This window comes from Undibacterium umbellatum (assembly GCF_014284125.1).
Lineage (GTDB): Bacteria > Pseudomonadota > Gammaproteobacteria > Burkholderiales > Burkholderiaceae_D > Undibacterium > Undibacterium umbellatum.
The window spans coordinates 113,634-171,304 of record NZ_JACOFX010000003.1; the positions used below are offsets into that span (position 1 = coordinate 113,634).

Consider the following 57,671-nt stretch of genomic DNA (forward strand, 5'->3'; position numbering starts at 1 on the left):
ATCAGTACCCAGGGGCGCATGGACCAGGAGGAATAATTTTTGTTGCCTATCACCAGGCGCAAACCGGCCCGGTGCTGGTCCAGCAAGGCGGCCAGTGCAGGTTGCATTTCAGTATCTTGCATGATGTCTACACTTAAAGATTGGCAGGAACATCGGATTCAGTGGCCGTCATGCCCTTGGGGACGACCATGCCCAGACGTTTCTTCAGTGACTGCGGTTTTTTCTCAAACAGGGCAGCGTAGTAAGTCGCATTCGACAATACGTTTTTGACATAGCCGCGGGTTTCATTGAAAGGAATGGTCTCGGCAAAAATGGCTCCTTCCACCGGACGTGTCAGTTTGGAACGCCAGGCGCGCGGGCGGCCAGGGCCAGCGTTATAAGCAGCGGATGCCAGAGCCTGCGAGCCACCCAGGTCGGTCAATACCATGTTCAGATAATTGGTGCCAAGCGCAATATTGGTTTCCACATCATTGACTTGGGTAGGTACAAAATTACCGAGGCCAATCTTCTTGGCAACATAGCGCGCAGTAGCTGGCATCAATTGCATCAGGCCAGATGCACCCACATGCGATTTGGCATTCATGATGAAGCGTGATTCCTGGCGTATCAAACCATATACCCAGGCCATGTCCATGCCCAGTGCCTGGGTAGTCTTGTACATGCTGTCGTTGAATGGCGTAGGGTAACGCTGGCTGAAATCCAGTTCACCCTTGGTGCGGTCGGAGGTGTTGACCATGCGGTCGAGTAAGTTGTTTTTCCTTGCCAGTTCGGCTGCAGCCAGATGCTGGCGCTCGCTCATCTTGCGCAACTCCCAATTCCATTCACGCGTGCCTTCGAAGCGCAAATTCATGGCATAGAATTTCAGTGCCCTTTGCAAATTGGGATTTCTTTCCATCGGCGCCAGCTCTTCTGGCGTTACTGGTTTGACGGTGCCGGGGACACCTATTTTTTGTCCCTGTTCTTCCAGGGCAAGTTGACCATAGAAATGCAATTGATCGGCGATGCTGGCGAACTGGGCGCGCGCTTCTTCATGCTTGCCTTCGGCTTTTAATGCGCGGCCATACCAGTAAACCCAGGCCGGGTCTGCCTTCAGGCTGGCAGGCATGGCGGTGATGCTGGACTTCACCAGCTTCCAGTCCCCTTCACGCAAGGCTGTACGGGTGCGCCATTGATGGGCTTCTTGTGTCAAGACTGCGCCTTCGGCTTTTTGCCAGTAAGCCAGGGCTTCCGGTTCCAGTTTTTGTGCGGCTTGCATGGCGATCTGCGCCCAGCCCAGGGCTTTTTCATTGTCCGTGAATAAGTTCCTGTGACGACTCAGGGTTTCTGCTGCCTGCTCATGATCAGATTTTGCCAGGCGTCCCAAGGCAATCAGATACAGTTCGTGGGCGGCATGCCCGGCATCCGGGGCTTTCTTTAGCATGCCAGCCGGTTTGTCCACGGCTTCTGTAACTTGCTTTTCTGATACATTCAGCAATTTACCCAGGCGTTGTGCCAGTGGCAAGGCGCCGTTTTCTGCCGCCATGCGCATTTGCGCCCACAAATCATCCTGGTTGAATTGTCCATTCGTCGTCAGGTAAGTGACCAGGGCATAGCAGCCTTCTCCATAGTCACGCGGGCTATTGAGCAAATTGCGCGCTTCTGTTGCCACTTTGTGCTGCTTTACTGCCTTGGAAAGCAAGGAATAGCAGCGCAACTGATTATCATCTGCGACAACAAATTGTGGATATTGCTGATCAAACAAGTCCCATTCGCCACGCCTGCCCAGCAGCAAGAGCCAGTCATTGCGTAGCCGGTCAGCGATGGCGCTACCTTCATACTTGCTGATAAAGTCACGGAATTCAGCGTTGGTCGTTTTTACCAGGCGTGAGCGCAGGCGGTAATAATCGACATAGGAGAGGATGTCATAATTCTTCAATGCCGCTGCATGTTGCTCGGTGCTGGCGGCGTCTTCATGGAAGGCGGCATCACGCAAGGCCATGAAACGGTCATCATCATTGGCAATCAGGCTCCTTTTCGCTGGCGCTGCATAGGCGAAAGGACTTGTTGCGAAACCTGCTAAGATCATCAGGCTAAGACCAGCTAAACTTTTTTTCACAGACATCTTTTGACAGTTTGAGATTACATTTCTGACAGTATGACACAGCCCAAGAATAGCGCACACAAACTCAGCGTTGAAACAGCGCAAAGCCGCACTGAATTGCGTCAGTTTTTGCGACAACAACGCCAGGCCATTACGCCGGAACAGAAAAGCTTGCTGGATGCTGAATTGGGAAAGCAATTGCTGTTATGGTGTCAACAAAATACACCCGCCAGCCTGGCTGTGTATTGGCCGATACAGGCAGAACCGGACTTGCGTCCCTATTATCAGCAATTGCAGGAGCAGGGCGTGCAACTGGCCTTGCCGCTGGTGATAGCCAAAGACATGCCTTTAAGCTTTTTGTCCTGGCAGGCAGGGGATGCCATGACAGTCGATTCCTATGGTATTGCCATTCCGGCGCACGGGCGTCTGGTGGCGCAGCCTGAAGTCTTGCTTATCCCTTGCCTGGGCTGGAATGCGGCAGGCTACCGCCTGGGTTATGGCGGCGGCTTTTATGACCGTACTCTTGCCGTTGCACCACGGCCCAGGGCGATCGGTATGGCCTATGCCTGCACCCAGGCAGAATTTGCAGCGCAGGAACATGATATTCCCATGGATTGCATAATCTCCGCCTGAGTTCTAGTTCTCCTTGGCGCACCAGACTTGCCACATGCTGCGATAGGCATTTTCTATCTTGCGGCAGAAGCCTGCTTCATCCATCAATGGGCTATTTTGCATTTGCATACGCAAGCCAGCACGTATGGTGATGAGCTCCGGCAGATTGCTGGCAAGGCTGACGACCTTGTCCACATATTCTTCTTCTGTCCTTGCAATCCATTCAGGTCGGCCCAGGCCGCTCAATATGCTACTACCCAGCCTGCCCATGCTGGGGCGAGACGCCAGGGTGACAAAGGGAATGCCCAGGTACAGGGATTCGAACAAAGTCGTACCAGAGTTGTGCGGGAAGCAATCCAGTCCGATGTCTATGCTACGGATAACATCCCATGGCGGACTGTGAGCGCCGATTTGCAAGCGGCTGCGGTCTATCCCCAGGGCCACAAATTTATCTTCCATGGACTTGCGCATGGCTTCATCCTTGAAGTTGCCACTGTCTATCACCAGCCGTGAATTCTCCAGTTTCTGTAATATGCTGGCCCAAACCCTGATCACCTTGTGATTGATGCGCACGGCACGGCTAAGCGTGCCTATCGTGACATATCCGTTTGTCAATGCGGGCAAGGTGTTGTACATTCCCATGCCTTCTGCAGGACGATAGACCAGCGATGGCGTTTCGACGCGCCAGACTTGTTCAGCAAATAAATGATTTGCCTCTGGTGGCGCGAAAATCGCATCGGACAGCATATAGTCTATCGCCGTCAAGCCTGTCGTATAGGCATAACCCAGCCAGGTGATCGAAACCGGAGCTGGTTTGCGGGCCATGACGCGCAAGCGGTTATTACCTGTATGACCAGCGACATCGACGAGGATATCAATACCGTCGTCACGTATTTTTTCGGCCATGGCATCATCGCTCAGATGCCTGGTTGGTATCCAGTGATCCACATGCTTGCGATAACGTACACTCACAGCATCTTCTGACGCGAGTTCAGCATAGGCATAGATCTCGAACTGGCTCTTGTCATGCTGAGCCAGCAATGGTTCCAGGAAATGCTGGACCGGGTGACGCCGCATATCCGGTGAAACATAGCCTACCTTCAAGCGACGTGCTGGCTGCTTGCTATTGGTATGCGGGTGCCATTGCGGGTAAAAATGCGCTACAAAGCGGCGTTCATATTCCTGATAAGCGGCAAAAATTTCTTCTGCACTCAGGTCGGGATGATAGTTCAGGGAAAACAGCAGATTGCCATAGGCTTCAGAGAAATCCGGTTGGCATTCCAGTGCCTGGCGATAAGCAGCAACTGCTTCAGGGATCATGCCCTGATCGTCGTACAACACACCCAGGCAATTATGGGCATGGGCTAAATCTGGCTTGATTTTTATCGCTTGATCGAAACAGGTACGAGCTTGTGTCGCCCGGTTGAAGGTCATGTGTAACTGACCAAGTTCAAGCAAGGATACGATGGAGTTGGGGTCCAGTTGCAGGGCTTTTTGGTAACAGGTTTGCGCGTCGTCATAGCGCTGTTGTTCAAAAAAGAGTTGGCCCAGATGGCTGTGATAACTGGCATTGTTTTTATCCAGATCCAGGGCTTTGCGGTAACTTGCTTCTGCTTTGGAAAACTGTGCATTTAACTTATAAATCTGTGCAAGATTGACATAGGCAAGGGCAAATTTGGGGTCCTGCTCCAAGGCGCGTTGATAATAACTTTCCGCCTGTGCAAGATCCCCTTGATCCAGGAAAATTAAGCCAAGATTGCCAAGCGCTTGGGCAAAAACTGGTTGCAGTTGCAGAGCTTGCAGGTAGCAGTTCTTTGCTGCCTCGACTTGCCCCTGTTCTTTTAAAACCACGCCCAGATTGTAATGAATGATGGCCTCTTGTGGAAGAGAAACCAGCATCTGGCGATATATGCTCTCAGCCTCTGCATAACGAGAGGACTGCAAATACAGATTTAACAGGGCATCCCTTGCTGCCGTATTGGCGGGCTGGCGTGTCAGCAGGTTTTTTAATACATTTTCTGCTTCCTGCTGTTTACCCTGTTGCTGATACAGGTTGACCAGGAAAAAATCCGCAGTTGTCATCTCGGTCTGGCAGGCAATCGCGTGCTGGAAACAAGGCTCGGCATCCAGGTAGCGCCCCTGTGCTGCGTGTATCATGCCGAGATTGCAATAGGCATAATAATGCTGGGGTTCCAGTTTTAATAATTCTTCATAATGATGGGTGGCAGCACTGAGGTCATCGCGCTGCTGAAAAAGCATGGCCAGATTGAAATGCGCATGTCCAAATTGCGGATTGAGTTCCAGGGCGTGCAGATAAGCCTGTTCAGCATCGTGGTTTTTCCCTTCCAGCGACAGGCTGACGCCGAGATTGAAGTGGGCGATGATATTGCCAGGTTGCCGGGCCAGGACATGTCGGTAACATGCTATCGCTTCCGCAAAGCGTGATTGCCCATCCAGGCACAGGCCAAGATTGATCCAGGTTTCCAATGATTCTGGTTCGCTTTCCAGGACAATGCGATAGACAGCCTCGGCTTCCGGCAACAAGAATTTTTCATACAGCTTGTCAGCCAGGATATTGGCAGGCAGGTTTTCAGCCGGGTCAAGTTGCAGTTTTTCGTAGGCTACGGCGATGGCATCATGATGCCCGGCAAATACCGGCATTGTTGCGACATTGCTGGCAACTGTTGCTGGTTCATCCGCTGCCAAGACCGGGCCGGGTTTTTTAGGAGGGGCGCTAACTTGTTGGGGTTCGGGCGTTTCTTGTGATTTTGAAAAAGTTTTTTTAAGCCAGTTCAACATAAGCGTCAGTCTTCTTTGCTGGTAGAAAATGACGCTTATTTTAACCAGTAATTGTTTAAACTGGCGAAAGTAAAGGTGATCCGGGTCGTGGCTAGCTGGCTTAACGGATAATGTCAGGATTCAAGACTTCTTCATCCACCCTCGGTGTTTGTCCGCGCAACACCGAATTGCCGCTATACAGGGTGCGCTGGTCTATTTTGGCTGGCTGGCACCAGTGGGCCTCCTGCATTTCCTGGTTCAGGCCGTACACAGACAATGCGTTGGCATACACCACTTGATGAATGACTTCGGCAGAGATACCGCGGCTGGCCATCAGGCGGGCGGACTTGGGTACGGCCAGCGGATCAGACACGCCCCAGTCGCAGGCAGAATTGACGATGATGCGTTCAGGGCCATATTGGTTGACGATGTCGGCCAGCCTTTCATTCCCCATCTTGGTGGATGGGTAAATCGTGAAGGCGCACCAGTAGCCGCGGTCCAGCACTTCCTGCACAGTCTCTTCATTATTGTGGTCGATAACGCAGCGTGCCGGATCAAAGCCGCATTCTTCCAGCACATCCATGGTGCGGGTGGTGCCGCGTTTTTTATCGCGGTGTGGCGTATGGATCATGATGGGCAGTTCAAATTCTATCGCCATGGCGATTTGAGCACGCAGGGCCTTGTCTTCGAGTTCTGTCTGCTCATCGTAGCCAATTTCACCGAGTGCCACTACGCCTTCCTTGCCCAAGTAACGAGGCATGATGTCCAGCACCGCTTCTGCCAGTGCCGGGTTATTCGCTTCTTTGGGATTAAGGCCGATAGCGCAGTAATGACGTATGCCAAACTGCCCGGCGCGAAAGCGCTCGAAGCCGGTGATGGTGGAAAAATAATCGATGAAGCTGCCTACATTGGTACGCAATTGCCCCAGCCAGAATGCCGGTTCGATGACGGCGACAATGCCGGCTTTGGCCATGGCTTCATAGTCATCGGTAGTGCGGGCGATCATATGCGCATGCGGGTCTATCATCATGCCATTGCCACCGCTGGCGAGTTGGCGGAATGCCGTCTGGCCCTGTTGCAATTGTCCGGCCTGGGCCAGCAGGTTTTGCAGCATCTGCGGTGTGATCGTGCCATTGCAACAGGGGCAGGTGACGGCACGGTCAGAAAACATTTCATCCACGATCGTACTGTCGGCGACAAAGTCGCTTGAAAATTTACCGTTGTCATTCATTTGCCAGCTCCTGAGTTTGCATTTTCAAACATGATCTTCAAGGCGATGTCCTTGATATCCGCTGCATGGACTTCATTCCTGCCATCTGCTGACGGGCGATCGAGTATCAGCAAAGGCCCATCGGCTGCATCATCCACCGGCCTGCCGTGTGAGCCTTGTACCAGGCTGGCATCCAGGCCAATGACATTCATCAGGCTGCGAAAACCCAGCATGCGCTTGCCCAGCCGCCATGCCACTGCCAGCTTGGGGAAGCTGATATTGGTATCGACAAACAGCTCAGCCGGGTCATAGCCGGGTTTGCGGTGGATTTCTACCGTGCGGGCAAAGTCAGGTGCCAGCGCATCATCCTGCCAGTAATAGTAAGTGAACCAGGAGCGCTTGTCTGCCATCACTACCAGTTCACCTGACCGGGGGTGATCCAGCCCTATGGCCGCACGCTCACTGCCAGCCCAGATGCCTTCTACACCAGCGACATTGCCGAGCAACCTGCGTACTGGCGCAATCAATTCTGGCCTGGAGATATATACATGGGCAAACTGATGGTCAGCCACGGCATAGGCGCTGGAGGCAATCGGGTCGAGTAACTCTGCGCCATCCTCTTCGCGCACGGTCAGGTACCCCGCTTCACGCAAGATGCGGTTCAGGTGTATTGGTCTGTCAACGGCAGTAATGCCGTATTCGGACAAGACCATGACACGGCGGCCAGCCTTTTGGGCATGGGCGATCAGGTCACCAGCCACGTCATCAATATCGCGCAAGGATTGTTGTACTGCCGGATTGCTCAGGTCTGGCCCATGTCTTTGCAAGTCATAGTCCAGGTGCGGCAGGTAGACCATGGTCAGGGTCGGGTTTTTTTCTGTGATGGCCAGCTTGGCGGCGTCAGCAATCCAGAGGCTGGACTTGATCGTGGTGGCCGGGCCCCAGAACTGGAATAGCGGGAAGGCACCGATTTTTTGTGTCAGTTCATCGCGCCATGCTGGCGGTGTCGTATAACAGTCCGGCAGCTTGCGCCCATCTGCCTTATAGATGGGGCGAGGGGTGATGCCATAGTCATGGGTCGATGCCATGTTGTACCACCAGAACAAATTCGCGCATGTGAATTTGGGATCACGCGCCTTGCCTGCTTCCCAGATTTTTTCTCCAGTGACGAGTTTATTGGATTGCCGCCAAAACCAGATTTCTGCCAGGTCGCGGAATAACCAGCCATTGCCGACGATGCCATGTTGCTGTGGCGATAGCCCGGTCATGATGGTGGCTTGCACGGTGCACGTGACGGCTGGTGCCACGCTTTTTAGTGGCAGCATATTGCCGCTGGCCACCAAGGCAGACAGCCTCGGTGTCAGCGCACCCAGCAGACTGGGGGTGAGGCCTACGATATTTAATATCAACAAGCTTTGCATGAGTAAATTTTTGCTTATTCATACTACGGTGAAGTCCGGGAGCGCAGTACATCTTGCCACCAGTCAGACGAATAGTCGCACCAGCTTAGCGACGTATTGTTTCCTTATTATTAATTTAATCCTGGCTTTGTGCAATAGCTACTTGCTGGAAAGTATTCCTTAAAAAGAAATGTTGCATGGAAAAGATATTTCAAGAAAAGATGCCGCGAAGCTATTGCATGTTTTGCACTATTGTTTCAATATTGGTAATTATGTTTTCTGCAATGTATATGCAAGGATGTACGGAAGGCAATGGACATTTCCGGCTCAGTTGAGTGGAATGTCACTGTTTTTCGGTATTGCAACGGCAACCCCATGTACTTCATCAATCTTTTCAGGGCTTGCGCAAAATCATCTCGGGCTGTCACGGTTTTGCGTTATCCGGTATCGATTGGTGCAACCACCACAGGAGAACCAATGAGCTACCTCAGTCCGCCCCGTTTAGTGTTTGCCGGCCAGTTCCAGGCCGATGTGTCCACCATCAACAACGATCCCGAGCATTTCGATACAGCGCGTTTCCGCTCCAATTACCAGATGCCAGGTCCTGGCGCGACCAATGGCTGGTGGAACCCTAACGGCACCGGCTCCTGGCGTTTCCGCAATTGCGTGGTCACCAGCGTTGTCTACCGCGATGGCAGCACTTGTTCAGATCCCAGTCTCGATCCCGTCATCGGCCTGGCCGTGAATGGTTCAGACACCAGGGTAGAAGGCAAGCTGGTGGATCTTGATAGTGAACAACAAATGGTGTCGGAAATCTGGGGCTTTTCGGTCAACCTCGGTAGTGAGGCCACAGGCATGGGTTTCCAGAGCCGTTTTGCTGTCGCCCCGTTTGCCGATATCTGGGTCAATTATCCACCCGGCCAGCCAGACTCTTTTTTTTGTGCCTATTATCAATCTGTGCTGGAACAAATCAAGATCACCGGTGCCGGGCCTTCGCGCTTCTTGAATGAATTGCTGGCCGAGAATAAAAATCCAGACAACTTCAGTATCAAGTTCAATGTCGATAGTTTCGACGATACCATGTCCTCGCCCAATTTTACCTTTGGCCGCGTGGTGGGCAGCATAGGCTTGCATGAAGCGAAGGAGCCGCGCCATTTTGTCCCTGGCCGCCGCCTGTGGGCAGTGCCTGGGCAAACCGCCAATGATGCGATAGGGCAAATTGTCGGTAATGTATTGACCCTTGATCTCGGCAATAGCCTGCCCATCAAGGAACTGGGTGGTGCGCGGGCCGACTCCGGCAGTTTGACGGTGGCTTTGTTGCCTAACGATGGTGCGCCGCAATTGCTGGCTGAAGTCAATTACATGGGCCAGCGCTGGTATGAAAGCACGGCGGGTATAGTCTCCATCCCTTTGAACAGCACGCAACTGGCGGCGGCTGCCAATACACCTCTGGGACTGGTGGCCAATGCCACCCAACCCTTGCTCGCGGAAGCACCGAATGGGCAATGGGTACGTGCCGACAATTTTGTTTTCAGGTTCAATCCACCAGAAAATCAGACGGTTACATTTTATGCCAGCAGTTTTGGTCAGCCCCTGGGAAACACCAGGATCAGCCTGGGTTACGATTCCAGCGCCATGGAAGGGCAGATCAAGCAAGGCCCGGTGCCCGGCCCGCAAAAAGTCGGCACCCCACCTGAGGCGCTCACTTTCCAGCCGAGCATCATTACCGATAGCGACGGTACCGCGGAATTGAGCTTGAAAGCCTCGGACCCCGGTAATCCGCGTGGCTATATCGATGGCCAGGTATATGGCATCACTTACCAGATAGGCAGTGCCCAACCTGCCACAGGAAGCGTGGGCAATGGTGCGCTGAGCCTGAATGTACTGGTATTCAGTGGCTACACCATTCCTGATAAGCCAGACTGGTTATGTGATGTGCGTCCCATCTTTCAGCAATACGCCGATCTGTATCCCATCATGCACAAGATCGTTGACCTGTCGAATTACGCCAGTTTGACGAACAAGATTTTTGCACTGAAAAATGTCTTCAGGGCGCCGGTTTCTGACCCCAACTACATGCCCGTGACACGTGACCTCTCCACCAAGAAACGCGAGATGCTGCAAAAGTGGCTGGACAATCCTGTGTATATGGAACTCGATTCCGTTCCTGATCTGCACCGTGCCCTGCAACAGGCCATAGAGCTGGAGCATGCAACCATACCGCCTTACCTGACAGCGCTCTACAGTATCAAGCCAAATGCCAATATCGAAGTAGCACAATTGATACGCAGCGTGGTGATGGAAGAAATGCTGCATATGGCTCTGGTCGCGAATTTGATGATATCCATCGGCGGCAAGCCCAGCTTCAATCGGCCCAAATTTGTACCTGTTTATCCCGGCTCACTGCCAGGTGGCTTGCGTGCAGATTTGAGTGTGCGCTTGCGCAAATGCTCGATTGATCAATTGCGTGCCTTCATGTCCATAGAACAGCCCGAGAAAACCATAGAGCCGGTGCATTACCGTGCCAGGGAGGGTGAACCTGTTGATACATCCAAGTACACCATAGGCTGGTTCTATGATGAAATCAAACAGACCTTGACGGAACTGAGCAATGCCGGTCAGATCAGTTTTGGCAATGCCGACAAGCAGGTCACAGAATGGCATGGCACAGGCAAGTTATTTGCGATTACTTCACTGGCCGATGCCTGCCGTGCCATTGATGAAATCAAACGTCAGGGTGAGGGTGCCGGAGCGCGTCATCCAGGCGATGGTGATGGTGAATTGTCCCATTATTACAAGTATGCCGAAATCGTCAATGGTCATCGCCTGGTCAAGAATGAACATGGCTTTGCCTATAGCGGCGAAAAAATTCCTTTCGATCCAGATGGTGTCTGGCCGATGATGGATGATCCCAATCTGGCGATGTATCCCCAGGGTTCACGCGCCCGCATTTTGCAGGAACAATTTGCCCGCACTTATCAAGCCTTGCTGAATGGCTTGCACATCGCCTTCAATGGCGAACCAGAAACACTGGGGCAAGCCGTGGGCCTGATGTTCTCATTGGGACTGGCAGCACAGCAATTGATGGCTACGCCTTCAGGCTTGAACGATGGCACCAATGCCGGGCCCAGCTTCCAGTTGCCATTCCCAGGTTGAAGGAAGGCTTGAAGGAAAAAACGTGGATAAACCAGGAAAGGATGTATCGTGAAACTGGCTGAACTGAACCGGCTGCCCGATCTGCAAGTGGTCGCGCCTGCAACTGCGCGGACAGGCTGGCAACAGCAACATGTGCGCGTCGATTACACCTTTCCCGTGGTTTCCACCCGTGATGCCTTTGATATTGCCAATCCAGATTTTCGTGCAGTGGTGACTTTGCGTGAACCGCAGCGCAGGCACAGGCTGGCGATTTTCCTTGATGAAGGCTTGGCCAGGGCCATGCCCGGCCTGGTCGAGCAGATACTTGCCTATCTGCGCTTTCATCACGAAGCCATGGAATTGGCAGGCGAGATCTACCTGCTGCCTGGCGGTGAAGTCTGCAAGAATGATGCAAGCCTGGTGGAACGCCTATTGCAGGCTCTGTCAGAGCGGGCAATAGACCGGCATTCTTATTCCATCGCCATTGGCGGTGGCGCAGTGCTGGATGCAGTGGGCTATGCCTCTGCCATCTTCCATCGCGGCGTGCGGCATATACGTTTCCCGACTACGGTGCTGGCGCAGGATGACAGCGGTGTTGGTGTCAAAAATGCGGTCAACTGGCAAGGGCAAAAAAACCTCATTGGCACCTTTGCCCCACCCTGGGCAGTCATCAATGATGCACGTTTCATCGATATCTTGCCCTCACGTGAAAAGCGGGCCGGGCTGGCAGAAGCCGTCAAGGTTGCCCTGATACGCGACCATGCATTTTTTCTCATGATGGAAAAGCAGTTGCCCGCACTGGCAGCATTTGACAGCAATGTACTGAACGTAGTGATCACCCGCTCCGCCAGTTTGCACATGCACCAGATTGCCCATGGTGGAGACCCCTTTGAAAGCGGCTCGGCCAGGCCGCTGGATTATGGTCACTGGGTCGCGCATAAACTCGAACGCCTGACTGCACATGCGCTATCGCATGGCGAAGCGGTCGCCATAGGCCTGGTACTGGATGCACGCTATTCCTGCCTTGCAGGTTTACTACCAGAAGGGGAAGACGCCCGCATTCATCGCTTGCTGACGCAACTGGGTTTTGATCTGTGGCATGCACAATTACTGGCGCAGGACGAGCAAGGTGACTTGCTGGTATTGCAGGGCTTAAGAGAATTCCGCGAACACTTGGGAGGCGAGTTGACCATCACGCTGCTGGCCGCCATAGGTAGTGGTGTAGAAGTCCACGAGATGGATGCAGGGCTGGTGCGCGCAGCAATAGACTGGTTGCACAGCAAGCAGGCAAATTCAGTTGTCCTGACCGACTGAGGCTGACATGCAATTATCCCTGCCACCGCAAAACGTGCATTTGACCTACTGCACGAATATACACGCAGGTGAAAGCTGGGATGAAGTGCTTGCCAGCCTGGAAGAAACCATACCTTTGCTCAGGGAAAAACTGGAGCTGGTCGCTGACCAGGCATTTGGCATAGGTTTGCGTCTGTCTGCCCAGGCAGCCGATAGCCTCATCATTCCGGCCAGCTTGCAGGAATTCAAAATGCAGTTGGCACGACTGGGCGCCTATGTCTTCACCATCAATGCTTTTCCTTACGGGCCTTTCCATGGCGTCAGGGTCAAAGAACAAGTGTATTTGCCAGACTGGCGCGATACCGAGCGTTTACGCTATACCAGGCAATGCGCCCACATTCTGGCTGAGCTTTTGCCGGAGGATGTGGAAGGCAGTATTTCCACCGTGCCCGGTGGGTATAAATCAGAAGCGCAAACAGCCGGGGCGCAACAACAGATTGTTGAGCAACTGATAGCCGCAGTCGCCATGCTGGCCGGACTGGAACAAACAAGTGGCAAATGCATAGCGCTGGCATTGGAACCTGAACCCTGCTGTTTTCTGGAAACCATGGACGAGACCGCAGCTTTCTTTTGCGGTCAATTGTGGACAAAGGACAGCATAGCCAGGCTTGCAGAATTATGCGTCTGCACGGAAGCACAAGCCGCCCGCCTGATGCGCCGTCATCTGGGGGTTTGCTATGACGTTTGCCATGCCGCGGTTGAATTTGAGGACCCGGTGAGTGCCATGCAAAGCTTGACAGAGCTGGGCATACGCATACTCAAGATACAGTTGTCCTGCGCCTTGCGCATCCCTGCCATGCATGCAGGGATGGTGAATGAACTACGGCGTTTTGACGATGGCGTGTATCTGCACCAGGTCGTGGTCCATAATCAGGATAGCTTGCAACGCTATACCGACCTGCCTGCCGCACTGTCGGCTTATCAGGCTGGTCAGGCTGATGGCGAATGGCGTGTCCATTGTCACGTCCCGATATTCTGGGACAGTGAAGAGCAATTGGGTTCAACCCGGACTGATTTGCTGGCGACCCTGCAAGCCTTGCGCAAGCAGGGGCTTTCCAGCCATCTGGAAGTGGAGACTTATACCTGGGATGTCTTGCCCGCACATTTGAAAAATGAATCCAAAGCCCATGCAATTGCGCGTGAGTTGAGCTTTATCATGAAAGAACTGCTGACATGAATACTTTAGTCATGAATAACAGCCGCCTGGGCATCTACTTGCGATTGGGTAGGGTGTCCAACCTGCCCACCGTATGGACCAATGTGCTGGCTGGTGCCATCGTCGCAGGCAGCATTACAGGCCGTCCCTTATCTATCATACATACGCTGCTGGTCATGCTTGCGATATCAGCTTTTTACTGCGCGGGCATGTATTTGAATGATGCATTTGACCGGGAAATCGATGCCCGTGAAAGACCGGGGCGACCCATTCCCTCAGGCCAGATCAGCGCAAGTGCGGTGTTTGCCATCGGCTTTGTCTTGCAAGTTGCGGGCATCGCCATACTCAGTTATTACGGCACCTGGGCGATAGTTTGCGGTTGTGCACTGGCCGCTACCATCTTGTTGTACAACGTCTGGCACAAGGGCAATCCTCTAAGTCCGCTGATCATGGGACTGTGTCGCGCCCTGGTGTATTTTGTCGCTGCTGCCAGCGTGATGATGGTAGAGCTCACTACTTCAGCCGAGCATTCGCTAAAAAACACTGGACTGTTCAATACAACCGTGGTCCTGGCAGCACTGGCGATCTGGGCGCATGTAGTGGGTCTGACTTATGCAGCAAAACAAGAGAGTCTGAATCGTTTGGGTAGTTTGTGGCCATTGCTGATCTTGGCATTGCCCGTGCTTTTGTATGGCAGCAGATCTGTCACCAGTTGGACCGATGGTGGCCTGGCTCTTTTGATGTTGCTGGCCCTGATTGCGGCAGACATCATTGCCGTGCGCTTGTTAATCACCCGCCATATCGCAGGTGCGGTACCCAAGGCCGTAGCGCAATTGATTGCTGCAACTTCGCTGCTGGATGCATTGGTCATCGCCATCGCTGGTGGCGGTGTTGCTGCCGTGGCGTTTTGCCTGTGTGCCTTTGTCATGACCAGGGTTTTGCAGCGTGTCATTCCAGGAACCTGATCCATCATTTTAGGGCGGCCATCATGAGACATCCATCGTTAGAAGAAATGCAGGCTCTTACTCCAACTGCTACAGCCCTGTCGCAACTCGATATCTGGATAGCAGCGCGCAGCACTCCAGAAGCCTTGCTGTGGTTCCGCTTGCAATGCCAGCAAATCAGCACGGCAAAACAGGAGCGTGATGTTTATCGCGCCATGGGTATGGCTGCGCGCAAACTGGGCAAGCTTGATTTGAATTTAAGCAGCGATGAACTGGCAACTGCGAATTCGCTGCGTCCCGGTTTTGATCCCTCGGGCTGGAGTGTCGATATTGCCGCTAGGGTCGCCTTCATACTCGCCAGCTATGCCGGTGATGAAGCGCAATTTGCCAGTCAACTGGACAGTATCGCCGACAGTGCTGAAATCAATGAACTGATTGCCCTGTATTCCGGCTTCCCCTTATATCCTGCCGCCAGCGTGATAGAACACCGCGCCCGTGAAGCCATACGTTCCAGCATGCGTCCTATCTTTGAAGCCATGGCGCATCGCAATCCTTATCCCATGCAGGCATTTGATGAAGCCGCCTGGAACCAGATGGTCGTCAAATGCTTTTTTCTCGATAGCTCCTTGTGGCCAGTGCAAGGTCTGGAGCAAAGAAATAATCCTGCCCTGGCACGCATCCTGATCGACCTGGCGCATGAACGCTGGGCCGCAGGGCGCGCCATCTGCCCTGAGTTATGGCGTTGCGTGACACCGCAACTTGATGCTGTAGGTGAGGCTGAATTGTTGCGCGTCCTCGAACAAGGCAGCATGGCAGAACGGCTGGCCATCGCCAAGAGCCTGCCTGCCCATGACAGCAAAATACGCAATTTATGCCAGCAACAGAATCTGAAAACAGCAGCGAAAGATATGAGCTGGCAAGAACTGTTGCAAGAGTCGCAGCAAGTGCCACATTGATACACAAAGGAGAATCAATATGTTTGAAAAAAATACCGAACACCAGCAATGGCTGGAAGACAGCATCGCCAATTTGGATGCTGCCGCAGGCACTATCCATATACAGCGCGGAGAAGATTTATACCTGAGTGCTGCCTTGCGCATACCAGAACCAGTACTCGCCATCGTCGCCCATGTCAGTCATGGCAAGGGCATGGCGGGTGCGGCACAGTTGAGCAAGGCACCAGTGCAGACCTGTAATTTGCAAGACGATAAAAGCGGCAATATACGCCCCGGTGCTAAAGCAGTTGGTGCCCAGGCGGCAATCGCTATTCCTTTGCTCAGCAAGGCGGGTGATGTCATGGCGGTGGTAGGTTTTGCCTGGCAAAAAGAAGGTGATCCGGCTGAGTGGGTAGCGCAAGCACCTTTCCCAGCCAAACTGGCTGAACTGACTGCGCGCCTGCAAGCTGCCTGAATTTCGTTCAGTTTTCGGGCAGAACTAATCTGCGCACATAGCCTTCCAGTGCTACGGTTTCTCCATCTGCATTGGCGATGGGGCGACCTGGCAGGCCCATGCCTTCACTGATGAATACTGTATTTCCTGCCACGCATAAGTTGGATGGAGTATCCAGATATCTGGCCAGGCAAGTCACAGTCCGCTTGCTCAAGTCAAAACTGAGCAGGCGGCCAGAATAGCGTTTGAAGCCACCATGCCAGGTGGTTTTGGGTATGTGATCTACTGGCATGGGCTCTAAAAAATCATCGCATAATTCCAGCACCAGCAATTGCCCTTGTTCAGTAAACGCCATGCCAGTGGCCAGTGTCAGACCTGTTATTACTGCGCTGACCTCACCGGTATCAAGATCCAGCCTGACGATTTTGCTGACGCCTTTTTCAAAGTTGATCCCCATTTTGTCAGCATCACCCTGCAATTCGCCTGAGAACAGGGAAATCAATACAGGCTGGCTGCTATTCGTTCGTTGCCAGCTTTGATCAAGAATCACCGTGACTGGCACCGCATGCTGACCGCCAGACAAATCTGGCAGCACGCCGACTACAGTTTCTGGCTGGTCATCAATAAATTCTATGGCCTGATTGGTATCAGGCTTCACTGTTAGCCAGCTTTGTCTTTGCGGGTGATAGCAAAGCGCATTCAGATTGCCATGACTGTGGAATGCAGCTTGCGGTGGCAGGGTAGTCAAATCCAGGATGCGTGAACCGGCTACATAGTCAGTCTGGCTCAGCAGCCAGCGACCGTCACCATAAGCGATATCCGCAAGGCCAAATATTTCATCCCTGCACATGCGTGCCTGCATATTCATGGAGCGAAAACCGGTAGCGAGTATCTCGCGTTTCGTATATTCGCCGTCCACACCCAGTTTGAACTGCACTAGTCGACCAGAAAAAACTTGCTCTGCATTGCCGCTGCCTGCTTCCACCAGCAACAGACTGCCATCCAGCTTGAGCTTGATGCCGCGCGGATTATTCAGTCCGCGCAAGATGATGCTGGATGCGCATCGTTGCTGGATCATGAGCTGTGGTAGAACGATGGGTACAGGGTTTGCCATGTAATGATTCTGAATGGAACTTATCAATGCAGGACAGTGTTTCACAAAAGATAATTGTGGTCAATGTGATATGTACCTTTCGTGCTAGGACAAGAACCTGCGAAAAGCCAGTCGCGTCCACTTGACCCCACTTTGCTGGTTCAGTTTTTGTATGGATGCCGTCCGCACATTCAAGATGGGTAGCAGGTTTTGCATGGCTGCGAGTTCCATGGTTTCTTCTGCGCTGACATCAAACATGCGTCGCCCAACTGGGATGGGGCCATGACGCAGGGACAGTATCAGGGTCGCAGATGCATTCATCAAGCCTGCCAGCCTGGGCATGGCGTGTTGCCGTTGCGTTGCATCAAGATGCATCCACACGGCGCTAAGCATGATGAGGTCGAAAGTCTGGTTCATGGCACACAGCCTCGACAAGTCTGGCAGGCTGTCATCCAGCCAGCAGATGTTTGGCGCATCATGCAGAGCTATGCCCGGCAAGCGCAACTCCCGCGTTGGCTCTACCGCGACTACGCTATGTCCCATGGCAGCAAACGCCGCTGCATCTTTGCCTATGCCTGAACCTATATCAAGTACACGACAGGGCGCTGTCGGTAGTAAATGCAAAACCGTGGCGTGGTGTTCTTCAAAAGAAATTTCCTGCCACTGATTGACCAGGTAATCGGCTGTCTCGGCATAGCCTTCAGTGCCACTGATTTTATTCACATGCATGTTCTGACTATCGTGTTTTGCCGGAAATGAAGATTGTAAATCACTGCTTCGAATATCTTTACTTAAAAAAGAATAATGACATTGACTTTTCGATAATTGAAAATATACTAAGTAAGCTTGCCATATTGATAGCAGGCAGGTTTCCAGAATTCCATAGATACCCACCCCAGTTTCATAAACCAGACTCACCTCAAGGAGTAACTTATGACTACCAATAAAGAAACTTATGGCGGTTTCATTCCTCTGTATGCAGTGGCAATGAGTGATGCAATTGCCAGTGGCGACGCCGCCAAATTGAGCGCTGCACGTGAAGCTGCATTCAGCCATCTGGCTGCTGCAGCCGATGTTGCCCGTCTTTTGCCAGAACTGGAAAGCGCCATCAAAAGCAAGGGCGGCGTCATACGCCCTTTGTATGCCGTCACCATACAAGATGCCGTTGCCCGTGGCGATGCAGTTGAAATTGCCCGCCTCAAATCCGAACTGGCTTCCTACACCAGTATGCTCGGTGGAGCCAGCAACACTGCTGCCGCCTTTCATCCTGTCACACCTTATGGCGTCGCGATTCAGGACGCGCAGGCGCGTGGTGATCAGGCCGAAGTGGACCGACTGAAAGAACTCGCACAAAGCCTGCTGGCACAGCTCAACGCCAGCAAGTAAGCAAGTACCTCTTTATCCCGGATGCCAGCTTGCTGGCATTTGCCACCGGAGCCAAGTATGGAACAAACTGCTCTTATATCTCAAGCTTCTCAACCCGCCAGGGCGCGTACGCTGTCTGATCTCAACGGTCATACGCCTGTGCACGTGGTGTGGGAAATTACTCTTGCCTGTAATTTGAAATGCAGCCATTGCGGTTCACGTGCAGGCAAGCGCAGGGTGGGTGAACTCTCCACAGAAGAAGCCTTTTCCGTGATTGATCAACTGGCCGCCCTGGGCACGCGTGAAATCACTTTGATAGGTGGCGAAGCCTTCTTGCGCAAGGACTGGCTGCAAATGGTGGAACGTATCGCCGGTCATGGCATACGGGTAGGCATGCAAACCGGTGCCCGCAACTTCAATACTGCCAGGCTGCAAGCAGGTAAACAGGCTGGTCTGTTTGGCATCGGTGTTTCCATCGATGGCATGAAGGATTATCACGACAGGGTGCGCGGTGTCGTCGGCTCCTGGAATGATGCCCTGCGTGCCATGGAAACCGCCAAGTCCCTGGGCCTGGGTGTCAGTTGCAATACCCAGATAGGGGCAGAAACCATAGATCAGCTCGAACCGCTATTCAACCGCATCATCGAAGCCGGTGCCACCCACTGGCAATTGCAGATCACAGTCGCCATGGGCAATGCGGTAGAGAATGACCACCTCTTGCTGCAACCGCATCGCGTGCTTGAACTCATGCCCTTGCTGAACCGTCTTTACCATGAAGGCCAGCAACGCGGCCTGTTGCTGACCTTTGGCAACAACCTCGGTTACTTCGGTCCCTTCGAGCATCACTGGCGTGGCCTGGGTGATGAAACCCTGCACTGGACAGGTTGCGCTGCCGGTCAGAATGTCATTGGTCTTGAGGCGGATGGCACCATCAAGGGCTGCCCATCACTGGCAACGGAAACCTATGGCGGTGGCAATGTCCGTGATACCGCCGTGGCAGAATTGTGGAATACTTCCGAAGCCCTGCACTTTGGCCGCATGCGCAATATTGATTCGCTATGGGGCCATTGCCGCACCTGCTACTACGCAGATGTTTGTCGTGGTGGCTGCACCTGGACTTCAGATTCCTTGTTCGGCAAACCAGGCAATAATCCCTATTGCCACTACCGCGCACTGAAGCTGGAAAAACGTGGCATACATGAGAAAATCCGCAAAGTGGCACCAGCGCCTGACAAGCCTTTTGCCATAGGCAGATTTGAATTGTATGAAGAAGCGATTCCAGGAAGGCAAGTGCTGCCGGAAGAACCTGCGCCAGCACCTAGGGTGGCAGAACGCACCAGCAATAATCCTTTGCCTGAACTGGATCTGTGCCGTGGCTGTAATGAATACATCTGGCCAGATGAAACCGAGTGTCCGCATTGCCATGTCGATGTCGCTACCGCAGCACAAAAATATGCCATTGAAGAAGCCAGACGGCAAGCCGTCATGACAGAACTCAAGAGCGTACTCGATCGTCTGCACGTGCTGACCAGCACAGCTTGACGATCAAAGCCCGGCTTTTGTTTCTGCTGCCGGGATAGTTTTGGTGTTGAAGTATGTTTCCCTTAATCCGCAAGGCAGTTAACGGTTTTCATTAGCTGCCAGCATTTCTTGAAGGAGTAGATATGGTTTCCCCAACTCACGCAGCACCCATGGCCGCCTTGTATGGCGTGCCCATGCATGAAGCCATCGCCAGTGGCGATGTCAGTAAAATGATCGCCATCCGCGATCAGGCACTGGACTATCTGGCCGCAGCATCAGAAATAGAACGCTTGTTGCCATCACTGGAAAAGACCATGAAAGCCAAGGGCTTGCCGCCTCAGGCTTTGTATGGCATCTCCATACAGGATGCAGTTGCACGTGGTGACCAGGCTGAACTGTCACGTTTGAAAGCGGAAGTGGCTTACTATAGTCGCTTGCTGTAAGGTTTGTAAAAAGCACCCTTTACGTAATTCGCAGGTTGTGCCGGACCTCGCCCGGCACAACCTGCGAACTCAATCATAGTGAGACATCAATGCCACACCTTCTCCGGCGGTGTCACAATCAACACCGAAGGCACGGCCTCAGGATTATATAGACGCAAATAGAAGTGCCCTATACCCGCCGTCCCCAGCATCAGGTTCGGCGTTTCACCCGTGCCAGCCACCCCGCAAGGCCAGGGCATGTCGGACTGGCCGTAATGCTGCCAGCCTTCTTGCCCTATCTTTTCAGCGATTTGTGTCAGGTCAGGGCGCTTTAAGTATTGCCCCGCCATGATCATCAATTCAGCATTGCCGCAAGCACCATGGCATAACGAGAAATTACCCATACCGTGCACCCAGGCTGGCATCAGCGAACTGGCAGTGGTTTGTATGGCCGCATTTAATTCCTGCATGAGCACTGCATCATCCGGCATCAATGCCACATTGCGCAGGCGTGACAAACCTATGCCGGGTGCGCCATGGCACCATGCCATGTTATAGACAGGGGGGGCTTCAGCCTGGCTGGCATCCATGATGCGCAAATCCGGCCAGTTATTGTGTTGGGCGCTGAACAGGCTGCGTTCATAGCGCAGGCCTTCATTGGCACCATCCAGGTAGCGTGTCTCACCTGTGGCGCGATACAGTTCCAGCAAGGCAGTGACGATGCCTGCTACCCCATGCGAATGACCGGTCAAATGTTTTTGTCCCGGTACATGCATAGTTTCCCATGACCAGCCTGCGTCGCTTTTGCTCGCATGTGCCAGTAAATAATCGCCATGGATTTGCGCCGTGGCGATGAAGTCGGGGCGCTGGTGTTCCAGTCCCAGTTTCAACATGGCAGGTATGGCTCCGGCACTTCCACCTATGACATCAATGAATAATGTATCTGGTGCCTCTTCTGTGAGGCTGGTCATTTCACGCAGGCCACGTGCTATCAAGGCTTCATTTTTTAATAGTGTGCCTATGCGCACCAGCACATAGGCAAAACCGCTACTGCCTGCATAAAAACCGCTGCGCGCCGCGCCCTGCATTTTTCCAGATAGTGATAAAGCCTGATTCAATGCACCTTCCAGTACGCGCTTTTGTTGCTTGTCGGCGCTGAACTGATGCAGCTCTGCCAGGAATAGTGCGATGCCACTGGTGCCCCCATACAAGTCACCTGCAAAGGAGCGGTAAGCTGGCACCCAGGCTTGATTCACTGCCTCCATAGACCAACCCAGCCAGTTGCAACGCGCACCATCCCAGACGGCATCACGGCACAAACTGCGGCCTATGCGGTCGGCCACGTCGAGATAGACTTCCTTGTACGAATGCAGCGCTGCGCTCATTGGTACGTCGATAGGTGCGTTCATAGCTGCAAGCCTCCGTTAAATAGGGGTGCTTCAAATAAATTGACTGAATGACGATTCAGGTAAGGGGTACGCATATCGATGCCATTGGCGGCAAAACGTTTTTGCACTGCGTCTGCACGCGCATCCACGCTTTGTGAACCGGCCAGCCATGCATCGACCATGCCTTCGGCGACCAGCCTGCATCTGTGCATGCCAAAACTTTCACCTGTGCCTGGCTCTTCTGCCACACCGATGCCATCGACCAGGGTTTTGCAAAACATGGGGGTGACCGGGCGCAATTTGCTGCCAATGCTGGCATGCAAATCCTGTATCAGCGCTGCTACCATGGGGTAATGGCGTTTGGCGATATATAGCACTGCCGCATCAGCACGGCGGTAGGCGCCGGCGTCAACCAGTGTTTTATAGCGGAATGGCAGGGCATAGCGATTCAGTTGCATCGTCAGGCCATATAGCAACTCAGCCGCTGCACTGGCTGGTACATTGAAGTAAAAGCGGATAAGTTCATAGTCATCAAACTGGTCAGATAGATTACTGCCAAAGGCATAGTAAAAGCCTTGTTGCATATCGGCCGTGCCGGGATAGACACGCAAGTTCACCAGTTCCCCCGCCAAAGGTGCCATGCCCGGCCATTTGTTGGCAGCATATTCGCCAACGACAGCAGTACGGCTGCGCTCGCCTTTTTGTACCATGACGCGGCCATCGGGGCTTTGCTGATAAATTTTCCAGCCGGGGTCCCAGCGATCTGGGGTCTGATTGGCCTGGCTCAGGTTGGGCACCAGACTTTGCGAAGGCAATACAGGTTCGTTTGCAGTGTCGCGTACATAGTACATTCCATACAGGCTGGTATTGATGGCGGCGATCAATGCCTGGACCGGATTGTTCTGGCCGCTTGCCATGAATACGGGAGTCGGGGACGTACCACCTAGCGCATAACTGTGCTGGTTGTTGATTTTCAGGGCCGCGTAGATGCCCTTTAGTTCTTCGTTTATCGATGTGTCGCTCATGATTGCAACTCCCCGCCAAATCCAAACAAGGCCGATGCTGCCTGGCGCGGATTGCGTAAAATATTTTGACTGACTTGTAATAAGATTGCCGCATGGTTTGTCATGACCGGGGCATAGTAAAGTGATTCAAAGGCCGTCTGCACCATGCGTACTGCGCCGTATTCTATACAGCGCAGCAGGTAGGCATAAGCCTGCGATTTATCTATGCCCGCCGTTTGCACATAGCTGCGCCAGAAGGCATGGATGGATGGATACATCCCCTCCAGCGGGTAGACGGCTTTGTCAACAAAGCTGGTGGGATTGAAATCATGATACAGCGGCATGGAATAAATCCACGAGGTCAGATAGGCTTGCAGTACCGCGCCTGTATCCCAGCTGGCATCACCATAATCAACCAGTTCCCAGTCTATGATGCGTAAAGCCATTTCTCCATCAGGGGCTGGATACACTACGCAGTTATCCCATTTCATGTCACCATGAATAATGCTGTCGTAACGCCAGTCCTGTGCCAGCCGTGCCAGATTTTGTTGCAGATCTGGATATTGCCTGATCAGTGCACCTAGCTGTTGCACGCCACCGCTCAGGGTATTGCCAGCCTGCATGCTGTTTTGATGAAAACTCAAGATCCATGGCACCATGCGCGGGAAGCTGCTGAGGTCTTCTGCCTGTAAAGTATTGCCGCGCAGGGTCTGGTGATAGTTTCCCAGCGCAACTCCCAGCAACTTGCCGATCTCGGCGGGGAATGTTCTTTTGCGGGCATAGAATTCCGTCAGGTTTTCACCACCAGGTAGCAAACTTACTGTCAGGCAATGCCGGGCCGCATCGTGATCGACAAAATTGGGCATCAGGTTCGCCAGAGCTTGATAGCCTTCTTTTTGCACCATGCGATAACAGGCAGCTTCACGTTGCATGGTCGAAATCGCCATCGGTTCGACTTCCTTGATCTGCTTGACGAACAAGCCAGTACCATCGCGCCGTATGATCTTGTAATTACGATTGCGCCTGCCTGCCTCTACCACCATAAAATCACCATCGACGACCACAGCTGGTGGGATCGTGCCACGTGCCAGCAGATAGTGGGCCATATTGGAAGCGGTCAAAAACATTTCTGTTTACTCCTTCAATTGTGCAAGCAAATATGCCGAAACCCCAGGTGCACAATTGCACTTGGGGTTTACAAAGAATGAGTCAACCCGCGGCCGGGAATTTATCCCGACCGGTTTTACCAGGGCTGATCAAACTGCTCTGTACTGCTTTAGTTCACTGGCGCTCTCATTAGCAAGCAGCCACTGTCATCACTGGCCCTACCGTCATAGGCAAGCAAGTATTGCCACAAATTGGCATGTTATTCGTGGGGATGACCGGGCCTATTGTCATGGGCAGGCAAGTGTTGCCACAAATTGGCATGTTTTGCGTAGGGATCACAGGGCCAACCGTCATGGGCAGGCAAGTGTTACCGCAAATTGGCATGTTATTGGTAGGAATAACAGGGCCAACGGTCATGGGTAGGCAAGTGCAACCCAGGAGATGCGTAGGAGCTACCGCTTGTGGCTGACAAACCGGGGATACTGTTGGGCAATGTGGTGGTGCCGACAGCAATGGCTGGCAATTTGCCCACGCGGTATGACCACAAAGTTGTGGCGCGGCTGTACAAAAATGAACACCGGTCGGGCCTACTTGTTGCTGTGCCTCCAGGGTAGGTGGGGGGCAAACGAAGCAATGGGTGCTGGCTGTTGGATTCATGGCCTGAGCCTGTTGTGGTGCGGCCTGCAGTGCATCAACAGTGAGCGGTGGGCAAATGAAGCAATGGGTGTTGGCAGTAGGGTTTGTGGTCGGGTGAATCGCCATCTGGGCCTGTTGTGGGGGGCAGGGCTGCCACGCAGTGTTACCGCAGAACTGCGGTGCAGCGGTGCAATTCTGTACCCCTGTCTGGCCAATTGGCTGGCAAGGCTGCCACGCAGTATTACCGCAAAATTGCGGTGCAGCGGTGCAATATTGGACACCTGTCTGCCCAATTGGCGGGCATGGCTGCCACGCGGTATTGCCGCAAAATTGTGGTCCTACTGTGCAATGTTGTATGCCGGTAGGGCCAAAGTTGGCTTGCGCAGCAAATTGTTGTTCCGGGGCAGCAGCGCCGGCGAAATTTTGCGCTTGCGCTGGTGCAGCCAGACCACCTCCGGCAGCCACGCCGCCATTAAATACCGGTGTCTGGTTTTGGACTATGGTCGGGTCGAATGGTTTCGTGGGGAAAATACGTGTATTCGCCTGACATTGTTGTATGTCGCATAGAGGGTGATTCCGGGTAATCCGGCACATCACAGGGCTGGTGACATTGTTGCAGATTGGCCCAGCCAGCGTTTGTGGGAAGCATTGCTGTGGCTGGGTGAAATGGCAGATGGCTGGCGATGTTTGGGGAAAACATTGCGGTGGTTGCGTCACATGACAGATGGCGGGTGAGGTCTGGGGGATGCATTGTTGCGGTTGTGTCAGAATGTGACAGGCGATGGGGCTGGTTGGTGGCAGACATTGTGGTAGCAATGTGGGCATCTGGCAATTCGGAAATTGAGTAGTCATAACAAAACTCTCCTAAGAGTGAAACTACAATTCATGAATGATAAGAACAACGAGGGAACAAACTCATGGCAACAGGTCATGCCTTCGCACGAAGGCAATGCTTGCGCCATTCTTCACACATTCGCATGAGATAAAGGCCGGTCAATCTGCAGCCCTTCACATCACGAATATTTCAATTTGATTTATCCGGGCAGCCCTGCCATGCCGTATTGCCGCATACAGGTGCAGCTTGAGTGCAGTTCAATACGCCAGTGGGCCCTCCGGCAACTGCAGCCTGGGCGGCATTGGCAGCGGCAGTGGCTGCCTGAGCGTTTTGTATGGGGCCGCTGAAGAAACTGATTTTGGTGTCCGCAACACTCTTGCCTTTGCGTATTAACTCGGCATCCGCCTTGACCCAGAGATAGGCGGTTTCCAATGGATTATTGGCGCCGGCGGTAGCCGGGGCCGTGTGTAGAATCGCCTCAGTGGGGATTTCATAATATTCATTCAGTACGGCATTCAGATACAGGCGTGTGTAGTTTTCCAGAGCGGAATTGCCCACAAAGCCATTGAGCAAAACTACCTCGGGAATATTCGCCGGGTCTGCCGCCAACACCTCTACAAAATACTTGTCTTTCGCCATCACAGTTCTCCATTCGGTTGAAACTGAAACACAGATCAGACATCGGGCTTTTTCAGATACCTGATTGTGGATTCAGAAAAATTTGGATAACAATACAATGCTCAAACTCAATCGACAGAAGCCGGGCCCCTGCCTTGCTACAACAGCACGCGACACTGTTACCGCAAGATGACGCGTGTAAAACGTAATCATGATGCCCACGCCTGCCAGCGAAAAAGCGCAAGAAAAACAAGCGACAAAATCCCTCCATGAGCTGGCTGGAAGCTGGCTCAAAAATGCAAAAAAACTGAATGGGTAGGGATTTTGTTGAAGCAGGAATTTATTGCATATACTTATTACTTTATTTGCATGTCAATTATTCAAGGTTAATCTATTATTAATTTTTTTCAAGGGTGAATACGTAATAATTTATTACAGATTTTCATTGGCAAAAGACATCGTATGGAAATTTGCGGACATAACAACCAAATTTTTAGACAAACTCATAGAGCGAACCGTGGTCAGAGTTTGACTTGGATCAAGCCAGGCGTTCCAAGCCTATCTATGCTGAACGAAGGTCAAAAACTAAATGGGGGAATACATGGATCTGGAAGATGCCGTAGCAAAACATTCCGAATGGAAAACTAAATTCCGTATGGCAATCAGTAAAAAAGAAGCCATGGATGCAGCGACCATCGCCAAAGACAATTGCTGTGACCTGGGCAAATATTTACATGGGGAAGGTAAGACAGCATTCGGCAAATTGGCGACACATGCGGATTGTGTTGCCAGGCATGCAGCATTTCACACTGAAGCAGGCAAGGTGGCCCAAGCCATCAATGCCAAGAAATATCTAGAGGCTGAAGCAATGATTAATGCTGGTACAAGTTATTCAGCAGCCTCGAGTGCCGTAGGAGTAGCCATCATGAAATTTAAGAAAGAGGCTGGGCTATGAATTAGTCGTATTCAGGTACGGCATTCAAGTCATCCCATTAGCCTGTCGCCAGGCCAATGGGATGTCAGACAAACAATCAGATGCTACGCTGATTGACGCGCTTGGCAAGTTCTTCTGCAGTTTCCTTGCGTTCGCTGTACCTGTCCACAAGATACGGTGCGACATCGCGTGTCAGCAGAGTGAACTTCATCAACTCTTCCATGACATCAACCACGCGGTCATAGTAAGACGATGGTTTCATGCGGCCAGCTTCATCAAATTCCAGAAAAGCTTTTGCTACCGATGATTGATTCGGTATCGTGATCATGCGCATCCAGCGGCCCAGGATGCGCATTTGATTGACAGCATTAAATGATTGAGAACCACCAGACACCTCCATCACAGCCAGCGTCTTGCCCTGCGTGGGGCGCACGGCACCGATGGACAGGGGTATCCAGTCTATCTGCGCCTTCATGATGCCCGTCATCGCGCCGTGGCGTTCTGGCGAAGTCCAGACCATGCCTTCAGCCCATAGTGCCAGTTCACGCAGTTCCTGTACCTTGGGATGGCTGTCCGGCACTTCATCCGGCAAAGGCAAGCCATGCGGATCAAAGACACGGGTTTCGGCACCCATGGCTTGCAGCAAGCGCATTGCTTCCAGCGTCAGCAATTTGCTGTACGAACGTTCGCGTAAAGAACCGTAAAGGAGCAGGATGCGCGGTGCATGAGTGGCGCGTGCGGGTGCAAACAATTGTTCAGTGTCCGGCAGCTGGAACAAATCCTGGCGCAGGCTGGGTAAGTCATTTGTGGTGAACACGATTGCCCTCCGCATCAATGACTTTCTCGCCATCTTCTTTGGTAAATTCGCCAATTTGTGGTGTCGGTAAAATATCCAGCACAGCTTCAGAAGGACGGCATAGCTTGGTTCCCATCGCGGTGACAACGACAGGGCGATTCATCAGTAACGGATGGGCGACCATGAAGTTGATGAGTTCATCATCCGTCCACTTGCCATCATCTAGACCCAGCTCTTCATACGGTGTGCCTTTTTTGCGCAAAAGTTCGCGCGCTGGTAGGCCCATTGCCGCGATAAGTGCTTGCAGTTTCTCTTTGCCTGGTGGCTGTTTCAGGTATTCAATGATTTCTGGCTCGGTACCGCTATTGCGTATCAGGGCCAGGGTATTGCGCGAAGTTCCGCAATCGGGATTGTGGTAGATGGTGATCGTCATGGATATCTCATTAATTAATGGCTGACAGTGTCTTTCTGCTTTGCCGGATATAGCCAGCAAAATACAAGGGTGGCTGCAGTTGCCCCGAGTATCTGGGCGATGATGAAACCCGGAGCATCGATAGGACGGATGCCAGCAAAAGTATTGCTGGCAGCGCGTGCCAATGTCACGGCAGGGTTGGCAAATGAAGTCGATGCAGTGAACCAGTATGCTGCCGTGATATAGGCAGCAACGGCAAACGGTGTCACCGCAGGGCGGCTACGTGTACAGGATATGATGACGGCGATCAAACCAAAGGTCGCAACAAACTCGCTCCACCATTGCGCCATGCCATTGCGTACATGTTCCGATGCGAAAAACAAGGGATGTTCAAACATGCCATGTGCGGCAGCGACACCAGAAAAAGCGCCCAGCACTTGCACCAGGATATAAGGCAGCACTTCCTTGCCGGGCATATTCCTTTGGAATGCTTCTGACAGCGTCACAACAGGATTGAAATGTGCTCCCGATATCGTGCCAAACATCAGGATCAGGGCGATCAGGCCAGCACCAGTGGCAAGCGCGTTTGCCAGCAAGGCGATGGCGACATTACCATCAGCCAGGCGCTCAGCCATGATGCCAGAACCCACCACCACGGCCAGCAGCATGGCTGTGCCCAGGCCCTCAGAAACTAAGCGTCGTGCCATGCTCATACTTTGGTCGCCCCTATCTGGTCGAGCTCTCTTTGCAAGGCGAGCTTTTCCAGTTTATTGATAGGCAGGCTCAAGAAAATATCCAGCCTGGTTTTGATTTCGCGGCAGATGCGTGCGAAGGTTTGACGGATTTCTTCTTCTGAACCCTGTGCTTCTGCCGGATCTTGAAAGCCCCAGTGCGCCGTCATCGGCTGGCCTGGCCAGAAAGGACAGACTTCACCGGCAGCCTTGTCACACACCGTAATCACAAAGTCCATATGTGGTGCTTCTGCAGTAGCAAATTCATCCCAGTTCTTGCTGCGCAAACCAGATGCATCAAAACCAAAATGCGTCACCTGCTCAATTGCCATAGGGTTGACCACACCGCCAGGGTGGCTGCCAGCGCTATAGGCTTTGAAGCGACCTTTGCCCATGGCGTTGAGCATGGCTTCTGCCATGATGCTGCGGGCAGAATTGCCGGTACATAAAAACAAGACAGTATAGATTTTTTCGCTCATGGAGTTCTCCTGATGGCTGGCTATGGCTGGGTGAGACTGGAAAGAAGGTGGGCAAAGACAGTGTTATGCCGGAATCAGGTTGCCGATACGGTCAAGCTCTTCCTTGAACTTTTGCTTGTCCTGCGCCAGTGTTTCCAGTGGCAGTGCCAGGAATGCTTCTATGCGAGCGCGCAAGATGCGGTAAGCAGTCATGAAGGCGGCGTCGACTTCTTCGTCTGTGCCTGTCGCATGTGCCGGGTCTTCTACACCCCAGTGCGTGCGCAAGACTGGTCCCAGATAAGCTGGACAGGTTTCGCCCGCAGCGCTGGCACAAACGGTAATGACGATATCTGGTGTCGCTGGCAGATTGTCCCAGGACTTGCTGACATAGCCTTCAGTCGAGATACCTTCGCGTGCCAGCAGAGCCAGCGAGCGTGGATGAACCTGGCCTGTTGGCTTGCTGCCCGCACTCATGGCTTTCCAGCCAGCTGGTGCCAGGTGATTGAAGGTAGCTTCGCCAAGGATGGAGCGGCAAGAGTTGCCGGTGCACAGAAATAAAACGTTCATAAGTCGTCTAAATAATTGAATGAGGGTAAAAGCAGACTTTTATGATTCAACAGTGGCACATTGCTGCGCCTGGACTGGTGTACATGGATTGCCGCCGCAACAGTTCTCAGTCAGAAAGCCCAGCATCTGGTTCATCGTGGTGATATTTGCTGAGTAGATGACAAAACGCCCGGCCTGGCGTGACTCCACCAAATCAGCGTGCGACAGTTCTTTCAAATGGAATGACAGGGAGGACGGTGGCACGCCCAGTTGTTCGCTGATCTTGGTGGCAGCCATGCCTTCCGGGCCAACCTGTACTAGCAAGCGGAAGACAGCCAGGCGCGATTCCTGCGCCAGGGCGGCCAATGCCAATAAGACTTTTTTAGTTTCCATGATCTGCATATCAAAAGGTTGAGTCGCTTCGACTATATTTCTATATTAATGGAAATGTAGAATTCAAGTAAAGCGAAATCAAATTTTCTTCAAAAAATTATCTATATAGCAAATCTGAACTGAGCACCAAAACGATCAGGATTGCAGAAGCTACCCAGACCCAGCGGGCAATCTTGATGACAGTACGTTTTCTGAGGTAAATGACGTTCATGAGCGGTCTCCAGGCAATATCGTGATATCTGACTTACTCCTTGGGTTCGCGACGCAGCAGGTCGGCGATCTTGACGCCGATTTCTGGCTCGCCACCAAAAGCAGTGCCCGTTTTCTTGTTGGCAAAGTTCAGCATGGCATGCTTGTAGTCTTTCTCAGTCAGCGGGATGTACTTTGCTTCCTTGACTGCTTTCTGTGCATTGGCCAGATAGAAATCGACAAATCCTTTTACCTCAGGACGTTCTGCGGCTTTGGCGCTGACGTAGATGAAGATGGGGCGAGACAGCGGCTGATAACTGCCATCTATGACAGATTGTACTGAGGGCGCGACGGCAGGTTTGCCGGCCTGGTGGACGATGGGGACAAGTTTAAGTTTCTTGCTGTTTTCGACATAATAGGCATAGCCGAAATAGCCTATGGAATTTGGATCGCGTGCTACACCTTGCACAACCACATTGTCATCTTCAGAAGAAATATAGTCAGTGCGGCTGGATTTTGTTTTACCAACAACGGCATCGGTGAAATAGTCGAAAGTTCCGGAGTCGGCACCGGCACCAAAGAGCTTGATTGGTGTATCTGGCCAGGCAGGATTGATTTGCTTCCAGCGCATAATCGCGCCCTGGGCTGCTGGCTCCCACATTCTTTTGAGTTCTTCGACCGTGATTTTGTTGAGGAATTTATTCTTGGGGTTCACCACTACCGTCAAGGCGTCAAATGCAATTGGCAATTCCATGTACTTGATGCCGTTCTTGGCGCATTCTTCCATTTCTTTCTTGAGGATAGGCCGGGATGCATCAGAAATATCAGTCTCGCCTTTGCAGAATTTCTTGAAGCCGCCACCAGTGCCAGCAATGCCAATAGTTACTTTGACTGCACCGCCCTTGGTGGCCTGATAGTCGTCAGCAACTGCTTCTGTGATAGGGAATACGGTGCTGGAGCCATCAATTTTTATAAAAGTCTGAGCGCTGGCGGGCATTGCGACGGCAGCAGTCAGCGTCAGCATGACGAGAGAGGTCAGATAATCAAAACGGAAGCTTTTCATGAAATTTCCTTGGTTTGCGGTGTAAGGGTCAGTTGGGTGTGATCGCTGAGCATGTCCAGCCAGTGTTGCGTCAGTATTGCCAGCGTGCGGTATTCATTTTGTCTATAGGCATGGAATAGCTCAGATGCACCAGCTCGATCATTTGCTCAGCAATACGGTCGCTGGTCGTTGCGATGCTGCGCAAATCGTTGGCGCTATTTGTCATGGAAGCCAGAGCCGACTCGTAGAACAGCCATTGGCCTCGGGCGACTTCAACACGGGCTTTGAGTTGCTTGTCGGATTCGGCTTCTGCTGCCAGCAAGTCCAGGCCATTCTTGAATTCGATCCGGGACTGGTTCAAGTCCACCTGCAAGCCCTGTTTGTATGCCATGGACTTATCCAATGACCTGAGCAAGATGATTTTTGCCATGCGCTGTGCCAGCGATGCTTGCCTGAGTGCCAATGCTGCCAGACGTGAGCTGCTTTCGGTGGCATCAGCTTCCAGCGAGAACGACAGGAAATTCAGCTTGTTTAGCAAATCCTCATTCACGTCATACATCACGCTGGCATTGGCTGCTGTCAATTTGGGCAGGCTATCGATTTGACCTGTCAACGCAACATTGGCTCTGGTCAACGCTTTGCTGGTCTTGGCTGACTTGTCGCTGAGTCCACTCAATTCCTGGCGCATACGGGCGATAGATGCAGTCGACCGGTCCAGTTCTTTGCGTGCCTGGTCGCCCAGGATGCCTAGGGCAATCTGCAAGCTGAGCTTGTAACTGCGTTCAGACTCAATCCGGCAGATACCCGCAGTCAACAAGCCAGCACCGGCTGCAGCGACTGGCGGTTTGGAAAAGGCGGCACGGGATTCGATGCTCATCATCAAGGAAATGACGGCAACGAACTTTCTGTTAAAAATGGCATGCATGGCTACGCTCAATCAATTTATATCGTGAATAAAATATGCTTTTACATTACTGCAATTCTATAAATATGGAATTAATTGTAAGGCCTGAGCATGACAGCCTTGTTACACCAATGTTGCTACTTGGGCTTTAGGGGGCTTCCCAGCAATTGCAAGTTGCTCTGCAAGAATGAGAACAGCATAAGTTTGATCACGATCAAGCTTATGCACATCCTGCAAATTTGTTTTTATAATTCCACTATTATGGAAATGATGCATTTAAAGAACCAGCATAAATCCACGGTAAAGGGAGTGTTTTATGACAACAATACAAGTATTTGACCCAGCACTATGCTGTAGCACGGGTGTTTGCGGTGTAGATATTGACCAGCAATTAGTCAATTTTTCTGCGGATGCCGATTGGTTGAAGTCTCAAGGTGGAGTTGTTGAGCGTTTCAACCTGGCTCAGCAGCCAATGGCATTTGCTGAAAATCTCATTGTGAAAGGATTTTTGGAACGCTCTGGTCAAGAAGGTTTGCCATTGGTACTGGTCAACGGTGAAATCGCGTTGACGGGCCGCTATCCAAGACGTGCTGAATTGGCGCGCTGGGCTGGCGTCAGCATACTTCCGGTTGCTAGTGCGACATCCTCTAGCGCATCTTGCTGCGGCGGTGGTAAGAGCTGCTAAGGACTAATCAGTGAGATGTATGTGTTGGCGTACAGACCTTCGTGAGTCTGTTGGCGTAAGTTGCATTCAATGTAGACCAAAGGAATCCCGTGCTTTTTCTGACAAACCCCCCAAAGTTCTTATTCTTCACAGGCAAAGGTGGCGTTGGCAAGACCTCGCTGGCATGTGCAACCGCGATCAATCTGGCCGACCAGAAACAAAAGGTGTTAATCGTCAGCACCGATCCGGCTTCCAATGTTGGGCAGGTATTTGGCATACAAATTGGGAATGCCATCACTCCGGTGCCTGAGGTCGCCAACTTGTCTGCCATGGAAATTGATCCGCAAGCAGCTGCGCAAGTGTATCGAAACCGTATTGTCGGACCAGTTCGTGGCGTATTGCCAGATGCCGTCGTCAAAAGCATAGAAGAACAATTGTCCGGTGCATGCACGACCGAGATTGCAGCCTTTGATGAATTCACTGATCTGCTGACCAATCCCGCCATACTCAAAGACTTTGACCACATCATCTTTGATACTGCGCCCACGGGGCACACCATACGCATGCTGCAACTGCCGGGCGCATGGTCAGGTTTTCTGGAAGAAGGTAAAGGCGATGCATCCTGTCTTGGCCCACTGGCAGGATTAGAAAAGCAACGCGAGCAATATCATGCCGCTGTTGATGCACTTTCTGACCCGCAACGCACCCGCATGGTGTTGGTTGCACGCGCCCAAAGCGCTACCCTGCGGGAAGCAGCTCGCACTCATGAAGAGCTGGCAGATATAGGTTTCAAACATCAGTATCTCGTCATCAATGGCGTACTGCCTGAAAGCGAAGTCGCAGGTGACATACTTGCCGCAGCAGTCTGGAAGCGCGAACAGGCAGCTTTGATTGCCATGCCAGCCATACTGTGTGACGCACCTACTGACTATGTACCATTGCAAGCATTCAACCTTGTTGGCCTGGACGCGCTGCGTGCATTGCTGGCACCAGAAAGCCTGGTACGCAAGCATGAAAGTTCACTTCCCGTGGAAATACCAGCCGTACCTGGTTTGTCTAATCTGATAGGCAGCCTGGTTGGCAGTGGCCATGGTCTGATCATGACCATGGGTAAAGGTGGTGTCGGTAAGACCACCGTTGCTGCGGCTATTGCGGTCGAGCTGGCCAGTCGTGGCTACCCGGTACATTTGACCACCTCTGATCCTGCTGCACATTTGATTGAAACATTGGATGGCACAATGGAGAATTTGACAGTCAGCCGTATAGACCCGCAGGTTGAGACGGAGCGTTACCGTGCGCAAGTCATGAAAAGCAAGGGCAAGGAACTGGATGAACAAGGTCGCGCTTTGCTGCAAGAAGATTTGCGTTCACCTTGTACCGAAGAGATTGCCGTGTTCCAGGCTTTCTCTCGCATTATCCGTGAAGCAGGCAAGAAGTTTGTCGTCATGGATACAGCGCCGACTGGTCACACCTTGCTCTTGCTCGACGCGACCGGTGCTTACCATAGAGAAATCGAAAGGCAGATGGCAAATACCAGCGTGCATTTCACCACCCCGATGATGCAACTGCAAGACCCGAACCAGACCAAAGTTGTCATCGTCACCCTGGCTGAGACCACGCCAGTGCTGGAGGCTGCTGGATTGCAGGAAGATTTGCGCCGTGCTGGTATAGAACCATGGGCATGGATTATCAACAACAGCCTGGCGATGGCAAATCCAAGCTCACGTCTATTGCGTCAAAGGGCACGCAATGAGCTGGTGCAAATCAATGACGTTGCAAGCAAATATGCATCACGGTGGGCAGTTATCCCCTTACAAGCTGAAGAACCAGTTGGTCTGGAAAAATTGAAGAGTCTATTGCACGCCAAGAATTAATGGAGGGCATGAGGGAAGCCAGCATTTTCATCAAATTGAATAAGAGGGCGGCCTTGTTTGGTAAGCCGTGCCGAACGCTCTCTGCTTATTCTTTTGTGAGACATGATAAAGTAAGGGATAGTTTTTGGGACGACACCTTCAAGTTTCCTCGCCCAGGCTGGAAAGCATCAACGCAGAGCGTTCCTGTACTTCTGGTAGGTAAGCCTCACGTCGATACTGAGCCGCACGCAACAAGCCCCGCTATACCTTATTTTCACTCCTTTGTTTTGCTTCCATAGCAAAAATCGCGCAATTGATGCATTGCGCATTTCCCCGCGCATTTGTCTATATATACCAAGGTCTAATTGCGTATTTAACACAAGTGTTTACAGTAACAATAGTTCCATGTGGCAAATTTCCTTACAGATCAATTGGCAAATAATCCTTAGATGCCTTAGGCAGAAGATGCTGGTGCAAATTGACCTGGCAGCAAATTGAATTGTGAAAACTCTTGGTGGAGCAATGCTTCCTGAGAGGTGATCCCGCTGTAGTTGCTGGTTCAAGCAAGGGAAAGCATCAGATGCTTGCGGCATTTTCTTGGTTTGTAGAACGGGCACAGAACGATACTGGGAGCCTGATTTTTAAATGCTCGCTCCCACGCACTGCTCTTCAATGAATGACAACTGAATGGAGTAAAAAATGGCATCAATTCCATACGTCACAAGACTGCTCTCAATTTTTAAATTTCTATTTTGCTTCATGTACTTGATGAATCTGCCAGCGCAGGCAGCGAGTAATTCAACAACAGAGGGAGTCGTCAAGCTTGGCAGCACACTGCAAGCTAGCGGCACCAACCTACCTTATTCAAGCAACGCACAGATTCACACAGTGCCAAGCAGTGCGGTGAAAAACCATACCCTGAAAGCGCAAGCTGGGAATTCGTCAGTGCCACCGCACATTATTTCCACATATGACGGCAATGCAGTTAAATCGAGGTCTAATTCATCTTGTGTTGCAGGTCCTGTGTCTGACTTCATTGCTGAACTACCGCTATCCTCAGGGAAAATTTATCCTGAAGATTGCGCCTATTCCGGTACCAACCCCCCAGTCTTGCAATGGCCAGTGGGCTACCGTGATATTGATACTAGTCTCCCTGCCCCCTGGAGCGTCACGATCAGCAAGGGGGGGAGACCATATTTGTCAGGTGGCAGCAAATTTCCACATTTTCAAATTCCTTCTTCATTGCCTATTGGCGACTATGAATGGTCCGTCAGCTTCAAGCTAAAGAACGGAAGTACTGTCAAAAGCGGTGTCCGCCATTTTTCTATCAATGAGAATGCCGCCCCCATCCCGGTGGTGACGCCAGGCATGATGGCGGAAGCAGCAAAACTGAGAGCTCGCCCACGCAGCTTACCCAAAGGGATGACGCGCGAAAGTTTGCTTGCAAACTTGCAGTCCTATGCAAGTTCACCCTTTGCAAATTTGCGTAAACAGGCATCCACAATCGCCAGCTCACCCATAACAACTGAACCTCGGAAAAGAACCAGAGCTGAATTTCAAACTGACCTGGAATACTCACAATGGATCAGTTCATTGAATGCGACCACAACGCAATTTGGAAAAGAATTTGCACAACTGGCCTATGTCGCCGCCTTGACCAATGATACAGAAACAAAAAGAGCCGGTATTGCACGATTACTCGAATTGGCGCGCTGGGATGCAGTCAGCGGCACCACCAACTATACCTTTCAGGATCAAGCGGCGCGGCAAGTACTGCAGACGCTTGCCAGAGGCTATGATTACTTTTATGACGATCTGACGCCAGCCCAGCGCGACATGATTAGTAAGGTAATCGGCGTCAGGTATGCACAAATGGCAAATCTGATTAATGATATTCATAAAAATAAAATGAATTCACACGGTGTCACCAATGTCAGTTTTCTCGTCAACGTTTTGATACTGCTGGCTGGTGACAGTAATTTCCCGTTTGCTGAAAATGCCCTGATGGATGTCTATGACAGTTTCCTGGCGATCAGCACCGCTTTGGGGGGAGATGACGGCGCCTTTATTAACGGGAACGGCTATGGTTGGTATGTGGCGACTTTGCTGGATACCTTGGTGACGATCAAAACAGTAACCGGTCATGATTTAAGCAGTATTCCCTACTATGCAAAATATGTGGATTATCTGATGGCATTTACAGCGCCCTTATACAAAGAATTGATGGTGCCTTTTGGTAACGACCACACCTACAACTATATGTATTTTGGTTATTCACATGACACTTTGCAGCCGTATGCCTTATTTACCAAAAATGGTGTACACCAATGGTATTTCCAGGCAAATCCAGGTAATCTGACAAATCAAATTATCCGGCCCATCACTTATTTTAGTTTGATCAGCATGGGCTCCACTCCGGTTGCCGCTGTACCGCCTGCACAACATAGCTGGTTTTTCCCGGAGGCAGGGTTGGCCTCCCTGACCAGCAATGGTGTTGATGCGCAAAGATCCAGCATCGCTTTCAGGTCAAGCAAGTCGGGCGCCTACAGCCATTCCTATGCGGATCAAAATAGTTTTACCCTGGTCTCCAAAGGCAAGGATATGTTGATCAGCAGTGGATACTATTTTCAGTACGGGTCTGCACATCATCTTTTTACTAAATCTACCCGTTCACATAATGCACTGACTTTTGATGGCGGCATTGGGCAATCTGAGTCTGCTTCAAGTGCAATACCTGCGCGCCCCACCACACCTTTCGATAGCACTGAGGCATCTGGAGAGTTGTATAACGCGATAGACGTGAATAATATTGCCATTGTGACCGGTGATGCGAGTAAAGCGTACAGACAGCGCGTATCTACGACACCCCAATCTGCGTGGAGGCCTTTGCTTAGCAATGCCGTGCGCTCTATTGCCTATTTCAGAAACGAGCAAATCACCGTAATTTATGATTGGGCGACCAGTGCTACAGCCCGCACCTGGGAACTGAACTTCCATGCACTTTCGGCGTTTCAGTTCGATACGCCAGGCATGGCAAGGCTGAACAATGGAGGATCATCGATTTGCATCACTCATCATAATTTCCCATCCACCATGCGTATGACAGATCAGTTTGAAGTGCCGCCTGATAAAACAGCGCCGTCTCAGTATCACTTGCGATCTACCGCGAATGCGGCATCGCAAGAACTGGCTGCCATTACGGTCATTAAGGAAAATTGCTCAGCCCAGACAGCGGAAGTGACTGTGCACGGTACAAAAGCACAAGTGATGATTGGGGTAAAAGGCGTGGAATTTGATAAGAAACTTGTCAGTATTCTGGCAAGGTAAATCTCGCCTGAAAAGCACCATATTGTCCCCGGCGCTCTGTCTGCGGTAGAAAATGCAAACAGAGCGTTCTAGGTCAAACAGATGACCGCATGTGTTAGTTGAGCACCATCTGCACTACAATCAGGCGACCACCATCCTGTTTTGACATGAGCAATTGCTTGCCATCTTCCAGCGCCACTTTGCCACCTATCGGTATTGGTGTTTTAGTGGCTACCTCGGTCAGATCAGGCATGCCTTCATTGACCAGATACCATATTTCGCTGTGATAGACGAAGTAGCCAACCCGCTTTTTCTGATCATCGGTCAAGCGTTCATTGGGAACGATATTGCGATTGATATGCCATTGGAACAGGGATTGATTGGTGTACACCATCAAGCGATGATTATCAGGACGGAAGTTGGCATCCTTGCGCGATGAATACAAGTTCAGTACAGGCAACGGGCCTGAAAACGGCGTTTTGCAGAAAGGGCAAACGGCCTTTGTCTTATTGTCGAAGATGTACCATTTTTGTTCGCAAGCCTTGTTGCTGCATGGCTGTAGCAAATCGATGGATTTGACCAAGGCATTTTCCCATTCATCTGCCGTAGGGCGGGCAGTCGGGTCTTGCAAGCCTTCCGTAAATGCTTTCAGTATCAGCTCGGACAAATAAGGTCCGGTGATCTGATAAGGGATCTTGCTGATATCTTTCCACGGCAACTCCGCTGGTTTGACATTAGCCAGTTTGATGCGGTTACTGTCATCTGTCGGATGCTCAATGAACAGGGCATTTTTTCCCATCGTCAATTCTTCATCTTGCTGAGCGTCAGCCGCATGTACCTTGTCACCGCGCAGTGGGTGGCGGAACAAGAGATACATGTAGATGAGTACCGCCAGGGCATGCCGGTCCGTCACGATGGATGGCAATTTACGGTTGGGGTCGTGTTTGTCCATGTGCGCCGTGGCGACGCATTCCGGGGCTATAAAATCGGGAGTACCCACTACGTCGGGAGGGTATTTTCCGGGCACGACCAGGCCATCGATATCGATCAGACAGGCGCGTCCACTGGATGGATCAATCAAGACATTGCGATAGCTAAGGTCGCTATGGGCCAGGCCGGCCGAATGCATGCGCCTTACCGCGCGCGATATCATCAGACATAGCTTGAGCTGCAGCATCCAGTCGCCCAGTTCACGTGGATCCAGGAACTTGTTGCGATTATTGGCCGAGGCAAACCATTTGCCTTCTTTCTCCTTTCCTTTGATTTGCAACATGTCATTGTTGCGCGAACCAATCTTGAAGAAAAATTCTGGGTCGTAGAAAGGCACGACGACACCGATTTTTCCTTGATACTCAACCATGGCCGTCGGCCAGCAAAACAGTTTTTTCCAGTAATCTCCGCCAACCTGGTTAAAGATACGGTCACGGTAAGTGCCTGTGATGACGGCGACCCGTTCTTTGGTTGCCATATCGGCGTCACCCCGAAAAAAGGCGACAACATAATCCTTGTTCGGTGAAAAATACACATCCTTCATGCCGCCAGATGCTTTGATCTCGTCGATAAATTCAACAGTACTTCCATCAGAGGCTTTAAGGGAAACAATTTTACTCATCAGGCATCCTTAGTAAACAATCGCGATGGTGCGGTCATCATGATTTCCTTGTGACCAGAAGTCCAGCCAATCCAGCAATTTCTGTGCCTTTGCATCCGTTTCATCATCATGCACAATCGCCACAGCGGCATTCATATCCTGCCATAGAGCGTCCCAATCCTTGCTACGCGCCAGACGAGCTTCGGTCTCAAATTTAGGGTCAGAAACGCCATCTGACATCAGTATAAAGGCTGTGACATCGTCAAATACATCAAAACGCAGGCGTTTGCTCAGGGCCTCCGCAGTCACTTCGTCTTTGTCCAGAAAACGTGTCTGGCCTGAAAACTCGCCGCTATCGACTTCGCCCAGCAAGCTGATACCCTTGCTTGAACTGTAGACACCAACAGCGCCATCGCCCACCCAATAGGCAGCGCACAAGGTACCAAAGCTAAATTTCTTGCAGACGGAAATCAGTGCCGTGCTGGAAAAATCTTTCAGCTTTGCATCTGCGACGAGGCTGACTTCTTCCAGGATTTTGACGACACAGTGATAGGCTGCATGGGACACGGTCAGGTATAACTCATTGCGCAGTTCCAGCCGCAATTTTTCAGTTTGTACAGCATCGGTATTTGCGCTGCGTGCGCGCGAATAATTTTCAGCTGCCAAACCGATGGCATCTGATTTTCCAGCATTCAGGGTGCCTTTAATATGTTGCATGGCAGTATCGCAAATAATCTGGGAGCCACGGCGTGAATAACTGCAACTGCCGGCACCATCTGATACGATGGCGATACCCCAGTCAGATTCTGTCAGATACTCAATACTGAAATCATCGTCGCGAAATGAACCCACATGGGCATGTGAGCGGCCGCGCTTGCTGGCTGCGACAAGATTAAGATTTTTTCCCTGGACGAACTTCGCATCCTCGTCGGGCTTCCAGTAAATCGCACTTTTATCGGATGGCTTATTGAGCCACATGGATTTTGGATTGGGTGTCACAGTGATGTTCAAGGTCGCCAGGCGATTTGCCTGTTCATTGGTAAACCGATAAGTGATCTGAATCGGGAAATCTCCCTGAACCGCTGGTATGCCGCTCAGTTCTTCCAGTACGTCGTTGTATCTCAAACCCAATTGCTCAGGGATGATGATGTCGAGAATTTGATAATTCTCGGTCTGGGCCTGATCAGGGATTACTTTTGAAGTGTAGGCTTCCTGGCAACGCGCGTTCGATACGACAAAGCGGATATTCTTGTGATCCGAGATGGCGGCGGGTGTTTTCGTCGTGGCGGGAGGGAGAGATGCGGCAGCATCGGTAGCAGGCCCCGGAACAACTTGAGACGGTATTTTCATTGCATCACTTTCTGTATTACGCGCTAAGGACTGGCTTGCAGGCTTGGCTTCTTGAGGCGGTGTTGACTTGGGTGAAGCGGAGGCAAGAGGGGGCAGTTCGCTAAACTCATGTTTCGTGACGACAGGAGGTGCAGGCAAATTCCGTGGGGGAAAAAACCTGGATTCAGTCGCAGGCGGGTTCGCTGATGTGGACCTGGACTTTAGGAATGCATTGAAATCCCTGAGCATGTATCCCTCAAGTTTTTTGACAAAATTCCCAAAGCGCGGATCTCCTATGTAGTGATCAATGTCAGATTTGCTATTGCCATTTTGTTCCAGCAGTATATGCGCATACAGTTCGATGGCAGTGCTTTTTGAGCTCACAAAATCTCCTGGATACTAGCCGCGGGAACGATTGACATCGAACCCATCGCCTTCACAATAGCCAAAATTGCCTTCCTTGTTACAGGCTGGGCAAGTTGCTGAGCCTGGTCCTTTCAGACACATGATCTGGCCACAGGCGCACATTGCAAAACCGATGGGGTTGCCGCAATGCGGGCAGCCTGGACTGCCAATTAATGCATCAGAACTGACGGTGCTGACAAGGGCGCGTTGGTCTGAGTAGTCATAGTAATCTTTTTCCATGGGATAAACCCCGGTCAGATTAAACTGATCGATCTTGAATGCATGCCCTTCGAGCTGCAGCTGATTTTGTATGCGTTCGTACTTGATCAGATAGGGTAGTTTATTGTTTGAGCATTGACCTGTGAGGACGACGATATCTTCATCAACGACCGCCGCATCGACAATGTCACCAATTTTCTTCATGATCGAGTCATCAAGCTTGGCCAGATTGACACCTTCGACATTACTCATGGAGACGCTGCGGCTTTGTGCCACCACAGACATGGTGACCCAGTCGACAAAGCGCTTGAAATCCTCTTCGGAATTGGTATCAAGCTGGATGACATTTTCAGTCAGCTGGCGCAAGGTGCCCAATGCGGCGTGCTTGCCTATGCCTATCGCGACCAGGGTGACTTTGCTGGCATACTGGGCTTTCCAGCGTTCCAGCGCCTTGCTGGTGTCATCAGTGGGCTTGCCATCGGTCATGAGGTAGACTACAGGTTTCCAGTCGCCCTTTTTTTCGGAAGTGCTTTTGACCACATTGCGGTCTATCTCGTCCATCAGGTGCATCAAGCCAGCACCCAGAGAAGTGCCAGAGCCGACCGGCAGGCGTGGCGGATAGAAAAACACCAGTTCAGTTAAAGGAGTCAGGGTGCGCGGTTTTCCCGCAAAGACGATAGTAGAGAGATAAACGGTTTCCAGTGCGTGAGGATCAGTTCTCAACCTCGTCACCAGGCGTTCCAGGCCTTGTTGCAACTGGCGCAGGTTATCTCCAACCATGGACTCAGAAACGTCGAGCATCAGGAAAATAGGTAGGCGGCGCATCAAAAATCCTTTAAAGAATAATGTTAGAGGACAACCTGAACTTCTGGTGGTGGTGGCGGCAATTCCACGGCTGTGGCTGTACCCATGCTCGTTGTACCCGAAGTGACAGCATCACTGACCCACTGGAAGAAACTGGAAAAACTATTGCTGTCCATGGTGTCCAGGCTGACCACGGTATCCGTCAGTGCCTTGAGCTGATCAGGCACGCTTTTAGGACCGGCGGCGCAGGCAATGATGGTGCCAAAATTTGCCTGTTTTACTCTCGGAATACTTTCATTGAATTGCAAAGTGTCGGAGGGCTTTCCATCCGTCATGATGAACAACAATGGACGCCAGTCACCTTTTGTTTCCTGCGTTGACTTCCTGACTTCGACTGCAACTTTGTCGCAAATGAAATGTAATGCTTCACCCAAAAATGTCGGGCCGGATTCCGGGCAGACGATCTCCGGGATGCGGACATTTTCAAGTGCCGTCATAGGCAGTATTTCTGTCACCTTGCCGTCAAAAGTAATGATGGACAGGTAGACACTCTCCAGCGCAAATGGATTTTGGCGCAATGATGTCAGCATCGCTTGTATGCCGACATTGACGGAGTGTATTGGTTCACCACGCATCGACCCAGAAGTATCAAGGGCAATATAAACAGGTAAGCGGCGTCCGGACATAGTGGTCTTTCAGATTAAGTTGGGTCAAACAGGTAAGGGCGGATGATTTCCATCAAATTATCCGAATCCAGTGGCGTACCTATGGCTTTGAATGACCAGTTGGCCCCTTCTCGTACAAATTCTGCAAAGGTCAGTGCGCTGCGGTTATTGAAAGAGCTATCGACGCTAACATCATAGCGGCAGACCTCTTTGTTTTTGGCATCTACCGCGCGGATAAAGGCATTGCTGATCCTGCCAAAATGCTGCTTGCGTTCCCGGCCCTGATAAATGGCAACGATGAAAACGATGCGTTCATAGATGGCGGGTATCTGGTCGAGTTTGACGATAATCTGTTCGTCATCGCCATCACCGTCACCAGTGCGGTTATCGCCTGTAAGCCAGATGGCTCCTGAGGGATGCTTGAGTGAGTTGAAAAATATTACGTCACTGCCAGCAATGCTTGGTTGGCCATTTTCATCCTTGCCAAGATGTTGAATATTGCCCTTAGGGCCAAGCAATATCGCGATTGCATCCAGATCAAATTCTTCCGCAGGGCCACTGAACAGTTTTCCCAGAAAGCCTTTTTTTTCTTCGGCAACGTCCCAGCCCAGCCCTATAGTCACTTTTGAAAGATCATTTTCTTCCTTGCGCAGGCTGACGCCCTGGCCCTTCTTCAAACTCACTGCCATAGCTACTCCTAAAAAATTGAGAAATTAAAGAACTACATTGACTTCGGGTGGTGGTGGCGGCAGGTCGCTCAAGCCTGTCGTCTCTTTCTTTTGCAAATCAACTTTCTGACTGGTGGTCGCGATAGATGCGCTGACCCATTTGAAGAAGGCCTTGATGGTATTGCTGTCAGCTGTATCAAGTTTGACGACGGAGTCTGTGATTTGCGACAAATGGCTGGTGTTGGCATTTGGGCCAGCAGCACAGGCAATAAATGTCCCAACCTTGGCTTTTTTCAATTCGGCAATGCTATTGGTCATGTCATCGGTGGCTTCACCATCGGTCATCAGGAACACGATGGGTTTCCAGTCACCCTTAACTTCAGCACTGGTCACAGCCACTTCCCGGGAAATGCATTCCACCAGTAGACTCAGGGCAGTGCCCATGGCAGTGGTGCCGCTGGCAGTAATGGTCGGGATTTGAAACTGGCTTAACTCTGTCAGCGGTACGACTTGCTGAGCTGCATCTGCGAAGGTTATGACAGACAAATAGGCAGATTCCAGTGCATGCGGGTCCTGGCGCAATGCAGCAACCAGTGTTTGAAGGCCATTACGCACGGCTTCAATTGGCTCACCATGCATGGAGCCAGAGGAGTCCAGCAATAAATAAACAGGTAATTTTCTCATTTTTTCTTCCTCAGGAAAGTGTAGGGACTTCAGCGCTATTTTACGACTTTATTGCTACAACAAACTGACTGGTAAATTGAGTGCGTTCAGGCGAGCGTTGAGTAAATTAATCTGTGTACCATAATCCATCTTGTAATAATCCAGTTGATTTTCAGGGCCAGGGTACACATCACTTGTTTGATTCGATGGACTTGATTGTATACGCTTGAATTTATGCAAGTGCTGGTCAAGTATCATGACAGAATGCATGACTTCATAGGACCTGCGCGCAAACTGGTTGTTAATCGCATTGGCAAGTGTGTAGAGCTGAATATCGCATTCATCTGAAATTTTTTCAAATAACGGGTATTGTGCATCAGCAAACAAGGCCAGTGACGACATGACATGTTTCATTTTGCTCTTGATGGGCTTGGGGGGCTGCATGACTGTATGGTACAAACTCTGAAATTCTTCGATAGATATTGCTTCTGTGAATTTGTTGAATTGTTGCTGATAATCAGCAACTTCCTTGCTTTCCAGAAATGGCAAGCAAATAGTGTTGACCAGGCGCTGACAAGTACGGCTATCCAGCCTGAGTGGGATGACTGCAGCTTTTTGCAATGTCTTGATGATTGCAGGGTCAGGCGGCACAATAATACGCTTTGTATGCTGTGAAGCAATCAATTTGTCCAGCGTAGCTTGTAGCGTCGGCGGCTTGATATCTGACTGCATTTCATACAGTGATAGTTCTGCCGTATTGACCCATATGCTGCGCGCATGCTTTAGCAGGTGCGGTGTCCAGAGTAGTACCAGCTCAGGGGGGATGACCAGGCTCTTGCTCTTGCGGTGATGCTGGGCTTCGTTGAAAATATTTCGTATCGTTTTTTCGTCAAGATGGTATTGCCTCGAAATGGCAGTAAACGACATCTGTAATGCCAGATTTCCTATATGCTCAATAAATCTTTCAGTAGCGCGGTGATGCTCAGAAATGTGGCGAATACTTTCATTGAACGTGCTTAAGCATTGCTGGCAACGAAATCTGCGCCGTTTTATATTTAGAAACACCACGCGGGCACCAAGATTGACATCACGGATTTTGATATTGAGCCGTCCGTAACCGGTCACTCTGGTAGATGTACAACGCGGGCAAGCGCCAGGGGTATTGGATGTTTCCAGTCCTATGGTTATTTCATCCTGATTTGCCTCTTCAATATGCAGCAACTCCATACCTGGCAAAGGCATTAACCATTGATGACGTCGTTTATTCATGTTGACATCCTAGCACTTATTATCTGACTCCACAATTACGGAATAATTTGTGTATCAGAAAAATTTTTCCTCTATAGTGTACCTGTCTGCATATCAATAAATGCCTGATTTATAGCGTGACGTAATGATTCTCTTGATCAATACGTTTTGCTTTTGAGATATGTGTATACTTTGGCACCAATTAAGATTGGACAAAATAAACAGATAAATCCGTATTCAAATGGACAAAAGTGCATTGCAACGGTAAATTCTTTGTTGTTTTACCTTTTTCAATTTTTCTTGGCATAGTTACACTTCATTAAATTATTCTTTTAGGAAACAAAATGAAACACTTTAGGTTTTCCTTCTTCATAACGGCAGTCTGTCTGGGGCTTGCCGCTTATTGGGGTTATGTCCACACGGGCATCGCTGGGGCGATGACTGCGTTGGGCATTGCTGCAATATTAGGGGTGATGGAGGTTTCTCTTTCATTTGATAATGCAGTCGTCAATGCCTCTGTTCTCAAAAACTGGAATGCCTTCTGGCAAACCATCTTCTTGACGGTGGGTATCCTGATCGCTGTGTTCGGCATGCGTCTGGTCTTCCCTTTGGTGATTGTTGCCCAGGCGGCGGATCTGGGTATGATGGAAGTCTGGAATCTGGCAATTAATGATCCCAAGCAATTTTCTACGCATTTGATTAATCATCACGCAGAAGTTGCCGCATTTGGCGGTGTATTCCTGTTGCTGGTATTCTTGAACTTCATTTTTGATGAAGATAAAGAACTTCACTGGATGGGCAATGTCGAAGAGAAATTGGCTTCATTTGGCAAGGTAGGTGCAGTACCTGTTTTACTGGCTCTGCTGGTGGTGGTGTTTAGCGTCTCCATGGTTGAAGAAGCCAAGCGCTTTGTTGTCCTGATTGCAGGTGTGTGGGGCATTATTGTCTACGTTGGTGTGGATTTTATTAGCGGCTTGCTGGAGAAAGAAGAAGAAACTGATGTCAATATCGGTGCCGTGGTTAAAGGTGGTGGTATTGGTGGTTTCCTGTATCTTGAGGTGCTGGATGCATCCTTCTCATTCGATGGTGTGATTGGCGCGTTTGCGATTACCAATGATGTTGTCATCATTATGCTGGGCCTGGCCATAGGCGCGATGTTTGTACGCTCCATGACGGTTTATCTGGTAAAGCAGGGCACGCTGGAGGAATTCGTCTACCTGGAACATGGCGCGCATTATGCGATTGGTATTTTGGCGTTGATCATGTTCGCCAGCATGAAATATCATATTCCTGAAATTTTCACAGGTTTGATTGGTGTGGCATTTATCGTGGCATCGGTATGGTCATCAGTAAAACACAAACGTCAGTCATTATTGGCAGAACAAAAATAATCTGGAGAGTGTATGGCTATCAGTCTGCAAAAAGGCGGTAACGTCAATTTATCGAAAACAGACCCGAATCTGAACAATGTGCTGGTCGGTCTGGGCTGGTCTTCGCGTGCCTCTGACGGGCATGACTTTGACCTCGATGCCAGCTTGTTTATGGTTGGTGAGAGCGGCAAGGTACGTAGTGATAATGACTTTATCTTCTACAACCAGTTGAAATCCACCTGCAGTTCAGTCGAACACACAGGTGATAATAAAACCGGGGCTGGCGATGGGGATGATGAAGCAATCAAACTGACCCTGAACCTGGTGCCTGCTGAAATCAAACGCCTGGTGGTGGCTGTCACCATCCACGATGCAGAGAGCAGAAAGCAAAATTTTGGTCAGGTACATGATGCGTATATCCGTATCGTGAACAATGAAACGAATGGCGAGATCGCCCGGTTTGATTTGTCGGAAGACTATTCGACAGAAACGGCTATGGTGTTTGGTGAAGTGTATCGCCACAATGGCGAGTGGAAATTCAAGGCAGTCGGACAAGGGTTTGCTGGAGGCTTGTCAGCACTGGCGACGCAACATGGTGTACAGATCGCCTGATGACAAGATGTGTTAAGTGTAGTTGGCTTTTTTTTGCAATCAATTTCATCTAATTTACAAAGGAAATAAAATGGCTATTAGTTTACAAAAAGGCGGTAACGTCAACTTGAGCAAAGAAGCTCCTGGCTTGAAAAAAATCGTTATTGGCCTGGGCTGGGACCCGCGCTCAACTGACGGTTCTGCCTTTGATCTGGATGGCAGTGCTTATTTGTTGAAAGCAGACGGTAAAGTCCGTGCTGATTCCGACTTCATTTTCTACAATAACCTGAAATCCACAGATGGTTCTGTTACCCATTCCGGCGACAATACTACTGGCGGTGGCGATGGTGATGACGAAAAAGTGTTGGTTGATTTGACGATGGTGCCAGCAGAAATCGACAAGATCGCTGTTTGCGTCACTATTCATCAAGCAGAAGAACGCAAGCAAAACTTTGGTCAGGTTGGCAAGGCTTACATGCGTTGCCTGAATGGCGATGGCAATGCTGAGATCGCCCGCTTTGACTTGTCTGAAGATGGCTCTGTTGAAACTGCCATGATCTTTGGTGAAATCTATCGTGCTGGCGCAGAATGGAAATTCAAGGCCATCGGTCAGGGCTTCAAAGGCGGCCTGGGCCCACTGGCAAGATCCTTTGGTGTCAATGCTTAATCATCTTTAATTGAGATCCTGGTATGACACCGTTACTTAAAGGGCAGCGATTACCGCTTGCTAATATCCTGTCAGATAATCGCTGCCAGATTGACATGACAGTAACTGGTCATGCCGTGGATTTTTCATGCTTTGCGCTGGATGCAGCTGACAAGCTGGTTGATGAAAGTTATATGACTTTCTTCAACCAGCCGGCTTCGCCCTGCGGCGGCGTACGGTTTTCACAATTGAACGCCGTAAGCAGCTTCAACTTTAATTTGAATGTATTGCCTGCCAGCATACACAGACTGGTGATCGCCATGAGTATCGATGGCCAGGGCAATATGCAAGCGATACAGTCTGGTTCCGTGGTCTTGAAAGACCATGCCAGCTATGCGTTTTCAAAAGCAGATTTTGAAAATGAAAAGGCAGTCATGCTGGCTGAACTTTATCGCAAGGACAGTCAATGGCGGCTCATGATCGTTGGCCAGGGCTTCAATGGGGGCCTGGATGCGCTGGTACAGCATTTTGGTGGTGAGGTGGCTGCTGCCGAGCCGGCAACGGTAGCGGATAATGCCGCAAACGAACAAAGAATTTTGCTGGAAAAACGTGTTGAAAAAGAAGCGCCCCAATTAGTCAGTCTGGTGAAAAAAGCCACCCTCTCGCTGGAGAAAGTGGGACTCGGTTCGCACAAGGCCAAGGTTTGTCTGGTGCTCGATATTTCAGGTTCCATGAATGGCTTGTACAAGTCGGGAGCAGTACAAAAATTTGCTGAAAAAATCCTGGCGCTCGGTTGCAAGTTTGATGATGATGGTGAAATCGATGTTTTCCTGTTTGGGAAAAATGTACACCAGCCAGTAGCGATGGGGCTGCAGAATTGCCAGGCTTTTGTTCAGCAGGCTATTCACACTTACCCGCTGGAAGGTGATACCAGATACGGTCTTGCCATGGAAGCTGTGCGTAAATTCTATGTGCCTGCGAATAATGGACAAGCAGCAACGCAAGTCAGTCCGGCCAATCTACCTGTGTATGTCATGTTCGTGACGGATGGCTCTACCTCGGATCAATCCTTCACAGAAAAACAGCTCAAATGGGCCAGTTTTGAACCCATTTTCTGGCAATTCATGGGCATAGGTAAAGGCAGGAAGTCCAAGAGCAAAAAATTGCTGTCGTTTGCAAGTTCTGATTTTCCCTTTCTGGAAAAACTCGACGAATTGCAAGGCCGCTGTATCGACAATGCCAGCTATTTCTCGGTTGCTGCACCTGATGAGTTAAGCGATGATGAGCTGTATGACTTGCTCATGAGTGAATATCCAGAATGGATCAAGCTGGCAAAAAGCCGCGGCATTTTAATTTAATTTTAGAAAGACTGAATCGTGCCTACATTTACAACGACTGGTGACGTGGATCCATTTCTCCACGTGACCATGAAAAAAGGTGAAAAAATCTATTGTGAATCAGATGCCATGGTCATGATGGAAGCCAACCTGGAATTGAAGGGCAAGATGCAGGGAGGATTGATTTCATCATTGATGCGCCGCATGGCGAATGGCGAGTCATTCTTCCAGCAACATATAGAAGCAGTCAATGGCGATGGCGATTGCCTGCTTTCCCCTGTATTGCCTGGCGCGATGCAAGTAGTTGATATTGGTCCGCGCCAATACATATTGAATGATGGCGCATTTGTCGCTGCGACGACAGGTGTAGAAATGAAAACCCGGATGCAAAATATAGGCAATGCCTTGTTTGCACAATCCGGTGGTTTCTTCGTCATGGAATCTTCAGGTTCAGGGCAAATGGTGGTGTCCGGTTTTGGTTCCATGTTTGAACTGGAAGTGTCTCCGGGAAAAGATGTGATTATCGATAATTCACATGTCGTCTGCTGGGACCATACTTTGCAATACGAGATATCTGTAACCACGGCTAACAACAGCAGCGGTGTAGGTGCATTTCTGGGCAACATCGTCAATAGTGTGACCAGTGGTGAAGGCATAGTTTTGCGTTTTAAAGGTAGTGGAAAAGTATTTATCTGTTCGCGCAACCGTGACGCGTTCGTGGAATGGATGCAAAAAGTAGCTGGTGGCCGTTCCGGTCGATAGTTGTAATCATCAATATAGAAATGGAGTATCAAGATGGGTGTGAATCTCAGTAAGGGACAAAAGATCTCCCTCGACAAAGAAGCTGGAACAACTTTGTCCAAGATCATTATGGGTTTGGGTTGGGACGCTGTGAAATCGAAAGGTTTCCTGGGTTTCGGTGGATCTGCGCCAACAATAGATCTGGACGCTTCCTGTTTGATGTTTGATGAACAGAATAATCTGGTTGACGTTGTCTGGTTCCGCCAATTGAAGTCAAAAGATGGTTCTATCATGCATAGCGGTGATAACCGTACGGGCGAGGGCGACGGTGATGACGAGCAGATCACAGTGGACTTGACACGCGTTCCTGCCACTGTCAAAAGCCTGGTGTTTACGGTCAACAGCTTTACTGGTCAAAATTTTTCGCAAGTGGACAACGCCACTTGCCGCATTTTGAATGGTGCTAATAACCAGGAAGTAGCACGCTTCAATCTGACGACCTTGGGCAGCCACAGTGCACAGATCATGAGCAAGGTGTATCGTCACAATGGCGAATGGAAAATGCATGCCATCGGTGAAATCGGCTCAGGTCGCACATTCAATGATTTGATGCCACAAATCACTCCTCACCTGTAAGCGATACATGCATCTTTGGTTTAACCGGACTTTTTCGTCTGTCTATGCAGCCATCGGCCTGATCAAACAGGCCGATGTGACGAACGAATTTACGATTACTTATAGTCACCCCAACCCACATGCAGCTGCCCAGCGCGTGGCCGATCAATTCTTGCTTGAACCCAGAGATTTGCGTGGCGAAGAATACGTCGACTGGTGTTTGCAAACTTGCATTGATCGCAAGGTTGATTTGTTCTGGCCGGGTCATGAAGCCAGATTGATCGCCGAACACAAAGCTCGGTTTGAAGCCCAGGGCACGCGTGTGATGAATGTGGCGACGCCAGAAGTTTTGCGGCTGTTAAATGACAAGGCACAATTTTGCGCAGAAGTGCAATTGTCTGATGCATTTCCTGCTGAATACCGCGTATTCACTTGCGTTGCTGAATTTGATGCAGCCTACGCCGAATTAAAGGTACGTTTTCCGCGTTTGTGCGTGAAACCATCGATATCAGTGTATGGCCTGGGTTTTGGTATCCTCGACGAGGAGCGCAATGCCGCGCAATTGCTGATTGCTGGCGAGCAGTACAAAGTAGGCCTGCAAGATTTTCGGCGTGGCCTGGCAGACATGGGCGAATGCAAGCCCATGCTGCTGATGGAATATCTGGAAGGTCCGGAGTACAGCGTTGATTGCGTCGGCAATGCAGGTGTAGTGGTGGCAGCAGTGCCACGCAAGAAGTCGCCGCTGGCAGGCTATGGGCAAACCATAGAATGCGACCCCGTTATCATGCAGGCGGTCAAGGAGCTGACCAGGCAATTCCAGTTGAATGGCATCTACAACGTGCAGTTTAAAGAAACCCAGGGCAAGCCGCGACTGCTCGAAATCAATGCCCGCATGTCTGGTGGTATCGCCATGGCGTGCCAGGCCGGGCCTAACTTGCCTTACCTGGCTGTCAAAGGTTTTGTAGATGGTTTTGATAAGCTGGAAGTGTCGGCTATAGATCAGGGTATCCGTGTGATGGAAATTTCAGTACCAATAACGATTGCTTCTGTATGACGATTATGGCGCAACAATCATCACCAGCAATGAGTATGCAGATAAAGCAGCAACTGCCGACTGGGCTGCTGTCTGTGGCTGTGCACGAGCAATTATTCAGCCTGGACTCATTGATGGGTTTTGCCGCACGTGCCAACCTGAAACGCGGTTTTCTGTTCCTGAGTAAGGTACTGGGCAAGCACTGGCCTGTCCGTCCCTCGCTCATGAAAGAGATCCATGAAGCCCTGGCTGAGCAAATTGCCGCAGACTTGCCTGATCCTGTGGTCTTTATCGCCATGGCAGAAACCGCGGTAGGTTTGGGCCAGGGTGTATTTGAAGCGTATCAACGCATGCATCCAGAAAAATCTGTGCTGTTTATTCATACCACCCGCTATCACGTAGGCGATTATGAATTGATCGAGTTTGAAGAAGCACATAGCCATGCTCCGCGCCAGTTTATTCACATGCCCAAAGATGCGCTCATGAAAAACAAAATCATGCAGGCGCAATCACTGGTGATGGTGGATGATGAAGCCAGTACAGGTAATACTTTTCTTAATCTGAAGAACGCATTCCAGCAATTTAATCCGAATATCAGACGACTGCACTTGTCGACGATTACCAATTTCATGGGACAAGAAAGAAACAATAGCTTGTCAGTCAGATTTGGGTTGGAAGTCACCATAGGTTCGGCGCTGACTGGTGAATATGATTTTCAGCAGTGTGAATACCTGGTGCCGGACGTGCCAGCGCAAGCATTTCAAACAGCGGTAGATCGCGGTGCCAGCACTGAGTTTGGCCGGGTTGGGATTACGCATGAACTCGTCCTGGACGAGTCGCAAGTCAGCACATTGGCGCAAAGCTTGCCACCAGATGCAAAAGTGTTGGTGCTTGGTACAGGTGAATTCATGCATCCGGCCTATAGCCTGGGTTTGGCATTGGAGGCCCGCGGGCTTGATGTCAAGGTGCAGTCAACAACACGCTCACCCATCATGCAATGGGGGGACGTGAGCAGCATTTTGCAATTTGCAGATAATTATGGAGAAGGTATTTCCAATTTTGTATACAACGTCGCAGATCGTCAGTATGACCATGTGTTTTTGTGCCATGAAACACCCGTCAATGACGCACTGCTGGAAACAGCAAGACAGACTGGCGCGGACTTAATTCACTTTACCAAGGAGTCGCATTTTGAAAAAATTTCTCTTTGTTGATTTGGATGACACACTGTTCCAGTCCATGGAAAAGTGTGGCGATGCCACTGATCTGAAACCCATCGCTTTCTTGAAAGATGGCGCACCGATTTCGTATTCAACCCAAAAGCAGCGCGAGTTGCTGGGCATGTTCGAACAATCGATGACGCTGATCCCGACGACAGCAAGAAATTTTGATGCCTACAATCGCGTCAAGCTGGATTTCAATAGCTACGCCATCATCAATTATGGCGGCGTGATCTTGAGTGAAGACGGGCAGGCAGATTTGTCTTATCTCTCGGCCAAGCAATCACAAATGCATCTGGCCCTGCCGGGTTTGATGGATGTCATGCAGCACATCGATGACTATGGCCGCAAAGTGGGATTTACCGGCAAAGCCCGTTTGATCGAGGACTTTGGAACGCCATTTTATATGGTCCTGAAAGACCCCCACAAAAAGCCGGAACCCTTGGCTGAAGTGGAAAAACATGTGGTCGCCCCCTGGCTGGCATCCGATGGCAAAGACTACTATCTGCACCGTAATGGCAATAACCTGGCTGTGCTGCCGAAGGCACTGAACAAGGCCAATGCGGTCTTGCACCTAAAGGCGGTTTTGTCTGAACAACACGGTGAAATACTCAGCTTTGGCATGGGCGACAGCAAGTCTGATGCCTGCTTCATGTCGCAATGTGATTACGCGATCATTCCCAGGTCCACGCAATTGGCTGGTGTTGCGCTGGAGGCTCTATGAGTTTCAGTGGAAGTTATCGTCCAGACGATGTGAAGTTTTTGTTGAAGCAACTGCCACTGATGAGTTTCACCAAAGTGTCAGAGAAAGAATTGCTGATACAGACAGGGCAGCGCCATTACAGTGAAATGCTGTCGCCCGAGGCATTGCCTTCGCCAGCCTACTTGCACATCTTTGAGCAAGCCTGCGCTGCCAATAATCAAAAAATGGCAGAGGACTGCGTTGCATTGGCGGCGATTATCCGTGAACGCAAAGGGCCAGAGTTGACGATAGTCTCACTGGCAAGGGCTGGCACGCCTGTTGGCGTCATACTCAAGCATGTGCTGGAAGCCAGCATGGGGGCCAGGGTCGCGCATTACTCGATTTCCATTATCCGTGACCGCGGCATTGATACCGTCGCTCTACAGCATATCTTGCAAACACACAAAGATACCTCCATCGTGTTTGTCGATGGCTGGACCGGCAAAGGTGTCATCTCCAGGGAGTTGCACAAAACTGTAGATGATTTCAATCGCGTGCATGGGACTTCGATAGATCCAGGTTTGTATGTCTTGTCGGATCTGGCTGGAACGGCCGCATTTGCCGCAAGTAGCGATGATTATTTAATTCCGTCCAGCATACTCAATGCCACAGTGTCAGGCCTGGTCAGCCGCTCCATTCTGAATGCGGATATCACTGAACATGATTTTCATGGCTGTGTTTTCTATGATGAATTCCTGCCGCATGACAGGTCCATCAGTTTTGCTGACGACATTATTCAACTCGCCAGCCAGGTCTTTGCAAAAAGGAAGACGCTGGATGCAGTGCCGGTAGACCGGGAAAAGGCCGCGTCAGTCTCACTGGCCTGCCTGCAAACCATGATGGCGCGCTTTCAGGTGACAGATATCAACCTGATCAAACCAGGGATAGGTGAGGCCACCAGGGTGCTGTTGCGACGTGTACCCAGAGTGGTCCTCATCAGGAATGCGGATGCCATCGATGTACAACATCTCATCGTCCTGGCAAAAGAAAAGCAAGTTCCTTTGGAAGTCGATGTTCATTTACCTTATCAGGCTGTATCGATAATACGGAGTGCGTTAGATGGCTAATCAATTTATGGGCGCATCCTTGTATGTGCCAGCAAATCACAAGAATCTACTGGCGATCGCCAATGGTGAATTGCTCCCGAATGCGCGCTCCCTGATATTTTGCACTGAAGACGCCGTTTCGGAAGAAGCACTGGGTTATGCACTGTTCAACCTGCAACTTACGCTGGAAAACATGCACCTCGCATGCAAGGCAGATCGCTTTGTACGCGTCAGAAATGTCGAGGTACTCAAGCGAGTGCTGGCTATGCATGGGGCAGAAAAATTGACTGGCTTTGTCATCCCCAAAGCCAGTGCAGAAAATTTCCATGACTACTTTGCGCTGGTCAAAGATACTGCACATCTGTTGATGCCTACGCTGGAAACTGCAGAAGTATTTTGTGATGATGCCATGCGTCAGTTGCGTAGCATCTTACTGGCACCCGAAGTCAAGGCTCGCATCCTCGCGCTCAGGATAGGCGGGAATGACTTGCTGGCGCTGCTGGGTTTGCGTCGACCTCGCTCAGTGACAATCTATCAAACACCGCTAGGCAGTGTGATAGCAAAGCTGGTGACCATTTTTAAACCGCATGGCTTTGAATTGACAGCGCCCGTGTTTGAATATCTCGATTTGCCTGAATTGCTGGACCAGGAGGTAATACAGGACCTGGCCCACGGCCTGGTAGGAAAAACCGCGATACACCCGGACCAGATTGAAGAAATAGAATGCCATTACAGGGTATCGAATACAGAAATGGAATCGGCAAGTGCCATTTTGAATGTCAACAGCCCTGCCGTATTCAAGATGCATAACGCCATGTGCGAGATTGCCACCCACAAGGCATGGGCTATCAGAACCCTGGAACGCTCGAAACTATTTGGCCAGCACTCCCACGATGTATCCCGACCAGTGAACGAGGAACAAGATGCAAGTTACTAGAAAAGTAAAATTGATTGTTGCGACTGTCGCGCTACTCCCTTTCATCCTGTTTTCCTTGTACACATGGATCACACTCAGTTATGCTTTTTCTGAAGGTGAACGTGCCGGTTACATGCAAAAAATGTCCAAGCGTGGCTGGATATGCAAATCATGGGAAGGCGAGCTTGCTCTCGTTACCATGCCCGGTGCCATTCCGGAGAAATTCCAGTTCACTGTAAGAGATGATGCCGTCGCCAAAAGAATCAGTGCTGCTGCCGGGAAGAGGGTAGTGGTCAAGTATGGACAACACAAAGGCGTGCCAACATCATGCTTTGGCGATACAGAATATTTTGTGACTGATGTCATTGTTCCCACTAATTGAATGCACTAAGGAATAGGACCATCCATGGAAAATCTAGCCAGAGGCCAGCGCTTGCCGCTGTCAAATATTGTTGCTGGTAATTCTGTACGTGTGGGGCTGCAGGGACAGGGCTTGGCCCTCGATTTCGCCTGTTTTGGCCTGGATGCCCAGGGCAAGCTGTCGGATGACCGCTATATGATTTTCTTCAACCAGGCTACGTCGCCTTGTGGCGGCATTTCACTTACTGGTGTAACGGGTGACCTGCAGGGTTTCCAGTTTGAACTGGAAAAAATTCCCCAGACGATAGACCGCATCGTCATCACAACCAGTATCGACGGCAGCGGGACCATGTCGCAACTACAGAGTGGGTATTTGCGCTTGCTGGACCAGGACATTGAAAAAGCCAGGTTTGCATTTTCAGGCACAGATTTCAGCGCAGAAAAAGCGGTCATGCTTGCCGAGTTTTATCGCAGGGATGGTCTGTGGCGTTTTATGACCATAGGCCAGGGCTTTAACGGCGGCCTGGATGCTCTGGTTACCCATTTTGGTGGCAGCCTGGCCGAGCCAGCACCAGCGCCAGCTTCAGAGCAGGCAGAAGTCAAGAAAGTATCCTTGTCCAAGGTATCGCTCACCAAGGTCGGGCAAACACATAAAGTGTCACTGGAAAAAGGGGCGGGCGCACCCAGGAAACTCGTCGTCAAGGCGACCTGGCTGGATAATGGCGACGGCGAAGACGACAACGACGACCTGGATTTGCGCGTTGGCCTCTTGCTGCCTGATGGCAAGATGAAGTTCATCACCGCACCGGATGCGCCAGGCAGTTTTATGTCGACACCCTACGCCCTGCATCTCGGTGATACCGTCAGTGCCTCTGCCAAGGAACCAGCAACTGAAGTGGTGGAAGTGAATCCTGATATTGCAAAACTCTCAGGTGGCCAGGTGGTGATGGTATTCAGTGTGTATTCGGCACTCTCCAATGGTGCGGTTTCTGTCGCCTCCATGCGCCCCAAGATGGTCATGCAATATGGCGAGCAAATCGTTGAATGCGATTTTGATTTCAGAACCTCCAAGTATGCGGATGACGATACGGTGTACACCTATGTCATCGGCACAGCCGTCATCAATGAAGACAGCATCACCCTGGCACCCTCAGGTAAAACATCAGAGCCGGGCAGTGAAAACACCCC

54 protein-coding genes (2 of these 54 cut by a window edge) are annotated in these 57,671 nt (G+C 50.8%); 27 read left to right on the forward strand and 27 right to left on the reverse strand.

Annotated elements, in window-relative coordinates; translation table 11 throughout:
- Window positions 1-122, reverse strand: the start of a protein-coding gene (locus H8L47_RS08770) for a glutathione S-transferase family protein (protein WP_186953209.1). The gene continues 592 nt to the left of window position 1, outside the view; only the first 122 of its 714 coding nucleotides appear in the window; the start codon lies at window positions 120-122; its stop codon lies beyond the left edge, outside the window.
- 11 nt (window positions 123-133) lie between these two features.
- Window positions 134-2,101: a lytic transglycosylase domain-containing protein gene (locus H8L47_RS08775; protein WP_186953210.1), complete on the reverse strand. Its 1,968-nt coding sequence runs from the start codon at window positions 2,099-2,101 to the stop codon at window positions 134-136.
- Window positions 2,102-2,134: 33 nt separating this feature from the next.
- On the opposite strand from H8L47_RS08775, the gene H8L47_RS08780 reads away from it, so the two are divergent.
- Window positions 2,135-2,713 (forward strand): 5-formyltetrahydrofolate cyclo-ligase, encoded by a 579-nt coding sequence (locus H8L47_RS08780; RefSeq protein ID WP_186953211.1) that lies wholly within the window; start codon window positions 2,135-2,137, stop codon window positions 2,711-2,713.
- 3 nt (window positions 2,714-2,716) lie between these two features.
- On the opposite strand, the gene H8L47_RS08785 is transcribed toward H8L47_RS08780, so the two are convergent.
- From H8L47_RS08785 to H8L47_RS08795, 3 genes are all read right to left on the reverse strand, one after another.
- Window positions 2,717-5,491 carry a tetratricopeptide repeat protein gene (locus H8L47_RS08785; protein ID WP_186953212.1) on the reverse strand — a complete coding sequence of 925 codons (2,775 nt, stop codon included), beginning with the start codon at window positions 5,489-5,491 and terminating at the stop codon, window positions 2,717-2,719.
- Between the two features lie 100 nt (window positions 5,492-5,591).
- Window positions 5,592-6,701, reverse strand: coding sequence for a TatD family hydrolase (locus H8L47_RS08790; RefSeq protein ID WP_230413666.1), 1,110 nt, complete (start codon window positions 6,699-6,701; stop codon window positions 5,592-5,594).
- A complete protein-coding gene (locus H8L47_RS08795) occupies window positions 6,698-8,101 on the reverse strand; it encodes a nucleotide pyrophosphatase/phosphodiesterase family protein (RefSeq protein WP_186953213.1) in 1,404 nt (467 codons plus the stop codon). Before H8L47_RS08795 ends, H8L47_RS08790 begins: the two co-directional genes overlap by 4 nt.
- A gap of 456 nt (window positions 8,102-8,557) precedes the next feature.
- Between H8L47_RS08795 and H8L47_RS08800 the strand changes: the two genes are divergently transcribed.
- The 6 genes from H8L47_RS08800 to H8L47_RS08825 are packed head-to-tail and all read left to right on the forward strand — an operon-like array spanning window position 8,558 to window position 16,078.
- On the forward strand, window positions 8,558-11,236 hold the full coding sequence (locus tag H8L47_RS08800) for a ferritin-like domain-containing protein (RefSeq protein WP_186953214.1): 2,679 nt from the start codon (window positions 8,558-8,560) through the stop codon (window positions 11,234-11,236).
- Between the two features lie 48 nt (window positions 11,237-11,284).
- Window positions 11,285-12,529, forward strand: a complete 1,245-nt coding sequence (locus H8L47_RS08805) for a 3-dehydroquinate synthase (RefSeq protein ID WP_222616464.1) — start codon at window positions 11,285-11,287, stop codon at window positions 12,527-12,529.
- Between the two features lie 7 nt (window positions 12,530-12,536).
- A complete protein-coding gene (gene eboE / locus H8L47_RS08810) occupies window positions 12,537-13,745 on the forward strand; it encodes a metabolite traffic protein EboE (protein WP_186953215.1) in 1,209 nt (402 codons plus the stop codon).
- The gene (locus tag H8L47_RS08815) at window positions 13,742-14,689 is read left to right on the forward strand and encodes a UbiA family prenyltransferase (RefSeq protein ID WP_186953216.1); all 948 of its coding nucleotides are present in this window, start codon (window positions 13,742-13,744) and stop codon (window positions 14,687-14,689) included. The genes eboE and H8L47_RS08815 overlap by 4 nt, the downstream gene beginning before the upstream one ends.
- 23 nt (window positions 14,690-14,712) lie before the next feature.
- A complete protein-coding gene (locus H8L47_RS08820) occupies window positions 14,713-15,624 on the forward strand; it encodes an EboA domain-containing protein (RefSeq protein ID WP_186953217.1) in 912 nt (303 codons plus the stop codon).
- Window positions 15,625-15,643: 19 nt separating this feature from the next.
- A complete protein-coding gene (locus H8L47_RS08825) occupies window positions 15,644-16,078 on the forward strand; it encodes a GAF domain-containing protein (protein ID WP_186953218.1) in 435 nt (144 codons plus the stop codon).
- A gap of 7 nt (window positions 16,079-16,085) precedes the next feature.
- On the opposite strand, the gene H8L47_RS08830 is transcribed toward H8L47_RS08825, so the two are convergent.
- Entirely contained in the window at window positions 16,086-17,135 is a 1,050-nt protein-coding gene (locus H8L47_RS08830) for a hypothetical protein (protein WP_186953445.1), read from the reverse strand.
- 120 nt (window positions 17,136-17,255) lie between these two features.
- Entirely contained in the window at window positions 17,256-17,879 is a 624-nt protein-coding gene (locus H8L47_RS08835) for a class I SAM-dependent methyltransferase (RefSeq protein WP_186953219.1), read from the reverse strand.
- A 204-nt stretch (window positions 17,880-18,083) separates the two neighbouring features.
- On the opposite strand from H8L47_RS08835, the gene H8L47_RS08840 reads away from it, so the two are divergent.
- The 3 genes from H8L47_RS08840 to H8L47_RS08850 all read left to right on the forward strand — a co-directional run bounded on the left by H8L47_RS08840 (window position 18,084) and on the right by H8L47_RS08850 (window position 20,479).
- Window positions 18,084-18,536 carry a DUF1843 domain-containing protein gene (locus tag H8L47_RS08840; protein WP_186953220.1) on the forward strand — a complete coding sequence of 151 codons (453 nt, stop codon included), beginning with the start codon at window positions 18,084-18,086 and terminating at the stop codon, window positions 18,534-18,536.
- A gap of 57 nt (window positions 18,537-18,593) precedes the next feature.
- Complete coding sequence (locus H8L47_RS08845; protein ID WP_186953221.1) at window positions 18,594-20,057, forward strand: GDL motif peptide-associated radical SAM/SPASM maturase; 1,464 nt, start codon at window positions 18,594-18,596, stop codon at window positions 20,055-20,057.
- 122 nt (window positions 20,058-20,179) lie between these two features.
- Window positions 20,180-20,479 carry a DUF1843 domain-containing protein gene (locus H8L47_RS08850; RefSeq protein ID WP_186953222.1) on the forward strand — a complete coding sequence of 100 codons (300 nt, stop codon included), beginning with the start codon at window positions 20,180-20,182 and terminating at the stop codon, window positions 20,477-20,479.
- 86 nt (window positions 20,480-20,565) lie between these two features.
- Here the strand turns inward: H8L47_RS08850 and H8L47_RS08855 are convergent, their stop codons facing one another.
- The 5 genes from H8L47_RS08855 to H8L47_RS08875 form a co-directional block, all read right to left on the reverse strand.
- The gene (locus tag H8L47_RS08855) at window positions 20,566-21,867 is read right to left on the reverse strand and encodes a lanthionine synthetase LanC family protein (RefSeq protein ID WP_186953223.1); all 1,302 of its coding nucleotides are present in this window, start codon (window positions 21,865-21,867) and stop codon (window positions 20,566-20,568) included.
- Window positions 21,864-22,871, reverse strand: a complete 1,008-nt coding sequence (locus H8L47_RS08860; RefSeq protein ID WP_186953224.1) for a T3SS effector HopA1 family protein — start codon at window positions 22,869-22,871, stop codon at window positions 21,864-21,866. Before H8L47_RS08860 ends, H8L47_RS08855 begins: the two co-directional genes overlap by 4 nt.
- Entirely contained in the window at window positions 22,868-23,977 is a 1,110-nt protein-coding gene (locus tag H8L47_RS08865; protein WP_186953225.1) for a phosphotransferase, read from the reverse strand. The genes H8L47_RS08860 and H8L47_RS08865 overlap by 4 nt, the downstream gene beginning before the upstream one ends.
- Window positions 23,978-24,146: 169 nt before the next feature.
- Window positions 24,147-25,445 (reverse strand): hypothetical protein, encoded by a 1,299-nt coding sequence (locus H8L47_RS08870; RefSeq protein ID WP_186953226.1) that lies wholly within the window; start codon window positions 25,443-25,445, stop codon window positions 24,147-24,149.
- Window positions 25,446-25,617: 172 nt separating this feature from the next.
- On the reverse strand, window positions 25,618-26,067 hold the full coding sequence (locus tag H8L47_RS08875) for a hypothetical protein (RefSeq protein WP_186953227.1): 450 nt from the start codon (window positions 26,065-26,067) through the stop codon (window positions 25,618-25,620).
- A 580-nt stretch (window positions 26,068-26,647) separates the two neighbouring features.
- On the opposite strand from H8L47_RS08875, the gene H8L47_RS08880 reads away from it, so the two are divergent.
- Window positions 26,648-27,001 carry a CZB domain-containing protein gene (locus tag H8L47_RS08880; RefSeq protein WP_186953228.1) on the forward strand — a complete coding sequence of 118 codons (354 nt, stop codon included), beginning with the start codon at window positions 26,648-26,650 and terminating at the stop codon, window positions 26,999-27,001.
- Between the two features lie 76 nt (window positions 27,002-27,077).
- Here H8L47_RS08880 and arsH read toward each other — a convergent pair whose 3' ends face one another.
- The 8 genes from arsH to H8L47_RS08920 all read right to left on the reverse strand — a co-directional run bounded on the left by arsH (window position 27,078) and on the right by H8L47_RS08920 (window position 32,472).
- The gene (gene arsH / locus H8L47_RS08885) at window positions 27,078-27,812 is read right to left on the reverse strand and encodes an arsenical resistance protein ArsH (RefSeq protein ID WP_186953229.1); all 735 of its coding nucleotides are present in this window, start codon (window positions 27,810-27,812) and stop codon (window positions 27,078-27,080) included.
- Entirely contained in the window at window positions 27,781-28,209 is a 429-nt protein-coding gene (gene arsC, locus H8L47_RS08890; protein WP_186953230.1) for an arsenate reductase (glutaredoxin), read from the reverse strand. The genes arsH and arsC overlap by 32 nt, the downstream gene beginning before the upstream one ends.
- Window positions 28,210-28,223: 14 nt before the next feature.
- On the reverse strand, window positions 28,224-28,901 hold the full coding sequence (locus tag H8L47_RS08895) for an MIP/aquaporin family protein (protein WP_186953231.1): 678 nt from the start codon (window positions 28,899-28,901) through the stop codon (window positions 28,224-28,226).
- On the reverse strand, window positions 28,898-29,398 hold the full coding sequence (locus tag H8L47_RS08900; protein WP_186953232.1) for an arsenate reductase ArsC: 501 nt from the start codon (window positions 29,396-29,398) through the stop codon (window positions 28,898-28,900). Before H8L47_RS08900 ends, H8L47_RS08895 begins: the two co-directional genes overlap by 4 nt.
- Window positions 29,399-29,461: 63 nt before the next feature.
- Complete coding sequence (locus tag H8L47_RS08905) at window positions 29,462-29,944, reverse strand: arsenate reductase ArsC (protein ID WP_186953233.1); 483 nt, start codon at window positions 29,942-29,944, stop codon at window positions 29,462-29,464.
- A gap of 39 nt (window positions 29,945-29,983) precedes the next feature.
- Window positions 29,984-30,316 (reverse strand): ArsR/SmtB family transcription factor, encoded by a 333-nt coding sequence (locus H8L47_RS08910; RefSeq protein WP_186953234.1) that lies wholly within the window; start codon window positions 30,314-30,316, stop codon window positions 29,984-29,986.
- 244 nt (window positions 30,317-30,560) lie between these two features.
- Window positions 30,561-31,568 carry a PstS family phosphate ABC transporter substrate-binding protein gene (locus H8L47_RS08915; protein WP_222616465.1) on the reverse strand — a complete coding sequence of 336 codons (1,008 nt, stop codon included), beginning with the start codon at window positions 31,566-31,568 and terminating at the stop codon, window positions 30,561-30,563.
- A gap of 70 nt (window positions 31,569-31,638) precedes the next feature.
- The gene (locus H8L47_RS08920) at window positions 31,639-32,472 is read right to left on the reverse strand and encodes a hypothetical protein (RefSeq protein ID WP_186953235.1); all 834 of its coding nucleotides are present in this window, start codon (window positions 32,470-32,472) and stop codon (window positions 31,639-31,641) included.
- A gap of 295 nt (window positions 32,473-32,767) precedes the next feature.
- Between H8L47_RS08920 and arsD the strand changes: the two genes are divergently transcribed.
- The 3 genes from arsD to H8L47_RS08935 all read left to right on the forward strand — a co-directional run bounded on the left by arsD (window position 32,768) and on the right by H8L47_RS08935 (window position 38,295).
- A complete protein-coding gene (gene arsD, locus H8L47_RS08925; RefSeq protein WP_186953236.1) occupies window positions 32,768-33,136 on the forward strand; it encodes an arsenite efflux transporter metallochaperone ArsD in 369 nt (122 codons plus the stop codon).
- 89 nt (window positions 33,137-33,225) lie between these two features.
- The gene (gene arsA, locus H8L47_RS08930; protein ID WP_186953237.1) at window positions 33,226-34,989 is read left to right on the forward strand and encodes an arsenical pump-driving ATPase; all 1,764 of its coding nucleotides are present in this window, start codon (window positions 33,226-33,228) and stop codon (window positions 34,987-34,989) included.
- Between the two features lie 1,002 nt (window positions 34,990-35,991).
- The gene (locus H8L47_RS08935; protein WP_186953238.1) at window positions 35,992-38,295 is read left to right on the forward strand and encodes a DUF4962 domain-containing protein; all 2,304 of its coding nucleotides are present in this window, start codon (window positions 35,992-35,994) and stop codon (window positions 38,293-38,295) included.
- 94 nt (window positions 38,296-38,389) lie between these two features.
- Here H8L47_RS08935 and H8L47_RS08940 read toward each other — a convergent pair whose 3' ends face one another.
- Genes H8L47_RS08940 through H8L47_RS08970 form a run of 7 tightly spaced genes read right to left on the reverse strand, consistent with a single transcriptional unit; the run spans window position 38,390 to window position 45,887 of the window.
- On the reverse strand, window positions 38,390-39,886 hold the full coding sequence (locus H8L47_RS08940) for a helix-hairpin-helix domain-containing protein (protein ID WP_186953239.1): 1,497 nt from the start codon (window positions 39,884-39,886) through the stop codon (window positions 38,390-38,392).
- A gap of 9 nt (window positions 39,887-39,895) precedes the next feature.
- Window positions 39,896-41,578, reverse strand: a complete 1,683-nt coding sequence (locus H8L47_RS30235; protein ID WP_186953240.1) for a PP2C family serine/threonine-protein phosphatase — start codon at window positions 41,576-41,578, stop codon at window positions 39,896-39,898.
- Between the two features lie 15 nt (window positions 41,579-41,593).
- Complete coding sequence (locus H8L47_RS08950; RefSeq protein WP_186953241.1) at window positions 41,594-42,643, reverse strand: TerY-C metal binding domain-containing protein; 1,050 nt, start codon at window positions 42,641-42,643, stop codon at window positions 41,594-41,596.
- A gap of 23 nt (window positions 42,644-42,666) precedes the next feature.
- On the reverse strand, window positions 42,667-43,308 hold the full coding sequence (locus tag H8L47_RS08955) for a vWA domain-containing protein (RefSeq protein WP_186953242.1): 642 nt from the start codon (window positions 43,306-43,308) through the stop codon (window positions 42,667-42,669).
- 14 nt (window positions 43,309-43,322) lie between these two features.
- Entirely contained in the window at window positions 43,323-43,976 is a 654-nt protein-coding gene (locus H8L47_RS08960; RefSeq protein ID WP_186953243.1) for a TerD family protein, read from the reverse strand.
- 24 nt (window positions 43,977-44,000) lie between these two features.
- A complete protein-coding gene (locus H8L47_RS08965) occupies window positions 44,001-44,639 on the reverse strand; it encodes a vWA domain-containing protein (protein ID WP_186953244.1) in 639 nt (212 codons plus the stop codon).
- Between the two features lie 54 nt (window positions 44,640-44,693).
- Window positions 44,694-45,887, reverse strand: a complete 1,194-nt coding sequence (locus H8L47_RS08970) for a helix-turn-helix domain-containing protein (RefSeq protein WP_186953245.1) — start codon at window positions 45,885-45,887, stop codon at window positions 44,694-44,696.
- A 323-nt stretch (window positions 45,888-46,210) separates the two neighbouring features.
- Here H8L47_RS08970 and H8L47_RS08975 point away from each other — a divergent pair, with 323 nt between their 5' ends.
- The 13 genes from H8L47_RS08975 to H8L47_RS09035 all read left to right on the forward strand — a co-directional run.
- Window positions 46,211-47,257 carry a DUF475 domain-containing protein gene (locus tag H8L47_RS08975; protein WP_186953246.1) on the forward strand — a complete coding sequence of 349 codons (1,047 nt, stop codon included), beginning with the start codon at window positions 46,211-46,213 and terminating at the stop codon, window positions 47,255-47,257.
- A 12-nt stretch (window positions 47,258-47,269) separates the two neighbouring features.
- A complete protein-coding gene (locus tag H8L47_RS08980) occupies window positions 47,270-47,848 on the forward strand; it encodes a TerD family protein (protein WP_186953247.1) in 579 nt (192 codons plus the stop codon).
- A gap of 70 nt (window positions 47,849-47,918) precedes the next feature.
- A complete protein-coding gene (locus H8L47_RS08985) occupies window positions 47,919-48,494 on the forward strand; it encodes a TerD family protein (RefSeq protein ID WP_186953248.1) in 576 nt (191 codons plus the stop codon).
- Between the two features lie 23 nt (window positions 48,495-48,517).
- A complete protein-coding gene (locus tag H8L47_RS08990; protein ID WP_186953249.1) occupies window positions 48,518-49,831 on the forward strand; it encodes a VWA domain-containing protein in 1,314 nt (437 codons plus the stop codon).
- Between the two features lie 18 nt (window positions 49,832-49,849).
- Window positions 49,850-50,572, forward strand: coding sequence for a TIGR00266 family protein (locus tag H8L47_RS08995; RefSeq protein WP_186953250.1), 723 nt, complete (start codon window positions 49,850-49,852; stop codon window positions 50,570-50,572).
- A gap of 33 nt (window positions 50,573-50,605) precedes the next feature.
- On the forward strand, window positions 50,606-51,187 hold the full coding sequence (locus H8L47_RS09000) for a TerD family protein (protein ID WP_186953251.1): 582 nt from the start codon (window positions 50,606-50,608) through the stop codon (window positions 51,185-51,187).
- 7 nt (window positions 51,188-51,194) lie between these two features.
- The gene (locus tag H8L47_RS09005) at window positions 51,195-52,220 is read left to right on the forward strand and encodes an ATP-grasp domain-containing protein (protein ID WP_186953252.1); all 1,026 of its coding nucleotides are present in this window, start codon (window positions 51,195-51,197) and stop codon (window positions 52,218-52,220) included.
- 29 nt (window positions 52,221-52,249) lie between these two features.
- The gene (locus tag H8L47_RS09010) at window positions 52,250-53,413 is read left to right on the forward strand and encodes a phosphoribosyltransferase domain-containing protein (protein ID WP_186953253.1); all 1,164 of its coding nucleotides are present in this window, start codon (window positions 52,250-52,252) and stop codon (window positions 53,411-53,413) included.
- Window positions 53,391-54,143, forward strand: a complete 753-nt coding sequence (locus tag H8L47_RS09015; RefSeq protein WP_186953254.1) for an HAD family hydrolase — start codon at window positions 53,391-53,393, stop codon at window positions 54,141-54,143. The genes H8L47_RS09010 and H8L47_RS09015 overlap by 23 nt, the downstream gene beginning before the upstream one ends.
- Complete coding sequence (locus H8L47_RS09020) at window positions 54,140-55,228, forward strand: cysteine protease StiP family protein (protein WP_186953255.1); 1,089 nt, start codon at window positions 54,140-54,142, stop codon at window positions 55,226-55,228. The genes H8L47_RS09015 and H8L47_RS09020 overlap by 4 nt, the downstream gene beginning before the upstream one ends.
- Window positions 55,221-56,144 carry an HpcH/HpaI aldolase/citrate lyase family protein gene (locus tag H8L47_RS09025; protein WP_186953256.1) on the forward strand — a complete coding sequence of 308 codons (924 nt, stop codon included), beginning with the start codon at window positions 55,221-55,223 and terminating at the stop codon, window positions 56,142-56,144. Before H8L47_RS09020 ends, H8L47_RS09025 begins: the two co-directional genes overlap by 8 nt.
- Window positions 56,131-56,505 (forward strand): hypothetical protein, encoded by a 375-nt coding sequence (locus H8L47_RS09030; protein WP_186953257.1) that lies wholly within the window; start codon window positions 56,131-56,133, stop codon window positions 56,503-56,505. Before H8L47_RS09025 ends, H8L47_RS09030 begins: the two co-directional genes overlap by 14 nt.
- Before the next feature lie 24 nt (window positions 56,506-56,529).
- A protein-coding gene (locus H8L47_RS09035) for a TerD family protein (RefSeq protein ID WP_186953258.1) crosses the window boundary here: on the forward strand, window positions 56,530-57,671 show its 5' portion. The gene runs 121 nt beyond the window's last position; the window shows 1,142 of its 1,263 coding nt (coding positions 1-1,142); the start codon lies at window positions 56,530-56,532; its stop codon lies beyond the right edge, outside the window.

Coding starts and splice junctions, on each gene's coding strand:
- H8L47_RS08910 (WP_186953234.1), bottom strand. CDS start 30,316: ATGGAAACTAAAAAAGTCTTATTGGCATTGGCCGCCCTGGCGCAGGAA.
- H8L47_RS08900 (WP_186953232.1), bottom strand. CDS start 29,398: ATGAGCGAAAAAATCTATACTGTCTTGTTTTTATGTACCGGCAATTCT.
- H8L47_RS08815 (WP_186953216.1), top strand. CDS start 13,742: ATGAATACTTTAGTCATGAATAACAGCCGCCTGGGCATCTACTTGCGA.
- arsH (WP_186953229.1), bottom strand. CDS start 27,812: ATGCGGAGGGCAATCGTGTTCACCACAAATGACTTACCCAGCCTGCGC.
- H8L47_RS08850 (WP_186953222.1), top strand. CDS start 20,180: ATGGTTTCCCCAACTCACGCAGCACCCATGGCCGCCTTGTATGGCGTG.
- H8L47_RS08790 (WP_230413666.1), bottom strand. CDS start 6,701: ATGAATGACAACGGTAAATTTTCAAGCGACTTTGTCGCCGACAGTACG.
- H8L47_RS08830 (WP_186953445.1), bottom strand. CDS start 17,135: ATGATCCAGCAACGATGCGCATCCAGCATCATCTTGCGCGGACTGAAT.
- H8L47_RS09020 (WP_186953255.1), top strand. CDS start 54,140: ATGAGTTTCAGTGGAAGTTATCGTCCAGACGATGTGAAGTTTTTGTTG.
- H8L47_RS08970 (WP_186953245.1), bottom strand. CDS start 45,887: ATGAATAAACGACGTCATCAATGGTTAATGCCTTTGCCAGGTATGGAG.
- H8L47_RS08990 (WP_186953249.1), top strand. CDS start 48,518: ATGACACCGTTACTTAAAGGGCAGCGATTACCGCTTGCTAATATCCTG.
- H8L47_RS09030 (WP_186953257.1), top strand. CDS start 56,131: ATGCAAGTTACTAGAAAAGTAAAATTGATTGTTGCGACTGTCGCGCTA.
- H8L47_RS08980 (WP_186953247.1), top strand. CDS start 47,270: ATGGCTATCAGTCTGCAAAAAGGCGGTAACGTCAATTTATCGAAAACA.
- H8L47_RS09000 (WP_186953251.1), top strand. CDS start 50,606: ATGGGTGTGAATCTCAGTAAGGGACAAAAGATCTCCCTCGACAAAGAA.
- H8L47_RS08835 (WP_186953219.1), bottom strand. CDS start 17,879: ATGCATGTGAATAAAATCAGTGGCACTGAAGGCTATGCCGAGACAGCC.
- H8L47_RS08860 (WP_186953224.1), bottom strand. CDS start 22,871: ATGAGCGACACATCGATAAACGAAGAACTAAAGGGCATCTACGCGGCC.
- H8L47_RS09005 (WP_186953252.1), top strand. CDS start 51,195: ATGCATCTTTGGTTTAACCGGACTTTTTCGTCTGTCTATGCAGCCATC.
- H8L47_RS08780 (WP_186953211.1), top strand. CDS start 2,135: ATGACACAGCCCAAGAATAGCGCACACAAACTCAGCGTTGAAACAGCG.
- H8L47_RS08950 (WP_186953241.1), bottom strand. CDS start 42,643: ATGCGCCGCCTACCTATTTTCCTGATGCTCGACGTTTCTGAGTCCATG.
- H8L47_RS08920 (WP_186953235.1), bottom strand. CDS start 32,472: ATGCATGCCATTTTTAACAGAAAGTTCGTTGCCGTCATTTCCTTGATG.
- H8L47_RS08965 (WP_186953244.1), bottom strand. CDS start 44,639: ATGAGAAAATTACCTGTTTATTTATTGCTGGACTCCTCTGGCTCCATG.
- H8L47_RS08820 (WP_186953217.1), top strand. CDS start 14,713: ATGAGACATCCATCGTTAGAAGAAATGCAGGCTCTTACTCCAACTGCT.
- H8L47_RS08975 (WP_186953246.1), top strand. CDS start 46,211: ATGAAACACTTTAGGTTTTCCTTCTTCATAACGGCAGTCTGTCTGGGG.
- H8L47_RS08960 (WP_186953243.1), bottom strand. CDS start 43,976: ATGGCAGTGAGTTTGAAGAAGGGCCAGGGCGTCAGCCTGCGCAAGGAA.
- H8L47_RS08915 (WP_222616465.1), bottom strand. CDS start 31,568: ATGAAAAGCTTCCGTTTTGATTATCTGACCTCTCTCGTCATGCTGACG.
- arsC (WP_186953230.1), bottom strand. CDS start 28,209: ATGACGATCACCATCTACCACAATCCCGATTGCGGAACTTCGCGCAAT.
- H8L47_RS08775 (WP_186953210.1), bottom strand. CDS start 2,101: ATGTCTGTGAAAAAAAGTTTAGCTGGTCTTAGCCTGATGATCTTAGCA.
- H8L47_RS08855 (WP_186953223.1), bottom strand. CDS start 21,867: ATGAACGCACCTATCGACGTACCAATGAGCGCAGCGCTGCATTCGTAC.
- H8L47_RS08845 (WP_186953221.1), top strand. CDS start 18,594: ATGGAACAAACTGCTCTTATATCTCAAGCTTCTCAACCCGCCAGGGCG.
- H8L47_RS08875 (WP_186953227.1), bottom strand. CDS start 26,067: ATGGCGAAAGACAAGTATTTTGTAGAGGTGTTGGCGGCAGACCCGGCG.
- H8L47_RS08795 (WP_186953213.1), bottom strand. CDS start 8,101: ATGCAAAGCTTGTTGATATTAAATATCGTAGGCCTCACCCCCAGTCTG.
- H8L47_RS08955 (WP_186953242.1), bottom strand. CDS start 43,308: ATGTCCGGACGCCGCTTACCTGTTTATATTGCCCTTGATACTTCTGGG.
- H8L47_RS09010 (WP_186953253.1), top strand. CDS start 52,250: ATGAGTATGCAGATAAAGCAGCAACTGCCGACTGGGCTGCTGTCTGTG.
- H8L47_RS08840 (WP_186953220.1), top strand. CDS start 18,084: ATGACTACCAATAAAGAAACTTATGGCGGTTTCATTCCTCTGTATGCA.
- H8L47_RS08800 (WP_186953214.1), top strand. CDS start 8,558: ATGAGCTACCTCAGTCCGCCCCGTTTAGTGTTTGCCGGCCAGTTCCAG.
- H8L47_RS08940 (WP_186953239.1), bottom strand. CDS start 39,886: ATGAGTAAAATTGTTTCCCTTAAAGCCTCTGATGGAAGTACTGTTGAA.
- arsD (WP_186953236.1), top strand. CDS start 32,768: ATGACAACAATACAAGTATTTGACCCAGCACTATGCTGTAGCACGGGT.
- H8L47_RS08905 (WP_186953233.1), bottom strand. CDS start 29,944: ATGAACGTTTTATTTCTGTGCACCGGCAACTCTTGCCGCTCCATCCTT.
- H8L47_RS08870 (WP_186953226.1), bottom strand. CDS start 25,445: ATGACTACTCAATTTCCGAATTGCCAGATGCCCACATTGCTACCACAA.
- eboE (WP_186953215.1), top strand. CDS start 12,537: ATGCAATTATCCCTGCCACCGCAAAACGTGCATTTGACCTACTGCACG.
- H8L47_RS08865 (WP_186953225.1), bottom strand. CDS start 23,977: ATGTTTTTGACCGCTTCCAATATGGCCCACTATCTGCTGGCACGTGGC.
- H8L47_RS08895 (WP_186953231.1), bottom strand. CDS start 28,901: ATGAGCATGGCACGACGCTTAGTTTCTGAGGGCCTGGGCACAGCCATG.
- H8L47_RS08985 (WP_186953248.1), top strand. CDS start 47,919: ATGGCTATTAGTTTACAAAAAGGCGGTAACGTCAACTTGAGCAAAGAA.
- H8L47_RS08825 (WP_186953218.1), top strand. CDS start 15,644: ATGTTTGAAAAAAATACCGAACACCAGCAATGGCTGGAAGACAGCATC.
- H8L47_RS08785 (WP_186953212.1), bottom strand. CDS start 5,491: ATGTTGAACTGGCTTAAAAAAACTTTTTCAAAATCACAAGAAACGCCC.
- H8L47_RS08880 (WP_186953228.1), top strand. CDS start 26,648: ATGGATCTGGAAGATGCCGTAGCAAAACATTCCGAATGGAAAACTAAA.
- H8L47_RS09025 (WP_186953256.1), top strand. CDS start 55,221: ATGGCTAATCAATTTATGGGCGCATCCTTGTATGTGCCAGCAAATCAC.